Annotated in this window: 38 protein-coding genes and 1 tRNA gene (1 of these 39 cut by a window edge); 14 read left to right on the forward strand and 25 right to left on the reverse strand. The window is 38.4% G+C overall.

Translation table 11 applies throughout. The features are described 5' to 3' along the window. The 3 genes from adeK to AAV96_RS11440 all read left to right on the forward strand — a co-directional run. Positions 1-106: the 3' portion of a multidrug efflux RND transporter AdeIJK outer membrane channel subunit AdeK gene (adeK, locus tag AAV96_RS11430; protein WP_046739406.1), read on the forward strand. The gene continues 1355 nt to the left of window position 1, outside the view; 106 of the gene's 1461 nt are visible here — the last part of the coding sequence; its start codon lies beyond the left edge, outside the window; it ends in the stop codon at positions 104-106. Positions 107-216: 110 nt separating this feature from the next. After that, entirely contained in the window at positions 217-567 is a 351-nt protein-coding gene (locus AAV96_RS11435) for a YbjQ family protein (RefSeq protein ID WP_004664510.1), read from the forward strand. An 8-nt stretch (positions 568-575) separates the two neighbouring features. Beyond that, complete coding sequence (locus AAV96_RS11440; protein ID WP_004664511.1) at positions 576-1010, forward strand: YbjQ family protein; 435 nt, start codon at positions 576-578, stop codon at positions 1008-1010. A gap of 39 nt (positions 1011-1049) precedes the next feature. Here AAV96_RS11440 and AAV96_RS11445 read toward each other — a convergent pair whose 3' ends face one another. The 4 genes from AAV96_RS11445 to AAV96_RS11460 all read right to left on the reverse strand — a co-directional run bounded on the left by AAV96_RS11445 (position 1050) and on the right by AAV96_RS11460 (position 4039). Next, positions 1050-1757, reverse strand: a complete 708-nt coding sequence (locus AAV96_RS11445) for an ATP-binding domain-containing protein (RefSeq protein ID WP_046739379.1) — start codon at positions 1755-1757, stop codon at positions 1050-1052. After that, on the reverse strand, positions 1754-2560 hold the full coding sequence (locus tag AAV96_RS11450; protein WP_046739380.1) for an SDR family NAD(P)-dependent oxidoreductase: 807 nt from the start codon (positions 2558-2560) through the stop codon (positions 1754-1756). The genes AAV96_RS11445 and AAV96_RS11450 overlap by 4 nt, the downstream gene beginning before the upstream one ends. A gap of 18 nt (positions 2561-2578) precedes the next feature. Then, entirely contained in the window at positions 2579-3241 is a 663-nt protein-coding gene (locus AAV96_RS11455) for a hypothetical protein (protein WP_005214182.1), read from the reverse strand. Between the two features lie 117 nt (positions 3242-3358). Further along, positions 3359-4039: a hypothetical protein gene (locus AAV96_RS11460; RefSeq protein WP_046739381.1), complete on the reverse strand. Its 681-nt coding sequence runs from the start codon at positions 4037-4039 to the stop codon at positions 3359-3361. Between the two features lie 204 nt (positions 4040-4243). On the opposite strand from AAV96_RS11460, the gene AAV96_RS11465 reads away from it, so the two are divergent. Then, positions 4244-7144 carry a valine--tRNA ligase gene (locus AAV96_RS11465; RefSeq protein WP_046739382.1) on the forward strand — a complete coding sequence of 967 codons (2901 nt, stop codon included), beginning with the start codon at positions 4244-4246 and terminating at the stop codon, positions 7142-7144. A gap of 45 nt (positions 7145-7189) precedes the next feature. On the opposite strand, the gene AAV96_RS17800 is transcribed toward AAV96_RS11465, so the two are convergent. From AAV96_RS17800 to AAV96_RS11485, 4 genes are all read right to left on the reverse strand, one after another. Then, entirely contained in the window at positions 7190-8266 is a 1077-nt protein-coding gene (locus tag AAV96_RS17800) for a GTP pyrophosphokinase family protein (RefSeq protein ID WP_052750601.1), read from the reverse strand. A 160-nt stretch (positions 8267-8426) separates the two neighbouring features. After that, positions 8427-8801: an endonuclease domain-containing protein gene (locus tag AAV96_RS11475; RefSeq protein ID WP_046739383.1), complete on the reverse strand. Its 375-nt coding sequence runs from the start codon at positions 8799-8801 to the stop codon at positions 8427-8429. 242 nt (positions 8802-9043) lie between these two features. Next, positions 9044-10060, reverse strand: a complete 1017-nt coding sequence (locus AAV96_RS11480; protein WP_046739384.1) for a hypothetical protein — start codon at positions 10058-10060, stop codon at positions 9044-9046. Between the two features lie 101 nt (positions 10061-10161). After that, on the reverse strand, positions 10162-11832 hold the full coding sequence (locus tag AAV96_RS11485) for a sensor domain-containing diguanylate cyclase (protein WP_046739385.1): 1671 nt from the start codon (positions 11830-11832) through the stop codon (positions 10162-10164). A 413-nt stretch (positions 11833-12245) separates the two neighbouring features. On the opposite strand from AAV96_RS11485, the gene AAV96_RS11490 reads away from it, so the two are divergent. From AAV96_RS11490 to AAV96_RS11500, 3 genes are all read left to right on the forward strand, one after another. Continuing rightward, on the forward strand, positions 12246-13433 hold the full coding sequence (locus tag AAV96_RS11490) for an ammonium transporter (protein ID WP_046739408.1): 1188 nt from the start codon (positions 12246-12248) through the stop codon (positions 13431-13433). A gap of 112 nt (positions 13434-13545) precedes the next feature. Further along, positions 13546-14262 carry a phosphatase PAP2 family protein gene (locus AAV96_RS11495; RefSeq protein ID WP_046739386.1) on the forward strand — a complete coding sequence of 239 codons (717 nt, stop codon included), beginning with the start codon at positions 13546-13548 and terminating at the stop codon, positions 14260-14262. Positions 14263-14323: 61 nt separating this feature from the next. Next, complete coding sequence (locus tag AAV96_RS11500) at positions 14324-15127, forward strand: hypothetical protein (RefSeq protein ID WP_046739387.1); 804 nt, start codon at positions 14324-14326, stop codon at positions 15125-15127. A 42-nt stretch (positions 15128-15169) separates the two neighbouring features. Here AAV96_RS11500 and AAV96_RS11505 read toward each other — a convergent pair whose 3' ends face one another. From AAV96_RS11505 to AAV96_RS11525, 5 genes are all read right to left on the reverse strand, one after another. Then, the gene (locus AAV96_RS11505) at positions 15170-16495 is read right to left on the reverse strand and encodes an ATP-binding protein (protein WP_004664535.1); all 1326 of its coding nucleotides are present in this window, start codon (positions 16493-16495) and stop codon (positions 15170-15172) included. A 6-nt stretch (positions 16496-16501) separates the two neighbouring features. Beyond that, on the reverse strand, positions 16502-17179 hold the full coding sequence (locus tag AAV96_RS11510; RefSeq protein WP_046739388.1) for a DNA-binding response regulator PmrA: 678 nt from the start codon (positions 17177-17179) through the stop codon (positions 16502-16504). A gap of 14 nt (positions 17180-17193) precedes the next feature. Beyond that, positions 17194-18834 (reverse strand): phosphoethanolamine transferase, encoded by a 1641-nt coding sequence (locus AAV96_RS11515; protein ID WP_046739389.1) that lies wholly within the window; start codon positions 18832-18834, stop codon positions 17194-17196. Positions 18835-19138: 304 nt separating this feature from the next. Further along, positions 19139-20251, reverse strand: a complete 1113-nt coding sequence (locus tag AAV96_RS11520; protein ID WP_046739390.1) for a porin — start codon at positions 20249-20251, stop codon at positions 19139-19141. A 335-nt stretch (positions 20252-20586) separates the two neighbouring features. Then, positions 20587-21834: an MFS transporter gene (locus AAV96_RS11525; protein WP_046739391.1), complete on the reverse strand. Its 1248-nt coding sequence runs from the start codon at positions 21832-21834 to the stop codon at positions 20587-20589. A gap of 144 nt (positions 21835-21978) precedes the next feature. Between AAV96_RS11525 and AAV96_RS11530 the strand changes: the two genes are divergently transcribed. The 4 genes from AAV96_RS11530 (at position 21979) to AAV96_RS11545 (ending at position 25070) form a co-directional block, all read left to right on the forward strand. Next, positions 21979-22605 (forward strand): 1-acyl-sn-glycerol-3-phosphate acyltransferase, encoded by a 627-nt coding sequence (locus AAV96_RS11530; RefSeq protein WP_046739392.1) that lies wholly within the window; start codon positions 21979-21981, stop codon positions 22603-22605. A 62-nt stretch (positions 22606-22667) separates the two neighbouring features. After that, the gene (locus AAV96_RS11535; protein ID WP_046739409.1) at positions 22668-23585 is read left to right on the forward strand and encodes a patatin-like phospholipase family protein; all 918 of its coding nucleotides are present in this window, start codon (positions 22668-22670) and stop codon (positions 23583-23585) included. A gap of 153 nt (positions 23586-23738) precedes the next feature. Beyond that, positions 23739-24200 (forward strand): NfeD family protein, encoded by a 462-nt coding sequence (locus AAV96_RS11540; protein ID WP_004664545.1) that lies wholly within the window; start codon positions 23739-23741, stop codon positions 24198-24200. 18 nt (positions 24201-24218) lie between these two features. Beyond that, the gene (locus tag AAV96_RS11545; protein ID WP_004664547.1) at positions 24219-25070 is read left to right on the forward strand and encodes an SPFH domain-containing protein; all 852 of its coding nucleotides are present in this window, start codon (positions 24219-24221) and stop codon (positions 25068-25070) included. A gap of 47 nt (positions 25071-25117) precedes the next feature. On the opposite strand, the gene AAV96_RS11550 is transcribed toward AAV96_RS11545, so the two are convergent. The 3 genes from AAV96_RS11550 to prpF form a co-directional block, all read right to left on the reverse strand. Next, complete coding sequence (locus tag AAV96_RS11550) at positions 25118-25486, reverse strand: MmcQ/YjbR family DNA-binding protein (RefSeq protein ID WP_046739393.1); 369 nt, start codon at positions 25484-25486, stop codon at positions 25118-25120. Between the two features lie 48 nt (positions 25487-25534). Then, positions 25535-26446, reverse strand: coding sequence for a polyprenyl synthetase family protein (locus tag AAV96_RS11555; protein ID WP_046739394.1), 912 nt, complete (start codon positions 26444-26446; stop codon positions 25535-25537). 163 nt (positions 26447-26609) lie between these two features. Further along, positions 26610-27797, reverse strand: coding sequence for a 2-methylaconitate cis-trans isomerase PrpF (gene prpF / locus AAV96_RS11560; protein ID WP_046739395.1), 1188 nt, complete (start codon positions 27795-27797; stop codon positions 26610-26612). A gap of 368 nt (positions 27798-28165) precedes the next feature. Between prpF and AAV96_RS11565 the strand changes: the two genes are divergently transcribed. Further along, complete coding sequence (locus tag AAV96_RS11565; RefSeq protein ID WP_046739396.1) at positions 28166-29524, forward strand: amino acid permease; 1359 nt, start codon at positions 28166-28168, stop codon at positions 29522-29524. 70 nt (positions 29525-29594) lie between these two features. Continuing rightward, positions 29595-29670: transfer RNA gene (locus tag AAV96_RS11570), tRNA-Arg, on the forward strand. Positions 29671-29755: 85 nt separating this feature from the next. Here AAV96_RS11570 and AAV96_RS11575 read toward each other — a convergent pair. From AAV96_RS11575 to AAV96_RS11590, 4 genes are all read right to left on the reverse strand, one after another. After that, entirely contained in the window at positions 29756-30559 is an 804-nt protein-coding gene (locus tag AAV96_RS11575) for a metal-dependent hydrolase (RefSeq protein ID WP_046739397.1), read from the reverse strand. Between the two features lie 291 nt (positions 30560-30850). Beyond that, positions 30851-32263 carry a glutamine synthetase family protein gene (locus AAV96_RS11580; RefSeq protein ID WP_046739398.1) on the reverse strand — a complete coding sequence of 471 codons (1413 nt, stop codon included), beginning with the start codon at positions 32261-32263 and terminating at the stop codon, positions 30851-30853. A 132-nt stretch (positions 32264-32395) separates the two neighbouring features. After that, positions 32396-32959: a phosphatase PAP2 family protein gene (locus AAV96_RS11585; RefSeq protein WP_046739399.1), complete on the reverse strand. Its 564-nt coding sequence runs from the start codon at positions 32957-32959 to the stop codon at positions 32396-32398. 111 nt (positions 32960-33070) lie between these two features. Then, the gene (locus AAV96_RS11590; RefSeq protein ID WP_005214232.1) at positions 33071-34135 is read right to left on the reverse strand and encodes an AraC family transcriptional regulator; all 1065 of its coding nucleotides are present in this window, start codon (positions 34133-34135) and stop codon (positions 33071-33073) included. 128 nt (positions 34136-34263) lie between these two features. Between AAV96_RS11590 and AAV96_RS11595 the strand changes: the two genes are divergently transcribed. Further along, positions 34264-35724 (forward strand): coniferyl aldehyde dehydrogenase, encoded by a 1461-nt coding sequence (locus AAV96_RS11595; protein WP_046739400.1) that lies wholly within the window; start codon positions 34264-34266, stop codon positions 35722-35724. A gap of 53 nt (positions 35725-35777) precedes the next feature. Here AAV96_RS11595 and AAV96_RS11600 read toward each other — a convergent pair whose 3' ends face one another. From AAV96_RS11600 to kdpA, 5 genes are read right to left on the reverse strand one after another with little or no spacing between them, the layout of a single operon-like run. Beyond that, positions 35778-36482, reverse strand: a complete 705-nt coding sequence (locus AAV96_RS11600; protein ID WP_046739401.1) for a response regulator — start codon at positions 36480-36482, stop codon at positions 35778-35780. Positions 36483-36493: 11 nt separating this feature from the next. Then, positions 36494-39142 carry a sensor histidine kinase gene (locus AAV96_RS11605; protein ID WP_046739402.1) on the reverse strand — a complete coding sequence of 883 codons (2649 nt, stop codon included), beginning with the start codon at positions 39140-39142 and terminating at the stop codon, positions 36494-36496. Positions 39143-39154: 12 nt separating this feature from the next. Continuing rightward, complete coding sequence (gene kdpC / locus AAV96_RS11610) at positions 39155-39790, reverse strand: potassium-transporting ATPase subunit KdpC (RefSeq protein ID WP_046739403.1); 636 nt, start codon at positions 39788-39790, stop codon at positions 39155-39157. Positions 39791-39799: 9 nt separating this feature from the next. Next, positions 39800-41812: a potassium-transporting ATPase subunit KdpB gene (gene kdpB, locus AAV96_RS11615; RefSeq protein WP_046739404.1), complete on the reverse strand. Its 2013-nt coding sequence runs from the start codon at positions 41810-41812 to the stop codon at positions 39800-39802. A 16-nt stretch (positions 41813-41828) separates the two neighbouring features. Then, on the reverse strand, positions 41829-43526 hold the full coding sequence (gene kdpA, locus AAV96_RS11620; RefSeq protein ID WP_046739405.1) for a potassium-transporting ATPase subunit KdpA: 1698 nt from the start codon (positions 43524-43526) through the stop codon (positions 41829-41831). Positions 43527-43779 lie beyond the last annotated feature (253 nt).

Raw genomic sequence — 43779 nt, forward strand, 5'->3', positions numbered from 1 at the left:
TAGCCAAGTGGAACTCTATAAAACGCTTGGTGGAGGTTTAAAAGCCAATACAAGTGAAACTGTAAACCCACAACCGTCTAGCGCACAAATTCACGCCGCTCAATAATTTTGATTATTTTGGGTTTAAAAGCTCACTTCGGTGAGCTTTTTTTATTGCAACACATGCAAATTTTTCTTATCTTCAAAGATAGCATATCAATGATTTAGACAAATACTATGTTATTAAGCAGTTTAGAATCTATGCCCGGGCATACTATTTTACGTCAGTTAGATGTTGTTTATGGCAGCACCGTTCGTAGTAAACACGTTGGTCGTGACCTTATGGCTGGTTTGAAAAACATCGTGGGTGGTGAACTGACAGGTTATACAGAATTACTTGAAGAATCTCGTCAAGAAGCAACTCAACGTATGATTGATAAAGCGCGAAGTTTGGGTGCAAATGCTGTTGTCGGAATCCGCTTCTCGACCTCAAATATCGCTCAAGGTGCATCTGAACTCTTTGTCTATGGAACAGCGGTCGTAGTCCAACCGATCACCCCAAAACTTCCTGATCCATTTAACGCTTAGGCATGTCTATGAGTGGATTAATTTTTCAGGTTATTCTTTTCTTGATTCTATTTTCAGTCGGTTGGGGATTTGGTCGTCATATCGAACAAAAACATTTACGTGAACTAGATGAAAAAGAAAAACAATTTGCCCATATTCGAATTGATACCAATCGATTTGTTGAAACATCAGCAAAGGGGCAATTGGTGAGTAGCAATGTTGTAATCTCACATGATTACTTTAAATATGTACTTGCTAATATTCAGAACTTTTTTGGTGGTCGCCTGACCAGTTATGAAAGTGTGGTTGAACGCGCACGTCGTGAAGCCATGCTCCGCCTCAAGCAAGAAGCAGATCGAATAGGCGCAAATCATATTATGGGAGTTCGTCTTAGTACCACAGAATTAGGTATGCAAGGTGGTATGGTTGAAGTATTTGCTTATGGTACGGCAGTCCATCATTAACATTAAAAAAATCCTGTGCAACTCACAGGATTTTTTATTCTACGTTGCAAAAATCGCTTGCCAATAGTGATAGGTTTTTTCTTCCCCATTCTCTAACTTAAACTCGTATGACATCTGGCGCGTCTCAGTAATTTCAAACTCAACAGGATGCTTGAATAAACCACCAGCATAAGCAAAGGTATGATATTCACCATTCTCACCACAGAGATCAACTTCACTTGGCATTCGTGCAATCAGTTCAGCATCAATATCTTGACCAATAAACGACTCATCGAGCTTACTGGCATCAGTCACAATAATTCTAGTTTTAATACCTGAGTCTAAAAAATCTTGCATCACTTCGTTCGAATTAAGATTCCAGATCGGTTCAACGACTTCAATCCCTAAAGGATGCAATCGATCTTCTCGATATTTGCGTACATCGCTCAGGTAAATATCACCAAAGATAAAGTGTTCAACACCTTGCGCTTTAAAATGATTGGCAGCATCTAACATACGCTGCTCATACACAGGCAGATTTTTGGGTAAAAATACAGGATAAAGTGGAATCCCAATACTTTCAGCTTGCTTCATCAATAATAAAAATGGAATCGCATGCATGGAAGACAATTCAGTTTCTTCATTTACTGTAGTTAATAAGGCAACTACCTCAAATTCATCCTGCTGTAATACTTTATACAATGCCAAAGATGAATCTTTACCACCACTCCAATTGAAAACGGCTTTCTTGCGCTTATTCACACTCATTTCACTTTCATTTTGCGAATCATCTTATATAACAAGTTTGGTGATAATCGAGAGACCAAGACACCCAATTGTTCCTTTTTCCCACCAACAACAATATATTCATCTCCTGCCATCAAAGATTCAACGACACGTTCTGCAAATACATCTGCTTCTAAACCATTTTCAATCGCTTCATCTTGATGCCCTTGTGGTTTGCCCTCACCATTTAAAGCATTAAATGAAACATTGGTTTTAACAAAACCAGGAAAGACCACTGAAACCGCTATTCCCTCTTTAGCGATTTCCGCACGTAAACTATTGGCCCACATGTGAATTGCAGCCTTAGCCGCAGAATAAGTCGCACGATATTGGGTTCCCAAAAGACCCGCCACACTCGAAATAAACACTACCCGACCTGATTTTTGTTTGAGCAAAGTTGGTAATACGGTTTTGGTAAAGAACACTTGTGAGAAATAATCCACTTCCATGATGGCACGTTCAGTGTGCATACTCGTTTCTTCAATCAACGCACGCTGACTCAAGCCTGCATTATTAATCAGCCAATCAATACGTCCTTTAGTAGCGAGAACTTGTTCATGTGCATGGCGGACTTGAGCCTCATCGGTAATATCAGCAGCGATTGAAAGATGCTGTTCAGGCTTAAGTAAACCCACTCGAACCGATTCCAACTCATCATAACGGCGTGAAGTCAGTACAACTTGAGCACCTTGTAAAGCGCACTCCCGTGCCAAAGCTTTACCTAAACCTGAAGATGCACCTGTAATCCATACGACTTTATTTTCAAGACTTTTAAGTTTCGCCATGTCATATATCTCCTTTATTTATGCAGGGTGACGCATAAATTTAAGAAAGTAATCTACATAAGTTGCCGCAACCTGTTGATCAAGTTGAGTACCTAATTTCTCTAAACGCTTATACCCTAAATGAGTCGTCATATTAATTACGCCATTTAAAGTTTTATCGACTACAAAATTAAATTTTAAGCTCTTTTTAGGCTCACGAATTAAATGAGTTACTCCAACATCAATCACTTCTGTCAGTAATTTAAGTGAATTCGCAATTTCCCGACTTTCACCTTCAGCCAATTTTTGACTCGAAGCTTTAACCTGTTGAGTCAACTGTTGCTCAATCGGATAAGTCATATATACCGACTCATCTTCAACTCGAATTGTTTTAGATAAATATTCAACCAATGGAACTAGACGATCATTGCCAAAGAATGACACTGACCATGGCATATATTTTCGGATTGCTTCTAAAATCTGCTGAATCACTTTTTCAGATTCACCTGTGAGTGAGTGATGTTGATTGTCTTGTAATAGCACCATAAAAACTTGTTCAATCACTTCACATGCAATTTCAGATAAAACTGCCCCCAATGCATTTGCTTGGCTTTCTTTACTACCTTGTAAGAGCTGCGTACGGATATGAGCAAATCGCGCGTATGTATCGGCATGAATATTTAAAAAAACATCAGTTTTCATTCTAATAACCCTATTCTAGATTCCATAAAATAAGGGCTTATTTAATAAGCCCTTATTCATCCTTAGATTCTGTTTTTCTTTCATTTTTGGCTTTTCAAGTGCTGAATTTACCACATTCTATTCACGATCAACATGCATAAATGCCAAAAAGTGATTAACGCAATCTGTTGCCGTATTTGAATCTACTTGGTTACTCATTTTCTCTAAACGCTTATAACTGAGTTGTGCTGTTATATGAATCACCCCATTTAAAGTTTTATCCACCACCTTATTGAAATTTAGGCATTTTTTTGGCTCACGAATTAGATTAGTTACACCTAAGTCTACAATCTGAATCAAAGTATGGAACACATCAGCCATATCATTGATTTCATTGTTTTTGATCTGTGCAACTAACGCGTGTGCCTGTAGTACTAGGTTTCGATCAATGGGATAAGATACATAAACTTGCTGATCATGATATTTAATCATATTAGAAAAATAGTTCACAAAAGGACAAAGCCGCTCATTACCAAATAGTGCGATTGACCAAGGCATATATCGACGTACTGCACCAATAATTTGTTGAATTACTTTTTCAGATTCAGTCTTATATTTCTGCGATATCGCTGTAGGTTGACTATTTTGAATCAATAATACTGAAAAAACTTGTTCTACGATGTCACAAGCAATTTCTGAAAGTACCTCACCTAGAACTCTAGATTGACTCGCACTCGTTCCATCATTGAGTTGCTGACGAATCGTCTCAAACTTATCATAAGTTACTTCATTGATTTTTAATAGAATTGAATAACTCATCGTAACCGTCCTTTTTTAAGTTTTAATATTTTTATATCGTTGTTTTATGCTTAAACATTTTTAATTGTGTGATGTAACACACATAAATCTAACTTTTTTCAAGAAAAAAACCAACTATTTTCATCAACTTTTTTTGATGAAAATATTCATCATTTTTTTGCTACAATAGATCTAATTTTTTATTCAATTTTAATCTTCTGTACTATGACTGACGCTCAATCTGCTCAAAATATTGCAACTACTTACGATCCAACTGAGATCGAAAAGAAGTGGTACCAAATCTGGGAACAACAAGGTTATTTCAAACCCTCAGGTCAAGGTGAATCATTCTGTATCATGATTCCACCACCAAACGTCACGGGCAGCTTGCACATGGGTCATGGTTTTAACAATGCCATCATGGATGCTTTGACTCGCTATAACCGTATGTCTGGTAAAAATACCTTATGGCAACCGGGTACTGACCATGCCGGTATTGCAACACAAATGGTAGTAGAACGTCAGCTTGGCGCACAAAACATCAGCCGTCATGACTTAGGTCGTGAAAAGTTCATTGAAAAGATTTGGGAATGGAAAGAACAATCTGGTGGTACAATTACTCGTCAAATTCGCCGTTTAGGTTCTTCTGTTGACTGGTCACGTGAACGTTTCACCATGGATGAAGGCTTATCGAATGCAGTGAAAGAAGTCTTCGTTAAACTACATGAAGATGGCTTAATTTACCGCGGTAAACGTTTGGTAAACTGGGATCCAAAATTACAAACTGCCCTTTCTGATCTTGAAGTTGAATCAGACAAAGAAGAAGCAGGCTCATTGTGGCACTTCAAATACTTCTTTGAAGACAAATCACTCCGCACGCACGATGGTAAAGATCACATTGTTGTCGCAACTACACGTCCTGAAACTTTATTAGGCGATACCGCCGTTGCTGTTGCACTTGATGATGAGCGTTATTCACACCTTGTAGGTCAGAACATTATCCTGCCAATTACAGGTCGTGCAGTTCCAATTGTTAAAGATGAATATGTTGATAAAGAATTCGGTACAGGCTGTGTAAAAATTACGCCTGCACATGATTTCAATGACTATGAAGTTGGTAAGCGTTGTGAATTGCCAATCATCAATATCTTCAATAAAAATGCAGAAGTTTTGGCTGAGTTTGAATACATCGCCAAAGCAGGCGAACAGATTTCTAAAACCATTGCTGCACCAGCAGACTACATTGGTTTAGAGCGTTTTGCTGCACGTAAGAAATTGGTTGAACAAGCTGAAGCTGAAGGCTGGTTAGATCAAATTCAACCTTATACGCTTAAACCACCTCGCGGTGACCGTTCAGGTGTGATCGTTGAGCCATTATTGACTGACCAATGGTATGTCAAAATTGCACCGCTTGCTGAGCCAGCTATTAAAGCGGTGAAAGATGGTGACATCAAATTTGTACCTGAGCAGTACAGCAACATGTACATGGCGTGGATGAACAACATTCAAGACTGGTGTATTTCACGTCAGCTTTGGTGGGGTCATCGTATTCCAGCTTGGTACGATGCTGAAGGTAATGTATTCGTTGGTCGTGACGAAGCAGAAGTTCGTGCCAATAACAACATCCCTACTGATGTTGTATTGAGTCAAGATGAAGATGTATTGGATACATGGTTCTCTTCTGCACTTTGGACATTCTCAACTTTAGGTTGGACTGGCGACAAAGCAAAAGATGCGGAAAACTATTTCCTCAATACCTTCCACCCGACTGATGTATTAGTGACTGGTTTTGACATTATCTTCTTCTGGGTTGCACGCATGATCATGATGACCATGCACTTCATGAAAAATGAAGATGGTACGTCACAAGTTCCGTTCAAAACTGTCTATGTACATGGTTTAGTTCGTGATGGCGAAGGTCAGAAGATGTCTAAGTCGAAAGGTAACGTACTTGACCCACTCGACTTGATTGATGGTGTAGATCTTGAAACTTTAGTACAAAAACGTACTACAGGTTTAATGAACCCGAAACAAGCAGCGAAGATTGAAAAATCAACCCGTAAAGAATTCCCAGAAGGCATTCAGGCTTACGGTACAGACGCCGTTCGTTTCACCTTCTGTGCACTTGCGAACACGGGTCGCGACATCAAATTCGATATGAAGCGTGTTGAAGGTTATCGTAACTTTTGTAATAAAATCTGGAACGCAACCCGTTTCGTATTAATGAATGTTGAAGGTCAAACCGTTGGTCAAACTGCTCGTCCTGATCTTTGGGAGTTACCTGAACAATGGATTATCAGCCGTCTACAAAAAGCTGAAGCTGCGGTTCAACAAGCCTTTGCAACCTACCGTTTAGATTTAGCTGCACAAGCGATCTACGACTTTATTTGGAATGAATACTGCGATTGGTATGTAGAACTCACCAAACCAGTATTGAACGATGCTGAAGTGTCTGAAGAGCGTAAAGCTGAAGTTCGTCGTGTGTTATTGGCAGTGATGGAAGCGTCTTTACGTTTAGCTCACCCGATTATGCCGTACTTGACTGAAGAAATTTGGCAAACTCTTGCGCCAATGCTCGGTATTGAAGGCAAAACCATTATGACTGCGGCATATCCTGTGCCTGCTCAAGAGAAAATCAATGAGCAAGCTGAAGCGGACATGCAATGGTTACAAGGTTTGATTGGTGCGGTGCGTAACATCCGTGGTGAAATGGGCTTAGGTAATGCACGTTTATTACCAGTGTTGCTTCAAAACACAACGGAAGCTGAAAAAGCACAGATCACACGTATTGAAGCGCTCTTTAAAGCTCTAGCAAAAGTAGAAAGCATTACTTTCTTGGCTGATGCTGAGCAACCACCATTGTCATCTTCATCTGTTGTGGGTCACGTGTCTGTATTTGTTCCAATGAAAGGTTTAATTGACCCGAAAGCGGAACTTGGTCGCCTACAAAAAGACTTAGACAAAGTTCAAAAGCAACATGATCAAATTGCAACTAAACTGGGCAATGAAGGTTTTGTGGCGAAAGCACCTGCTGCTGTAGTTGAAGGTGAAAAAGCGAAATTGGCTGAATTTGCTGATCAGTTAGTGAAGATTAAAGCGAATATGGAGCAGATTGCAGCGCTTTAATGCTGTAATTTGATTCAAAAAATCCCCTCTTAGTGAGGGGATTTTTTAGTCATCATCTTCATCTGGACATACATTAATATCGTTATATAGGAACAGTTTATCAATTAATTCTTCAGGATATTTTTGTTTAAGAAAATTATATGTGCTAACTTTTGTTGCTCCCCAAGAATCTTCAGAATTTATAAAACTACGATCAAAATATTTATCAATGTCAACCAGCATCATTAAGTTACGAAGAAAACCTATAATTGTATTGTTTTTTTGAAATTCGTAATTTTTATTCATCTCAATAATTGTTTTATCCAGCTCATCTAAGCTAAAAATACCAAATTTATTTAATTCTTCAATAATTTGTTTCATTGGTTGTTGGTATTTATTATAAGAACCCAAATAATCTGAATATTTATTGTTAAAAAACTCTTCTAGACCAACACTAGTTAATTCATAATTTAATTCATTCTTTTTAATGTCTGAATTTAATTTTTTTACATATTCTTCAATCTCTACTGTTAGCCTATTAAACTCTAAATCTGCTGACTCAAGTAAGCCTGATAGTAATTTAAAGCGGCGATTAATATCAGATGGTAGTTTTCCACCTAATTTATATCCTCGATCATGCTCAATTTCAGCCCATGCATGTTCTAATGCTGTTCGAACTTGAATCTCGAAACAAAGACCTTTGTATGCGGAAAACTCTGGTAACTTTTCTCGACTTTTACCCACATCACACACAAAATGAACAGATCTATAACCTACCTTTTCTTCACCTAATTTTTCAGATTTGTTCACGCTATCAGCTTTATGCACATTAAACATTGATTCAATGAGATTACAAACTTTTTGCACATCCGACTCAACCAAAGTAATAACTCGAACACCTGCCAAATCAGTCATTAACTCAGGACTGTAATCTTTTTCAGTTAACTTATCTTGAATTTTCTTTAAAAAACTTTTCTTAGTTTTTGAGCGATAAGGAACATCTACAAAACTAATCTTTTGTGAAATTAATGAATTCTTTAATGTGACGGCAATAATTTCTGCTAATCCTTTGTAAGGATCAATATTATTGTCATACCACAATCCATGATCTTCTTTAGCTTTGATTTCAACTTTAGAATTCACCCCAACCCCTTAATTTATTTAAATTATCTTATTACCCATTACTATAATCTAAATATTCTTTTTATTAAATTTAATTCTTTACCCTCACCCCAGCCCTCTCCAATAGGGAGAGGGAGCTTCATTTGATTTAATCCCTATATAAATTTCACAATGGAGTTGGTTAGGGAGAGGTGCTTTTGCTTTTAAGTTCAAAGCACACTCGCCACAAATCCTCCAACACCACATCCGTCCGCCCCAACACATCATGATTCCAATACCGAACAACAGTTAAACCCAAAGCCTCTAAAAATTTAGTCCGCTCAGTATCATATTCAATGGCTTCATCTGTTCCATGCTGACCCCCATCCAACTCAATCACTAAACCCAATTCATGGCAATAAAAATCCATAATATACGGCGCAATCACATGCTGTCTGCGAAATTTGAGATTCATAAATCGTTTAGCACGGAGTAATTGCCACATCAGATGTTCAGCATCTGTAGCATTGCTCCGCATGGTTTTAGCGAATTCTAATAATTTCGGATCTAGTTTCATTTTTTATTATTACCTCTCCCTAGCCCTCTCCTACAAGGAGAGGGAACGTTCATTATAAATTTTATGCAGACATATAATAATCACTTGCGACTCCCTCTCCCAATCGAAGAGGGAACTTTGATGCTAAATTGATTTGTTATTGCAAAGCATTTTATTCGTTCAATTTACAGCGTAAAAATTATGGATGATATCTAATCAATACTAGAAATCCCCTCTCCTTTCAGGAGAGGGTTAGGGAGAGGTTATAGTGCCCCATGCCCCAACAACATCTCCACCCCACTCAAATTTTTCATATGCTTTAGACGTTCCTTTTCCCACTTCAACTGCTGCTTTAACTCAGCACAATCCGCATCTATCGCTTTATAAACATCACTGATATGCAAATGTTCGACATTTACTTTCTTCACCAACTGAAAAGAATCCAGAATTTCGTCAATTTGACTTTCAAGCTGCTGACTTTGCGCATCCAAAGCCAATTTATAAAACTTCACTTGCTCCGCAGATAACTCTTTCGCCCCTACACCGTTATTCTGTTCAAGCTGTAATTGGAGTTTCAACAAATAAAACAAATCCTGCTGTTCATAAGCCTGACTTGCCTGCTGAAATAACTCAGTTTTTTCTTCCTTCTTGGTCTCGTCTCGCTCACGGTCAGGATGAATCATCGCAGCAATCTTTAAATACACGGTTTTCAACGACTGTGCTGCCATCTGCTCAGCTTGTTCACGTTTTTGTTGTTGTCTCAGTTGTTTGGCCTGCTCACGTGCTTGTTGCTGCTCAGCAGCATATTGCTCAAAATCATCTTCAAATGATGCTGTTTGCTCATCACTTTCAGGTAGATCGACTTTTAGTTGCTGCACTTTTTTAGTTTTCTTTGCTGACTGCTGTGCATGTTGGTGATAAAAGATATCAATCTGCTTCACTAGCTTTAATTGTTCTTCATCCAACATTTTGGAACGTTTTAACATGTGCACAAGCTGAGCGATTTTTTCATCCAGTTGCTGTAGATTAGCTTTGGAAAACTCATGGCTGTGTAACATATTCCAAAGTCGTTCTAACTGCTGAAATAATATTTCATAGAGTTCGCTATACACGGGCAAAAGTTTTTGCCGAGTATGTTGCTGAATTTCAGCTTGGGCATTTTTCCACATGCTAAGGCTAATTTTTTGCTGTTCAATTTTATCGATGAGACGATTCAGCTTTTTCTGCTGTGCAGAAGGTTCAGCCCTTTGCTTTAAACTAACTTTGAGATCAAAGGACATACTCATTCACCTAAAAATTTTAAAAAGCGTAACAATAATCAAATATTAAAAGTTGTGCTTTACCAAAGCTATTTACATGAACTTTGAATCTGCTATAGCAGTCAAAAAATCACTCGATTACGTCCTTGCTGCTTCGCCATATACAAATTTTTATCTGCACGACGAATCGCATCATTCATATCAGTATCATCTAACTGGACTACACTTACCCCAATACTTAAACTGATGGCGTGATTTACAATAATTTGTTCTTGCTCAATCGTAGATCGGATTTTCTCTGCCAATATCGCAGCTCCGTCCAATGAAGTGACAGGCAACAAGGCAATAAACTCTTCGCCACCTAAACGTGCGACGAAATCAGTAATCCGTAAAGCGGTTGGAAGAATTTCTGCAACACGCTGCAATACCTGATCACCTGTTTCATGTCCAAAGGTATCATTCACCTTTTTAAAGAAATCGATATCCATTAATAGCACTGCATAAGTCTGTTGTGTACGCGACATTTGAGTAAATAGATAGGATAAATAATCATTGAAAGCACGGCGATTATGTAAGCCCGTAAGTGCGTCATAACGCGCAATATGAGCTAACTCGACATTGGCAACTTGTAGTTCGTGCGTACGTTCTGCAACTTTTTGCTCAAGTGTGGCATTGGCATCTTGAAGTTGATGCTTCTGAGTAAGCAAGGTATCGGTCATGCTTTGCAACGATTGAGATAAACCTTGAATTTCACGAATACTGGTTTGAGCTTCAAATTGAATATCTTCTTGCCCTTTTTCTACTGCATGCGCTGAATCTGCTAATAATTCAATCGGACGGCTGAATTTATTCGCCAATTTATAAGTGAGTAGCAACAGCAATAATGACAAAATAAAGCCCAGAGCTAATATTTTATGTTGCAGTGATTTCACCTCTGCTAAAGCAATCGAAATAGGCTGACGAATAATCACGTGCCAACCTAAATTGCTCTTAGTTTGAGAAAGCACGGCAACATCTGTAGTTAAATACTGTTGTTTTTCATTCCAATTATGCAAAAAATAATGTCCACGATTTGCCTGAAATGCAGGAGGCTGGACTTGTCCAATACTTTTAAATGGATATAGAATTTCACCATGCTGATTGACAATAAATACCTCAATACCTCGTTGTGCAGCATTTTCCGACAATGAACTGCTTAATACATGACTCGCCCAACTCCAATCTGCATGTGCAGCCAAAACGCCTTTAATTTTCTGTGTCGATGGATCATAAATTGGCGTAGCGAAATCAATAAAACGTAATGGTTCATTAGGATTAATCGCTTTAATTTTCTTAGCCAGTAAAACAGCTTTATGTACATCGCCTAGATAGACTTGATTTACACCATGAATAAACCACGGGCGTTCTGAAACATCTGCCCCTTCTAGTAAATGATTAGCTGCAACGACGACTTGCCCCTGAGTATTGGCAATCCCTAACCAAGCATAATATTTATAAGACTTTTTGACTTGCTCAAGTTGTTGCTGTACTCGCGGGTTATGAAAATCAGCTTCAGCAAAAAATGGAGATTGGCTTAATAACACCATTTCTCGCTCACGTTCTGTAAGCGAGTTTGCCAAGGTATTACTAATACTTTTCGCTGCAATATATAAGGTCTGACCGCTGGTTTGACTCATTTGCGCCGAAGCAGTCTTACCAATATATAAAGTAATACATAGCCCAAACATAAAAGACATCCCTGCAAACAGGACCAGTAGTCGATTACGAAAGGAATCTATGCGAAATATGCTCATTTGCACCCTATAGCAAATCACTTTTTAAACTCAGCAATATATCAAAGATCTTTTATGAATTATTAAGTCAAAGTAACGAATGTAGTTGGAAAAATACTGAATCCGATGAAAATAGACTCAAGTTCTATTACTCAAACTTAAGCTGTAATTTTCGGTTGCAATAACGCATTCATATTTAAAAATTTAGTTCTCAAAGCATAATAAATGGTGCTATTTTTAAGCAAAATGCACCACTTTTCACCAAAATTATAATTTACTTTCTAAATTGGTGCGTTTTTTGCATTATATTTTTTATCAAATTGGGTTGTTCAACGACAACTTAAGTTTTTAGATTTACTAAATCTATTTTGGTGCAAAAAACGAATCAAATGTTTGCATCAAAATTAAATTTAGCACTTTTTTTGAGCACCACTATGCAAAACGTAGATCTATTTTTCTTACTGCTCGGTGCAGTACTCGTATTGGCAATGCATGCAGGTTTTGCATTTCTTGAGCTTGGTACAGTCCGCCACAAAAACCAAGTCAATGCGCTCAGTAAAATTCTGACCGATTTTGCGATTTCAGCAATCGCTTATTTCTTTGTCGGTTACTGGATTGCATACGGGCAAAACTTTTTCCATGCAGGAAGCACTTTAGCGGCTGACCATGGGTATAACCTAATGCGTTGCTTTTTCTTACTCACCTTCGCAGCAGCGATTCCAGCAATTATTTCTGGCGGCATCGCAGAACGCGCCAAAATGCGTTCACAAGCAATCGCCACTTTAATTCTGGTTGCTTTAATCTATCCTTTCTTCGAAGGCATGATTTGGAATGGTAACTACGGCTTTCAAAAATGGTTAGAAAGCTCTTTTGGTGCAAGCTTCCATGACTTTGCAGGCTCAGTCGTTGTGCATGCTATGGGCGGTTGGATTGCATTAGCCGCAGTGATTTTACTTGGCGCGCGTCATGGTCGTTATAAGCATGATGGTCGTGTGAGTGCACATCCACCTTCATCGATTCCATTCCTCGCTTTAGGCTCATGGATTTTAATTGTTGGTTGGTTCGGCTTTAATGTCATGAGTGCACAACGCGTTGATGCTATTTCAGGATTAGTTGCGATTAACTCTCTTATGGCGATGGTTGGTGGTACATTGTCAGCAAACTTCATGGGTAAAGATGACCCTGGTTTCTTACACAATGGTCCTCTCGCAGGTTTGGTCGCAATCTGTGCAGGCTCCGATATTGTGCACCCAATTGGTGCACTCGTGATTGGTGGTGCTGCGGGTGCTTTGTTTGTGTATTTATTCACTTATACACAAAATAAACTTAAAATAGATGATGTTTTGGGTGTATGGCCTTTACATGGTGTATGTGGTGCATTAGGTGGGATTGCGGCAGGCATATTTGGTCTACAAGCATTAGGTGGTTTAGGAGGTGTATCAATCATTTCTCAAATCATCGGCACAGTTTTAGGCATTGTGATTGCGCTTGCAGGTGGTTTCACCGTTTATGGCATATTGAAAGTTACGATGGGAATTCGACTTTCTCAAGAAGATGAATATCGTGGTGCAGATCTTTCAATTCATAAAATTTCAGCAAATTCAGAAGAATCAATGTTCTAAAAATAATTTTTAAAGCGGCTATTCAGCCGCTTTTTTTATGAACATTTTAAGAGATAATTAAGTTTCAAATTATTAAATAACCAAGCTATCATTCCGCCGAATTGCATGCTCTATGATTTTTAAAACACGTTTCTTCTTAATCGCAAGTTTCTTATTATTTGTGAGTTTTTTTATCCTCTTATTCGTGTTTCCAGTCGGTGGAGCAATAGATCTATATTTGATTCAACCATGGGTAGGAACTTTTGGCGATTTTGCTTTGAAAGGCGATTGGTATCTTGCAAAGCTAAATCATACTTATGTCAAAAAAGTTTTAACTATTGTCTATGTAAGCTTTTTCCTACTGTGGATCGCTTCTTTTAAAATAGAAAAATTCAAAGCGAAACGTTGGCAGTATGGCTATATGTTTTGGGTTAGTATGCTGTGTACGTGCATTATTGGTCTAATGAAAGCACAAGCTGCTCATGCTTGCCCATGGGATATGACCCATAAGACTGTCACAGGTTTTATTTGGGATTTTTCAGCAACTGCTGGACATTGTTTTCCAGGTGGTCATGCAAGTACAGGTTTTGCCTTAGTTACAGGCTATTTTCTTTATCGCCTCGATCAGCGTAAAAGAGCTTGGTTTTATTTATTTGCAGGTGTATTACTTGGCTTCGCAATGGGCTGGGCACAAATGATGCGTGGTGCACATTTCCTCAGTCATAATTTATGGACAGCTTGGATTTGCTTTGCTATCAATGTTGTGGTCTATATGATCACGTATAAACGTCATTTAGCTCATGCAGCGGCTAATTCTGTAACGCAAATGAGTCCTGATATGGTAAAGTGATGCCCTACTCGCATGGGTTCATGCATGATCATGATAATCACTTAGGTACAGTTTGCTGCTAATGGATGACTTTCAAAATTTCTTAGAAACTACTTTAACTAAGCAACAATCTTCCATTCAAGCCTATGATCTAGGTTCTCATAAAGTATGGTTAAAGAAAGCATCTGAACGTCACGGTTTATGGCTTTACACGCCATTGAAGTGGTTAGCAAAAATATTTAATTTAGGCGCAATTACTCCAGTTCCAAATCAAGGTGGTTCTGCTGCAATTCAATGTGAATACAATCGGATTCAAACACTCAAATCTTTAGGTGTTTCTACATCGAATGTCCTTGCAGTTTCAAAAAAAGGAATTTTGCTTGAAGACATCGGATCACAACATCAAAGTAGCGTCTCACAACTAGATCAAGCATTGGCTTGTCAAAAAGATATTCTTTCAAAATCATTATTATTTAGCCAAGCCATTCAAGCCATTCAGTATATTCATACTAAACAAGGCTATTTAAGTGAGGCATTTGCTCGAAACATCCTCGTCGATCAAAATAATCAGTTTAGTTTTATTGATTTTGAAACTGACCCACATGAAGTCCTGAGTTTACATGATTGTTTTGTTCGTGACTGGTTGCTATTTATTTTTTCTACAGCCTATCATTTCGAATTTGAACAATTATCCGATGCTAGTCAAATTCTTTATCAAGCCCTCCTTGCTGAACCGCAAGTTTATAGTGATGTATGCAAAGTTGGGAAACGCTTAAAATGGGTTCTGAATTTTAATATTAGCAAAGTTGGTAATGATGGCAAACGTATTCAGAAATGTGTTTTATTTTTACGTTACTTAAAAGAGCATTCCGAAACAATCACTTAACTCATTTGATAATTCAATCAATCAAATCATCGAGAACCAGATTTAGAGCTTTTTAGGTAAACGAACCAAAACAGATAAACCACCTAAATCAAGACTTCGAGATAGGACTAGGCTTCCACCCAGTCGCTGCGTGGCTTTATCGACAATTGAAAGTCCGAGACCACTACCCACCTCTAAATGATGGTGCACTCGATAAAAACGTTTTAGAACTTTATCGTACTGTTCAGCATCAATACCGACACCGCTATCTTCAATTTGAATACAAGCAAAATCGTCACTGTCACTGTAAACCGAAATATTAATAATACCTTGATCTGGAGTATACTTAATCGCGTTATCGATCAGATTAAAAATAATTGAATGAACAGTTGATTCAAGACTTTGCATTTCAATCAAATCGTTACGTTCAAAACCTAAGTCAATTTCTTTTTGCATTGCAAGATTAACAAGCTGTTCAACACAATTGAGTGCGACATCATTCAAACGAAAGTGAGTATTTGGTTCGATTAAACTTAATCCAACATCTTGTTTTGCTAAAGCTAAAAGCTGCGTCACCAAATGCTGAATACGCGCCAAGCCTTTACTCAAATTTTGCAATGCTTCATGTTCAGGAAATTGACTAATCAGAATCTTGGTCTGTAAATTGAGTGCAGTGACGGGTGTTCGTAATTCATGTGCAGCATCTGCTATAAACTGCTTTTGCTCGGTTTGAGCATGTTGAATTCGTTCAAATAAATGATTCATCTCCTCAATAGTTGGGATCAACTCTTGAGGATAATCATTGCCATCAATGGGTGCTAAACCATCGGAATCACGCCGCTTTAATTCTGTTTTGAAATCATCGAGAGGTTTTAAACTCAAACGAATGATAAAGGCTAAAACTAAAATCGCAAAAGGCAATAAAATGATATAGGGAACAAACATACTCCCTGCCAATTCCCAAGCAAATGATTGGCGGACATCTTCCTGCTGACTAACTTGTATTTGATAGTCTTTTAAAGGAATCACATAGACACGCCATTTGCCTTGTGGCGTTTCTTGGCTATAAAAACCTGCTTGTTTTACAGGCGGAATGAGTAAGTGTGTTTGATGCCATAAATGACTTTGATCTTTATAAGCCCAAATATCAACCAACAAATCTTCTTCGTGATATGTGCGATGCAGTTCAACTTTACTCGCAACGGTCGTTAATGGCTGAGCCGTCGAACGTTCAGCCATATATTGCATTTGTGTATCAAGAATCTCATCAACTTCATGTAAAGCTGTTTTATAAGCTGTAAAAATTAATAAACATCCAAGCAGCAAACTAAAGACCGAGGTTCCCCAAATCAGTCTTTTTTTCAGTGAGTATTGCTTAGATATTTTCATAAATATTTATGATTGTCCTAGTCGGTAACCCAAACCACGGATGGTTCGAATAAAATCTTTACCTAGTTTTGCACGTAAGTGATGTACATAAACCTCTATGGTATTACTGGTCACCTCACTATCAAAATCATAAAGCTTATCTTCAAGATTTGCTTTGGAGAAGATTTTATTTGGATGGCTCACAAGCGGAATTAAAATTGCCCATTCACGGTTTGATAACTCAATCTGTTGTCCTTTGAAGGTCGCCAAATGCTGCTCGACATCAATAACCAAATCACCATTTTTCAATAACTGCGATTGATTTTTAAGTTGTGCTGTTTCTGTATGACCTCGACGCAATAGTGCATTAATTCGTGCCAATAACTCATCGAACTCATAAGGTTTAATTAGGTAATCATCCGCACCTTGATTCAACCCATCGACACGGTTTTGCAGTTGATCTCTGGCAGAAATGATCAATACTGGAAGTGCACTACGTTGACGGATTTGTCTCAATACCTGCATACCATCCATCATAGGTAAACCCAAATCAAGCAAAACCAAATCAAAATTATGCTTTGCTAATAAGGACAGCCCATCTACGCCATTATTGACCCACTCTACCTCGAATTGATGGTAGCGCAACAAAGTCAATGTTGACTCTGCAATCATAAAATCATCTTCGATCATCAAGATTTTGGTCATGACTTTATCTCACCTTATGGGTTGGAACATGTCGCTAACATGTCATTTTTAGGGTCAATCACCTTGGTTTTGACATCGAGTAAACTCAACATCGTTGGAAACAAATTGTCTTGACTCAATTCACTCTTATTTTGCTTCGCTAAACATTTAATTTGTTCTGGAGCTTGTTTTTTCCAAAGATCAGAGAACCACATAAACATTGGAACATGGGTTTGTTGAGTCGGGGCAATTGCATATGGCGCTCCGTGTAAATACATGCCACTTTCACCTGTTGATTCACCGTGATCCGATAAATACCACAAACCTGCTTCGTGCTGTGTTTGACCTTTTAACGTTTCAATCAATGAGTCCAAAACATAATCCGTATAAAGCAAGGTATTATCATAACTATTCACAAGCGCATCACGCGAACAACCTTGAATCGCATTGGTATCACATGTTGGTTTAAAAACTTTAAATTCTGCTGGAATACGTTTGTAATAGGCTGGACCATGGCTACCCATTTGATGTAGTACCACTAAGCGTGGACGCGTATCATCTTTAGGAATTGTTGCAAGATAAGCTTTCAGGCTATCAATTAAAATATCATCAAAACACTCTTCATCTTTACACCATTTCTTTTGAATTGGCTCTGGAATCTTAAATTGTTCAACTCGATCACAAGTTCCCTTACAACCAGAATTATTATCAATCCATGTCACTTGATAACCTGCACGTTTTGCAATATCGAGTAGACCTTCACGATGGCTTGCAAGTCGTTCATCATATTCTTTACGTGGCATACCAGAGAACATGCATGGTACGGAAACAGCTGTCGCTGTACCACAAGAGCTCACTTGAGCAAAATTAATTAAATCCTGTTTCGCAAGCTTCGGATTGGTATTCTTAGCGTAACCATTCAAAGAAAAGTTTTCTGCACGAGCCGTCTCACCCACCACTAAAACCATCAATTTAGGTAAAGCAGCAACATTCGCTTTCTGCATTGAAGCATCTTCACCATAAGTCACTAACGGTAAATTTTCTTTAGGTGCTTTCTTCTTATAATATGAAGCAAATGAAGCAATCATATTTTGCGGTGAGATCATTCCCTTCAAATCACGGTTTTCACGGAATATCGCTGCAAAATCAACGTAAAAAACAAACAATAATCCACCAACCAAAGCCAATGAAACAATTGAAGCAATCACTTTTTTTACAATTTGACGCAGGATTGGTTCAGGCTTTAACTTCACCATCAAAATGGCAATGATGGGAAGTACTGTCATTCCTAATGTCCATACAACTAAATGCCAAGACCATGTATCACGTGCTTCAGCAACATCAGTTTGCATTAAATTTTGCACTTGATCTGATGTAATTAAAACACCAAGCGTATTCACAGTATATGAAGCAAAGCCACCAATAAAAACTAAAGCAATGGCTATTGGTTTTGCTGTCCATTTCCAGTTAAAAAGCTGAAAAATAAAATGATAAGCTGCAACAACTACTATAACGGATGCTGCGACAAACATTCCCGCTTTTATCCCAGTATAGGGCGTAAGCGATTGGATTTTTTCATAAAAAGCAAAGTTAAGAAAAATACCTAACCATATTGCAAGCAATAGATTAAATGCAAACAAGGATATCGATTTGGTCTTGAGTTTCTGTAGGAACATGATCTTCACAGTCTGAAAATAGATTTCTTAACTTGCTTAAGATAAGAATAAAAACTTAAAAATGACTTAAACTAAATAATTGAGAGTTAACAAAACAATCGATCTAGATCTAGGCATCAAAGCATATGTTAAAATAATTCATTTTAAAACAATGAATTCCATTTACTTTCCATCTAAAATTTGTCTTAGTGTTATTGTCGAAAATCATTTTATTCAGTTAAATGATTATATTACAACATAATAAAATAGAAATAAAAAAACACCCCCTAAGTAAGACTTAGGGGGTGTTTTTAGATACAAGATATTAGAATTTAAATTCTAAACCTAATCCTGCTACAGGTTGCTTATCTTTTTTGTCCGCTTGTTCAAGCGTTAGATAACCCGCATAACCATATGTTTTAACTTGTTTGCTAAATGCATAGTCAGCACCAGCGATCACTTGTTTGGCTTTAAAATCTGCCGTGTTGTTTTTAAAACTCGTATCATTTTGACTATATTGACCTTTCACCGTCCAGTTTTTTGCTTGCGGAATATTATATTCAGCACCAATTAACCAACCTTGAGCATCATCAATATTTTCAGATCCAGCAGCGTTACCTTCAGCCTTTTCGACCTCTGAAGTTTGGTAAAGTGCTTTTAATGCTAAGCCTTCCAAAGGATTTAAACGACCAATTGCACGAACTGTATTTGCAGCAGCAAATAATTGACTTCCTGCAATCGCCTTATCAGAAGCATTTAGAATACCACGTCCTAAGAAGTTACTAGGAATCGCTTTGTCATATCCAATACCAGCTACCAATAATGGACTTTCAAAGCTTGCCGAAGCTGACCATGCATCACCTAAACCACGACCTTCAACTTTGGCATTACCCGCAGTACCTGACACGCCTGCCGCTTCACCTGTCGCAAGCAAAGCATTTACTTTAATTGCACCATCAAGTACAGGCACTTTCACAGCAGGTGATTCATATACAACTGCATTGCTAACACGTGTTTCACCCGTGAAAATACCGCCAATATCAGCCTTATTTGCAACATAGTTATTGAAGGTATCAACCACACTCGATAGTTGCTTTAATGGCGTATCATGTACACCAACTTTAAGTGTACCCAACTGAGCATCTTTTAAACCAACAAAGCGGTTACGAATACTCCAATCACTGCTATCACCATCAGCACTTAAGCCCCATTCTGCAGCATAGACAGCGCTTAAACGATCTGTTAGCTTTTCGTCGCCTTTGATTCCAATAAACGAACTATTTGAGCTAATTTCCCAAACATCTCGATTAGCAGTCTTTGCATTTTTTTCTGGTAAATAATCAACACTGGCATCAATCTCACCATAGATTGTTGGTGCTGCGAATGTTGAAGTTGCGAGTAAACCAAGCACTGCTGCTGTTACAATTTTGATTTTCATTGTTTACGTCCTAGCTAAATTTGTAACAAATCCTACACATTAACTTTATATGACAAAACGATTAAAATCTTATTTATTTATTCTATTTTCGACTAAAGTTTAATTTTTATACACATCGATTACATTTTATAAATTCTATAAAAAATACTTTTTTATTAATAAATTTCAATAAATTAAATAATATTTTTAAAACACTATTCCATGAAAAATACTTATGCACAATCACCAGACTTTGAGTTAAAACAATAAACTTTGCGGATGAACCAATATAAAAACCATCATTTATATTTCAAAATTAAGAAATATAAAAAGAAATTTGTAATAAAAATTTGTTTTCATCTTGTATTTTCTTTCCAATAGAAAATCGGGAATAGACAAAAAATAGCAATCATACAAATCAAACATAAGTAACGATAATATCCAATGGCATCAGCCAAAATTCCACTTCCTAAGTACAGTAAACCACTCATCGTAGCCATAATCGATACCTGAAAAGTAAAATCTGTACCTGCAAATGCTTTGCGACTGTACTGCATAATCAAAGTTAAGATGACCACCAATAACATTGCTGAACATGCATCTTCAAATGCATTGACGATATATAACCAAAATGGAGTAATCTTCTGATTAGTTTCATACCCATAAGCAATGCCAGTATAAGCAACTAAACTGATAATCTTCAGAATTGAGAAAGTAATTAAGCATCGTATTCTGGAAAAATGTTTCAATAAAAGCCCTGCAACACCTGCTCCTAGCAGCGCCGCCATAGCACCAAATATGGTGATAAAAATGCCTATTTGGGTGTAATTTAGGCCCATATCTACCATCAAAGGTTTTAATAATGGTCCTGCCAAACCATCAGCAACTTTAAAGCTCAATAAGACCATCAACCACGTTTTTAACTCTTGAGAAGATGTAAAATAAGTAAGATATTTTTTAATTGATTGGCTAAATGAAATCGAAGAAATTGTCTGCGCGCTATTTGTAAAATCATGCCTAGGCTCTCGATAAAACAAAATAGGTATGGTATTCAAAAAGACCAACATGGCTAAAATAAGAAAGGTCTTTTGCCAATTTAACCAATCTAAACACCAAAGCACTGCTCCACCACCAACAATAAATCCTAAGCGTGAACCAATCACTTGAAATGTATTGCCCCAATGCTGTTGATCCTGTTTGAGTAAATTGACAGCTAAAGCATCTGTGGCAATATCTTGAGTCGCACCAGTAAAATTCATCAAAAAAAGTAAGACAAAGAAAATAAATAAATAACTGGGTTGATCAAGTGATTGAATAGGGAAAAATGACAAAATAACCAAAATAAAAACACTGGATAATTGTGTCGGAATAATCCAGCTACGGTAATGCCCTAAACGAGAGAGTGCAAAACAGTCAACATACGTCGCCCAAAAAATTTTGATCGACCAAGGCAGCATCAGTAAACCAAAACCACCGATATGCGCTAAAGAGACACCTTGTGCTCTTAAAATTACGGGTAAGGCATGGGTCATGAAACCTACAGGTAATCCCTGTGCCCAATATAGAGAAAACAATAAAATGTAAATCTGTCGAAGATTAAGCATTTAGAGTTTTCCAGAGCAACAAAAGAGAGAACTCAAGTATCCAATCCTTTCATTGATCTGGCAATAAAATCTTAGTTTTTGCCAATGCGAGACCTCTCATGAGCGTTTAACATAAATTGTAGTTGTCATCGTATTTACAGATTTATGCCACAATATTTTCCTGACTTACCTCCATTAGTTCCGCAACGTGGAACGGCTTTCAGTCGTACTTTGTGTAGAAAACTATTTTTAGGACAAGGTTGGACTGTGGTAGGAGAAATTCCAAACTTACCCAAAGCAGTTGCTATCATTTCTCCACACACTTCAAATATTGATGGTTGGTATGGTTTCTTGGCAATTGGTGGGCTCGGTTTAAAAATTACAGTTTTGGGAAAAGATACTTTATTTAAACCACCCTTTAAGTCAATTTTAGATTGGGCAGGACTCATTCCTGTTCACCGTGACAGCACCAACGGTCTCACTGAGCAAGTGGTCGCGACTATTCACAAATATGACAAAATTTGGGTTGGTATGGCGCCCGAAGGAACGCGAAAAAAAGCTGAAAAAATAAAAAGTGGCTTTTATCATATAGCTCATGCAGCAGGAATACCTATTGTGATGTTTGCTTTCGATTATGATCGCAAAACCATTTACAGCTTAGGAGCATTTACACCAACAGGTCACTATCAAAATGACGTTGAACAGATTATGCAGCGTTATGTTGGTCATTTTTCTCCAAAGAATCCTGATTGGCTGGCAGAACCATTACAAAAACTAGTGAAAAAGGACTAGAAAATTAGGGGTAAATCTGCTCTGATGTGCCCATCTTTTTGTCTATTTTATCTCCACTTCATATGAAAATTGCTCGACTGTCTTGCTTAGCTTTATTCAGCTTAGCTTTATTTGGTTGTGATCAAACTGTAAAAAATGCTCCCCCTACGACTTCGATTAAAGCTCGTGAACCTGTTATCGCTTTGGCTTTAGGTGGAGGTGGTGCAAAAGGCTTTGCGCATATTGGTGTCATTAAAGTTTTAGAATCTCATGGTATTAAAGCTAAGATTGTCACTGGAACAAGTGCAGGTAGCTTTGTTGGAAGTATTTATGCAAGTGGGCAAACCCCTTATCAAATGCAAAATCTCGCATTAAAACTTCAAGAATCTGATTTGCGTGATCTTACCATCAATAGCCAAGGCATTATTCTTGGACAGAAACTGCAAAACTATGTCAATACTCAAGTTGGAAACAAACCAATTGAAAAATTTCCAATTCGCTTTGCTGCAGTCGCCACTCGTTTAGACAATGGTAAAAAAGCTGAGTTTATTAAAGGAAATGCAGGTCAAGCCGTACGGGCCTCTTGCAGTATTCCCAACGTCTTTGTTCCAGCTGTGATTGGTAATACCAAATATGTAGATGGTGGTTTAGTCAGTCCTATTCCTGTGAAAACTGCCAAAGATATGGGTGCTGATATTGTGATTGCAGTCGATATATCTGCGCGTCCAACAGGTGATAAACCATTAAGTATGTGGGGTTTATTGGATCAGACCATTAATATTATGGGGCAACAAAGTATTAATGAAGAATTGAGCCAAGCAAATGTTGTAATTCAACCGAAAGTCGGTCATTTGGGTGTACTTGATCTGAAATCGAGTAATCAAGCAATTTTAGAAGGCGAAAAATCGGCTCAAGCGAAAATTACATCAATCCAAAATGCAATTGCAACATTTAAGAAATCTCCTGCTGCATTTAAACCTGCACCAAAAGCTAAATTCTAATCATTATCTTCAGGGGTTGCTGCTATTTTATAATAATCATCAGCCCCAATATCTAAAAAAACAATCTTTGTATATTCATAAACATAATGATCTGCTACAGTGCAAAAGTGAATGTTTTTTCACCTAACTCAGTTTAATGATGCGAGCAAATCTATGGAGTTTGTAGTTGAACCTTGGCACTGGTTTGTATTAGGAATTTTGCTGATCCTTTCAGAGTTGATTTTGACCGCTTTTGCTGCGTTATGGTTTGGCGTAGCCGCAATTATGGTCTGCATTTTACTATGGCTTTTCCCAATGATGGGCTTTACTACCCAAGTGGTCACATGGGGAATTTTATCAATTTTATGTACGATTCTTTGGTTCAAGTTTATCAAACCACTTTCAATTGATAAAACTAAAGCAGGTCTAGCGCGTGAATCAACAATAGGTCAAGTGGGTATGGTGATTAAAACTGGACTTGATCATGGGCAAATCGTCGTACGCTTTCCCATGCCCCTTTTAGGTTCTGATGAATGGAATTGCCGTTCTACAGCTCCAGTACAAGTTGGTGATCGTGTCAGAGTAATTGATATTTTAGGTAATGATTTAGTCGTTCAACCACATAGCAATTCATAAACATAAAGAGGGTTTTCAATGTCTGTCGGTACTATTGTTGTCTTAGCACTTTTAGCTTTTATTGGCACAACTATTTTTAAAGGGGTGCGTATTGTTCCTCAAGGGTATAAATGGATTGTACAACGTCTAGGTAAATACCATACCACCCTAAACCCAGGTCTGAACTTTGTTATTCCTTATATCGATGAAGTGGCGTATAAAATTACAACTAAAGATATTGTGTTAGATATTCCATCACAAGAAGTGATTACTCGAGACAATGCTGTTTTAGTGATGAATGCAGTCGCTTATATCAATCTAACAACTCCAGAAAAAGCCGTGTATGGAATTGAAAATTATACGTGGGCGATTCAAAACCTAGTGCAAACTTCATTACGTTCGATCGTCGGCGAAATGGATTTAGATGATGCTTTATCATCTCGTGATCACATTAAGGCAAAATTAAAAGCTGCCATTTCTGATGATATTTCAGATTGGGGCATCACCCTTAAAACAGTTGAAATTCAAGATATTCAACCATCACATACTATGCAAGCTGCGATGGAAGCACAAGCAGCGGCTGAACGTCAACGTCGTGCAACGGTGACGAAAGCGGATGGTGAAAAGCAAGCTGCAATTTTAGAGGCGGATGGTCGTTTAGAAGCTTCCCGTCGTGATGCAGAAGCTCAGGTAGTCCTTGCTGAATCTTCACAACGTGCGATTGAAATGATCACCACTGCTGTAGGTGATAAAGAAATCCCTGTTGCTTATTTATTGGGTGAGCAATATGTGAAAGCAATGCAGGATCTATCTAAATCAAGCAACGCAAAAACTGTGGTACTCCCATCAGATGTACTTAATGCTATCCGTGGAATTATGGGTAAACATTAAACTCACTTTCCAATCAAAATAAAGCAGCGTTATCGCTGCTTTATTTTTTATACATTCTGAATCAGTTTTCGTTCTTTAACTGGCAATTTTCCTGCCACCAAATCATAAGAATCTTTAATCAGGTCTTGCAGCAAATCTGCTGTAATTTCATCACCGCTGGCAATTGATATCCAGTGTTTCTTATTCATATGGTAACCTGCCGAAATTGAAGGATATAGCTCTTGATATTCCAAGCTTTTCTCAGGCTTGCATTTGATGGTTACAAGCAACTTCCCTGAATATGCACCAATCAACATAAACATTTTGTCAAAAATTTTAAACACCTCACAATCTGGTCCAAAGGGTTGGGACTGGATTGAAAAAGCAAGTTCTTGTCCATACTCGAGTGCAAGTTGTTGTAATTGATCGTCCTTCATAAAACCGTATCCTATTTTATTTCTTATCGTTTATGGTCTTGGCTTAGATTAACTTTGGCGCGCCAACAAAAATTGAGAAATTTCAACAAGTTCTTTAGCATCATCCCCGAAATATGCTAATGCTTCAAAAGCTTGATCATGTAAAGTTTGAGCATAAGCCTGAGCTTGAGCCAATCCCATCAATGCAGGATAAGTAGATTTTTGCACTTGCTCATCTTTGCCCGCAGTTTTACCTAAAATTTCAGTACTCGCCGTAACATCAAGAATGTCATCTTGTACTTGAAAAGCTAAACCAATGGTTTGCCCAAATTGACGCAATTTAGGAATTGCTTGATCTGTCCCAGTAAAGATAGTCACTGCACCCATCATGATCGCGGCTTGAATCAACGCACCCGTTTTATTACGGTGAATATTTTCTAATTCAGTTTGATCAACTTGTTTACCTTCAGCTTGTAAATCAAGCACCTGTCCGCAAACCATTTTAGAGCTTGCTGTCGCCAAAATTTGTATTTGCTTCAAGACAATAGCTGCATCTGTACCTTGACCTTGTTCATCAAACAAACGGCTGCCCAATATCTCAAATGCCATGGACTGTAAAATATCACCCGCTAATAGTGCCGTATCTTCACCAAATGCCACATGACAGGTTGGTTGACCTCGACGTAACAAATCATTATCCATGCATGGCAAATCATCATGTGCTAAGGAATAACAATGTATTAACTCAATCGCAACGGCAGCACGACGAGCCGCTGCAAAATTATGATTCGGCAATAGAGCTGCTGTTGCATAACATAATGCAGGACGGACACGCTTGCCGCCCAACATTACTGCATGATGAACGGCTGACTTTAATGGTTCAGGAATAGAAAATGCAGCCAATGCTGTCAATAAATCTTGTTGAATACGTTGTTGAGATTGTTGTAAAACATCCGCATTAACTTGAGAAATAGATGACACGATTGCCTCGGGAAATTTTAATGAAAGGATCAACCGACAAAAACTTGCCAGAATGACAACATCATAACATTATTTATTTAGAGAAATTGTTTTTGTGTTTTTAATAACTTTAAAATAATAAAGCCTTCAAACGAAGGCTTTATTCATAAGATCAAATCAGTATTTAGAAAGTATCACCAGGTACACGCACCCAACCTTCCATCAATACACGTGCACTACGGCTCATAATCGCTTTTTTGACAGCCCACTTCCCATCAATTAACTCGGCTTGAGCACCAACACGTAAAGTTCCTGATGGATGACCAAAACGAACCGCTTCACGCTCACCACCACCGGCTGCCAAATTCACTAAAGTACCCGGAATTGCGGCTGCCGTTCCAATCGCCACGGCTGCTGTCCCCATCATGGCATGATGTAGCTTACCCATAGACAATGCACGTACCAATAAATCGACATCTGATACTTCAACAGTTTTGCCACTTGAAGAAGTATAGCTTTTAGGTTCTGAAACAAAAGCGATTTTAGGCGTATGCTGACGTGCTGCTGCTTCTGAAATATCTTTGATCAAGCCCATATGAACTGCACCATATGCGCGAATTTTTTCAAAACGCGCTAAGGCTGCGGCATCCCCATTAATGTGATCTTGTAATTCTGTTCCTTGATAGCCAATATCTTCAGCATTCAAGAAAATCGTTGGAATACCTGCGTTAATAAATGTCGCTTGGAATGTTCCAACATCAGGCACAACCAATTGATCAACAACATTTCCTGTAGGGAACATATCCCCACCCTCTTCGCCATCATCAGCGGGGTCTAAAAATTCAATTTGAACCTCTGCTGCAGGGAAAGTCACTCCATCTAATTCAAAATCACCTGTTTCCTGAACCTGACCATTGGTTACTGGGACATGTGCAATAATGGTTTTTTGAATATTCTTTTGCCAAATGCGTACCGTACAAATTCCATTTTCAGGAATACGATCTGCATCGACCAAACCATTTGAAATAGCAAATGAACCGACTGCTGCTGTCAAGTTGCCACAGTTACCACTCCAATCTACAAAAGCTTGATCAATTGAAACTTGTCCAAATAAATAGTCGACATCGTGCTCTGGTTCTGCACTTTTTGCCAAGATCACTGTTTTACTGGTACTTGAAGTTGCACCGCCCATACCATCAATCTGTTTACCATAAGGATCTGGACTTCCTATGACGCGTAGCAAGAGCAAGTCACGTGCTTGTCCAGCAACTTGTGCAGCTTCAGGTAAATCATTGAGATTGAAAAAGACACCTTTACTCGTGCCACCACGCATGTAGGTTGCAGGGACTTTAATTTGTGGTACTGAACTCATGTCAATTTCATCCTTTTATCATGTTCTTGGTGCAAGTGAATGTGAGCTTAAATTATCGTAGAGTCATCTGAAATGCCATACGACTATACGATTAAAGCAAAGCGGAATAGATAAAGCACATCGTATATATTGAGTAAAGTTGAATAACTTAACAATGGCACGAAACTAAACAACTGCTGTTTAAAAAACAAAAGTCTGATTTAAATGTCTAAAATACCACCACCATATAGTTTACTATTCGTTCAAATATAGGATTTTAAATAACTTTTAAAAACTACTTTCCAGTCATAGCCAAGCTGTACTTTTACTAGGCTAAAACTTTGCAATCTATTAGAATATTCCACTTATTCCTCGTCGAGCTCAGTCCTTTGAACAACGATTCTTCTCAACTTCAGCGTGGACTAAAAAACCGCCATATCCAGCTCATTGCTATGGGTGGAGCTATTGGTACGGGCTTATTTTTAGGTTCTGCGCAAGTCATCCAGTCTGCTGGACCATCAATTATTTTGGGTTACGCAATCGGTGGTTTGATTGCATTTCTCATCATGCGCCAATTAGGTGAAATGATTGTCGAAGAACCTGTCGCTGGTTCATTTAGTCATTTTGCTTATCAATATTGGGGGAAGTTTCCAGGATTCTTATCAGGTTGGAATTATTGGGTACTATATATCCTTGTTGCGATGAGTGAACTGACTGCGGTTGCAAAATACATTAACTACTGGTGGCCTCATATTGCGGCTTGGCAATCAGTGTTATTTTTCTTTGTCATTATTACAGCAATTAATCTCACTAACGTTAAATTCTATGGTGAATCAGAGTTTTGGTTAGCCATCATTAAAGTCACAGCTGTTGTTGCTATGATTTTATTTGGTTTGTTCTTACTTTTCACAGCAGATGCAAATTCAACAGCCTCATTTAGTAACCTTTGGTCACATGGTGGATTCTTTCCAAACGGTTTCGATGGTTTGTTTTACATGCTTGCCTTTATTATGTTTGCTTTCGGTGGAATCGAACTGATTGGTATGGCTGCGGCAGAAGCGAATGATCCTAAGAAAACGATACCAAAAGCAATTAATCAAGTTGTTGTGCGTATTTTAGTTTTCTATGTTGGTTCATTAGCAATTCTTCTTTCACTTGTGCCTTGGAACCAACTGGATTTAGGTGGTTTAGACAAAAGTCCATTTGTGATGATTTTTAGTCAAATGGGAATTGGTTGGGCGGCTCATTTACTTAACTTCATTATCTTAACAGCGGCTTTATCTGTATATAACAGCGGTATGTTTGCCAATAGCCGTATGCTTTTCGGTTTAGCACAACAAGGGAATGCGCCTAAAGTTTTCGCTAAAGTAAATAAACAAGGTGTACCGATTCCTGCTGTTTTATTATCTGCTTTATTGATTTTTGGTTGCGTACTGTTGAACTATTTTGTTCCAGAAGATGCCTTAGGTCATTTGATGTATGTGGTGGTTGGCGCTCTAGTGCTTAACTGGGCAATGATCAGCTTAACTCATTTAAAGTTCAAAGCGATGGTAAAACAAAAGAATTTAAAAACCAGTTTCCCTGCGTTATGGTCACCAATCAGTAATTACTTAGTCTTAGTTTTCATTGCAGTCGTGCTGTTCATCATGTGGCAACAAGGTTTCAAAGAATCTGTGCTGATGATCCCAATCTGGATTGTATTGATGTTTGTGCTATATAAAGCTTTAAATCTTAAAGCAAAAGACTAAATATCTGATCAAATTCATTAAAAAGTGATTGCTTAGGCAATCACTTTTTTGTTTATAATCATAAAATTATGCGCTTATAGCTTAACTGGATAGAGCAGTTGCCTCCTAAGCGACCGACGTGGGTTCGAGTCCCGCTGAGCGCACCATTTAGATAATTGAGATATAAACGATAGCATCCTTGAATAAAGTAAAAATCGATAAATAATTAATTTTAGAAATAAATTTAACTATTTAATTAACTAACAATCCTTTCGCTTTGGTGAGTAAATCTTGCTGGTCTATCTCAGACGGGTGAAAACTAGCTTTATAGAATGCTAAATAATCAGGCAATAAACGCCATGTCATTTGAGTCAGCCCTAAAAGCGTTTGAGCATTTTTTAAAAGTTGTGCTGGGGAATACAAGGTATTTTTGCGATCTTGCCAAGCAAGATGACTGGTCATCACTATAGTGCTAGTTATAAATCCCACTGTGATAGTTCGCATACTTCTACGACGCTGCGCTAGATTAGCAAAAACTTGCTGATATACATCAAAAGCTACATGCTTATGCTCAATTTCTTCAACAGCATGCCAAAGCCATAGATTCTTCATGTTTTCTGATAAACCCTTAAACATGACATTTGGATACTGAAGCATATAACCAGCCATCATTGCCGTAAAATGCTCAAGTGCGACCGTTGCAGCCAATTGACGGCGTTGGCTCAAAGTCCGTAAGCGAATCATTTCCTGCTCATAAGCCTTTTCAAATTTTTTTAAATGATATTCACTGCTTTGCACCAGTTGATTAAACTGCTCATGAGCGCGGGCATGATGTGCCTCTTGACCAATAAAACCTGAAATATCTTTTTGTAATTGTTCATCATGAATTTGATCACGCACATTACGAACAGTTTCTACAAAAAAACGTTCTCCCTGTGGAAAGCTCATCGATAATGCTGTGAGAAAATGTGACATTAGCGTAGATTCAGTATAATGCGCTTTAATTTTCTCAGGTTTAAACTGCGTTTGGCGCACCGTAATTGTATTATGTAACATAATGGCTTTTCTCCCCCTAAAACTAAAGTGCAAACAGCTTTAACTACATTAACAAGACCATCAAGAAATCATATATTCAACAGCAAACCGACAAGAGCTGCATCATCCCTTGAACAAGCTTAGATATAAATTCCCACTTAGTTCCAAATTAGAACTATGATTAAATTATAATCTACTATTCATGCTGTCAATTTGTTTTTCATGTATTTTCTCAATTTGTCCTATAAAGATATTTTGTGACCTTAAAGCAGTTATTTGCTAAATCAAGGCTAGATAAATCAATAGATGTACCTAAATATCCCAAGACTTTTCAATTGATGTGATTTGACTATGAACGCTTTGGTGTTCTGCTTGTTTTACTGTGCACCATAATTCCATAAATTCTTTACCTAAATATTCTGAAAATATCTTGTTATTTTTAAATAATTTTAAAGCTTCAATTTGCTCAATTGGCAATAAATAATGTTTAGATTTAAACGTAAGTTGATTGATTTGTTTCGGTACTTCTAACTGGTGTGTTAAACCATAAAGTGTGCCAATCAAAATAATTGCAATGGTAAGATAAGGATTACAATCTGCCCCTGCTACACGGTACTCCAATCTTTGATTTTCTTGATCAGAGCACGGTATTCGAATAGCAACATTACGGTTATTCAGTCCCCAACTCGCCTCTAAGGGAACATGATGACCTTTTTTAAAACGTCTAAAAGAGTTTAAATTAGGTGCCAAAATTGCCATCGAACTTGGCATTAACCATAACAAACCACTGATGACTTTTAAGAGATCTTGAGATAACTCATCTTTCCGAGGACTAAAAATATTATTTTCATCTTGATCAAGCAAACTCATATGAAAATGCATTCCACTGCCCGCTTTTAACAGATCTGGCTTTGCTAGAAAATTTGCACGAAATCCGTGTTTATGTGCAATTTGTTTAATGGTTCGTTTTAACAACATAATCTGATCACATAACTTTAAAAGATCACATGTGTGTTGTAGATTAAGCTCATATTGTCCTGAAGATGCTTCAGAAATAATTCCTGTAATTATAATATTCTGTAGTTTAGCGATAGCTTCAATCTCATCTAAAATTTGTTGATGTGTATCAGAGAGATGAATATCAAAACATTGAGTTACTAATTCTTGAACTTCTTGTCCCCCACTCAACGGCTGTAAATAAAATTCTATTTCTGCTGCAATACAGGGGTGATAATTTTTTTCATGTAATTGTTGGAGTATTCTTTTTAAAATATTACGAGGTTCAATTAAACACTCTTGATGGCGATCATCCTTCATGGTTAATAACAATTGAGCATTAGTTTCAGGCTCTATGGCACAAGGTTGCAATGAACCTAGGATAGGCTGACACAAATGATCTGGTTCACCAATAAATTTACCTAATCCTGTTTCTTCTATCACATTTCCATTTAGACTCATCGCATAAATAGAAAGGGGTAAATAACATGCTTTGACCAATTGTGTTAAGCATTTGACATCAATTCTTTTACCTCGTAGATGTCCATTCAGATCATACAAATAAATATCAATATGTTGTGTATTTGGATACTTTTCTAAATAATGATCTACTTCCTCTAAAAACAACCCCTTATCGAGCATAATATTTTCAGATTTTTGCTCATTTGATTGATTAATCGCATTATTAAAATTTAATAGCTGATTCAACTCTACAAAGACAGCATTCATAAATTAAACCAAGTTCATATTGTTATGAATAGGATAATTTATGCTTATAAATATGTAACGTTAAGATAATATAAACATATCTAAGCTCAGTATAAATTTAACGTAAAATTTAAGTAACCATTTAGAATTTTGTTAAGCATCATAAGCACTGACCGATGTAATTTTACGAATTCTAACAGTCAATTCCTTCACGATATAATTGACAGATACAACCAACATCAAACCAATAATAAAAGATCCAATGATATCAAATGGAAAATGAACCCCAACATAAATCCTTGATAAACCAACGACCATACCGACAAAAATACCAAATACACCAATCTTCTTAAAACCTGCTAACCAATATGAAAAGGCAATGATTGTGATGGTTAGGGTATGCTGACTGGGAAATGATGAGCTTGGACCATGCCCAATAAGTTGATGACCTAGTCCTATTTCAAACGGACGTGGATGATGGTAGAAGATTTCAGCTAAATCACTCAGAATTAAAGAAAGCAACACAATTAAAAGTGTTTTAGCGAATAAATAATTATAGATTTTCCATTGATAAACTAATAAAAATAAAAGAAAACATATAAAAACTTTATTTAAATCATGAGCTGTAAATATGGCAACTCTATCCACAATTGCATTCTGAGTCGCAAATGAGTTTATGCAATCAAACAAGTAAATGTTTAAGCTTTCAAATATCATTGCATATTTATCTTTTTAGATTCGCTCATCGCAATATATAAGCGAATCATGAAAGAATGATTAAATCTCTATCAAAATTAATTTTAAATAATCTCTAGCTCTTGCATTTCACTAAGCAAACTTTTTACGATATTGATTAGGTGAAATTCCCGTCCAATGACAATACGCTTTCCTAAAGTTTGAAGTATCTGAAAAACCAAGCCTTTCAGCAATTTCATCCATACTCAGTGTTGTCGCCGCTAGATATTCATCGGCAAGACGTGTTCGCGTACTATCCAATATTTCTTGATAACTCACATTCAAATCGGCTAAACGGCGATATAAGGTTCTTTTAGATAGATGTAATTGATCTGCCATCTGTTGAGCAGTTGGAAAATTCCCAACACTGTCCAAGAAAATAAGGCGAATCGTTTTGATCAGTTCAGATTCCTCATCATTTTCATCTCCCAACATCCGTTCACAAAAGGATTGACACATATCCGCAGTAATCGGGTTTGCATTTGGACAAGGCGCATCTAACCATGCTAAATCGAAATGCCATTGCATCACCTCTGCATCGAATTCCACAACACAACCAAATACCTTTTGGTATTCATCTGCATATTCAGGGGCAGGATAAGGCAGTAATAACCTTTTAGCTTGAAATGGCGCTTCGAGTACACACTGAATTAAGGTCTGCATTGAACTAAACCAAAACTCGCAAATTAATGGTAATAAATGTCCTAAAGCAATAATTTCTTTAGCTTCAAAAATTGCAGTATCATTTTGTATATAAAATGATTTTTGCAGTACAGGACTGGCTAGTTTGATATGTCGAATACCAAGTTCGACGGCTTGTTGAAAATTACGGGAAGAGTACAGTGCATAACCGTACACCCCGAAATCTGATAATTTTTGTTTTTGGCCTGCCCTAAGCCCGATCAATGGATCTTTAGACAAAGATTGGATATTTTGAAATAACTTCAACTTTTGATATTGAGATATTGTTGTGGTCGCACTTGTTAACGCATCATGCGCAATACCCGTACCATCTAATATCTGAGCGATGGAATATCCTTGTTTTTGCATTTCATCAAACAAACTGCTTAAACCAAGTATAGGCGTGCCTTGACCGAATAGCGTATGATCATAACGAGCTTCAATATAAATATTTTGCTCAATATTCTGTTTAGGCATTTTTACTTTATCCATTCGATCAGTAGATAATGGCACTAAATTACTTTTTGTTGTCTCAATTTAACATCGACTAAAAATTCAATCAATCATAAAGTCTATTTCTACCAATAAGCATGGAAGGAGCAACAATGACACTTTCTCATTCGCAGGAATTTAGCGACTCGGCAACTAAACATATGCACTTGGTATTCGCCCAACAACGTGCTGCTTTCGATGCGAATCCTTATCCTGATCTCGATGCTCGACGTACAAAATTATTCAAACTTAAAAAACAAATTATTCGTTATCAAGACGTGATTGCAAACGCTATCAATAGCGATTTTAGTTCCCGATCGGTAGATGAATCAAAATTATTGGATTTATTAGGCTCAGTTTTGGAAGCAGAACATGCCATTCGACATTTACGTAAATGGATGCGACCGAGTAAACGAAGTACTGAATTACTGTTTTTATCAAACCGTCTGGCTGTCCAATATCAACCGAAAGGTGTGGTCGGTGTGATTGTGCCGTGGAACTTCCCCGTTTATTTGGCGCTTGGTCCATTGGTTGCGGCAATCGCTGCGGGCAATCGAGTCATGATTAAACTGCCAGAGATTACGCCTGCAACCAATGCAGTGCTGAGACGCATGCTGGCTGAAGTTTTTACTGAAGATGAAGTTTGTATTTTCGGTGAAGAAATTCTTGATCCTGCACAATTCACATCATTGCCTTTTAACCATATTGTATTTACAGGTTCACCTGCAATTGGTCGAGTGGTGATGCGTGCAGCAGCAGAAAACCTAACGCCTGTCACATTAGAATTAGGCGGTAAATCCCCTGCGCTTGTCAGCCGTCATTATCCATTAGCCGATGCAGCTAAACGGGTATTGCATGGTAAGGCAACCAATTGTGGGCAAATCTGTGTTGCACCTGACTATGCACTTGTACCCAAAGAACAAGTGAATCAGTTTGCAGAAGAATGTAAAAAGAATTTTACGGCGATGTATGGCAGTAACATCAGCAATAATTCAAACTACACCTCTATCGTCAATGATCGCCATTTCAAACGCCTATTAGAAATCCTAGACGATGCCAAAGCCAAAGGCGCTCAAATTATTGCCTGTGCCGAATATGATCGTGACAAAGATGCACGTCGTATGCCTGTACATATTGTACTGAATTGCACACCCGATATGCGTATTCTAAAAGAAGAGCTGTTTGGCCCAGTATTGCCCGTAGTGGCTTACGATAGCCTTGATGATGCAATTGCCTATATCAAAGCAGGTGAACGACCTTTAGCACTCTATTGTTTCACCCATGATTCAACCGAACGTGACTACATCTTAAAACAAACTCATTCAGGTGGTGTCACGATTAATGATTGGGGCTGGCATGTGGTCAACCATGATGCACCATTTGGTGGTATTGGTAACTCAGGTATGGGGACTTATCACGGTGAAGAAGGTTTCCGTGAGCTTTCACATGCGAAAACGGTTTTTGCTCGCCATCGCTTCTTCCCAACGCAATTATTCTATCCACCTTATGGCACTTGGGTACAAAAACTGGCATTAAGTTTCTTCTTGAAAAAAGGCGATCCAAACTTAAAATAAACGGTTTATTCGTCAGAAAGAGAGTTTTGCAAACTCTCTTTTTATTTTTCAATTTAGGATTGTCCTTGGAAACGTAACCCCACGCCTGCAATGGTAAAAATATATTTTGGAGTGACCGCAGAATCTCCAATTTTGCTGCGGAGTTTTTTCACCAAGATTCGAAGATAATGGGTATCTTCTTCATGACTAATGCCCCATAACTCGGTCATAATTTGCTTTTGCGTAACAATCTTCCCCTGATGGCGAATCAATAGTGCTAACAGTTGAAATTCCTTTTTTGTGAGAACAATTTCTTCATTCGCGAACCTCACTACATGTTCAGCCACATCCACAGATAATTGACCATCATCAAATACAATATTCTGTTCAGACTGTTGTGGTTTATTGCGAAACATTACCCGAATACGGGCACATAATTCCTGAATGCTAAACGGTTTAGTGACATAGTCGTTTGCACCTGCATCGAGCAATTTAATTTTTTGATTTTCATCAGGACGGGCAGATAACACAATCACAGGAATATCTGACCATTGCCTCATCTCAGTCAATACTTCCTGTCCTTCCATATCTGGCAAACCCAAATCTAAAATCAGTAAATCCGCACCTCGTGTTGCCAAAATTTCTAAGCCTTTCATGCCATTTTCAGCAACATGCACCTGATAACCTTGCGCACGTAGAGCAATGTCTAAAAATTTTCGAATTTGAGGTTCATCATCAATAATTAAAATTGATGCATTCGGATGGGTTGTTTGCGGCATAAATAATAATTTTAATCCTGATGTAACGGTAATCGTATGCGAATTAAGGTGCCTTGACCATCTGTTCCAGCAAAAGCTTCAATACTACCCATATGAGCGCCAATAATGGCTTTGACAATCGCTAGTCCTAAACCTGTCCCCGTTTTTCCTCGATCACCGCGTTGCATGGTGTAGAACATATCAAAGATTTGCTCGCGTTCATCTTCGGGAATGCCAATGCCTTGGTCGATAATGTCAATTTGCAGAAATTGTTCCTCTTGCTGAATCTTTATTTCAATCGGAACATTCTCTGGTGAAAATTTGGCAGCATTTTCCAAAATATTAAAAATGGCTTGTTCAATCAAAGCAGGATGTACATACAATTGCGGAAGTTCTTCCGCCAAAGCAACTTCGATTTTCACCTCAGGCTGATAGCGTTTAAGCCGTTGAGTTGCTGAGCCAATCAGCTCATCTGCACCGATCCAAGCACGACTTAAAGTCAAACCCTGATGACCTAAACGAGTCATGTCCAACAGGTTTTGAATATAACGATCCAATCGTTCACCCTCAATATGAATGGTGTCTAATAATTCATGGCGATCGCTTTCAGGCATCTGTTCACCATAATATTTGAGCGTATCTGCTGAACCAATCATCGCTGCTAAGGGTGAACGTAAATCATGCGATACCGAAGAAAGCAAAGCTGAACGCAGCTTTTCCGTTTCAGCCACTACTCTAGAATTTTCTAATTGTAAAGACAGTTGTACCCGAGCAACAGTTTGCGCAATATCCTCAATCATCAACTCAGTTAAACGTTGTAATTCAAAACTGATGGTTTGAGCATTTTGATGAAAGCGAATTGCAATTACGCCATATTCTTTCACTAAATTCAGTGGAATAAACCACCATTCAGAATTGGTCAGAGTATTGGTAAAACGTCCACAGGGTTTCGCATTCTTCTGCGTCCAATCTGCAGCGATTTGATCTTTTTCATTTAAAGCAGAAACATCACCCAAAGACTGATTTTCAACTTTTAACCAGACCGTCGCATTTAATGAGGTTTCTAAATGTTGTTTGGCGACGGTTAATACCTGTTCAATATCCACACAGGTCGATAGTTTTCTTTCCAATTCTTGCAACTGTAACGAGACTGAATTTGCAGCACGTAAACTCAAGACCTGCGCACGTAATTGATTGGCTAAACGCCCAACCAGTAAGGCTGAAACAATAAATGTAATGATGGTAATCACGCCTCGTTCAGCGCTAATCATAAAGGTAAATCGAGGTTCGATAAAAAAGTAGTTGTAGAGTAGAAAACAGATGAATACGCTGATAATCGTGATCAACATGCGGGCGCGTATCGCAACTAGTAATACAGTCACAATAAAAATTAAAGCTAAATCACTATACCCAATAAAATGATCACTGATTGCTGCCACAATCAGTCCTAGCAACACAATGATAATACTTTCAAACACTTCACGTTGATTAAATGCTAAACCTTGTTCCAACCAAGATGAATGAGCGACATCTGTCTGCAAACGCTTTTCATTATTTTTGGCTTTTAAAGGCTGAACAAAGGTGATTTCAAAAGGATGCTGTTTCTCTAAGAGTTGGTCAGCAATATGATCTGAAAATAAGCGTTGCCATAGCGATTTTTGAGGACTTTTGCCAAGCAAAATATTAGATGCACCATAATCATAAGCCGCTTGTAAAATGGTCGATGCAATATGATTGCTATACAGCAAATAGGTATCTGCACCGAGCTTACGTGCTAGATTAAAAGCCTTCGTCACTGCAAAGGCTTGGGTCGTTTCAACCTTACTTTTTTGAATCGAAATGACGCTCCACGTTGCATTGCGCCTTTCCGCAATCCGATGGGCACGGCGTACCAAATCTTCTGAAAACTCAGAACCATCTATCGCCAACATGACATGATTTTGAATCGGGATGATCTGCCCTTGTGCAACAAATTTTTCTCGATAATCAATATCGACCTGCCCTGCAACAGTTTGAATTGCCAGATCACGTAACGCTGTCAAATTTGCAGCTTTAAAAAAACCTTGTAATGCATGAGGGGCAACATCGGCGAAATAAATCTTGCCATGATTCATCCGTTCTAATAATTCTGGAACAGGTAAATCAACCAATCGAATATCTTTCAAACGTTTCAGTAATGCATCGGGGACGGTTTCAGTTACCCGAATCCCCGTAATTTGAAAAACCACATCATTCAGACTTTCCAAATGCTGAATATTTAAGGTGCTATAGACATCAATGCCTGCATCCAACAACTCATTGACATCTTGCCAACGATATTCATGCCGACTATTGGGTACATTGCGATGGGCAAGTTCATCAACGAGTACAATTTGAGGCTTTAATTTAAGAATTTGGTCGAGATCCATCTCGTCTAACATTCGCCCTTGATATTCCACAGACTTTCTTGGAATAACATTGAGCCCTTGAATCAAAGCTTCGGTGTCAGATCGACCGTGGGTTTCAACCACCCCGACCATCACATGCTGCCCTTGTTGCATCAGTTCATGCGCTCGGGTCAGCATGGCATAGGTTTTTCCTACCCCAGGTGCTGCACCCAAAAAAATGGTCAAACGTCCAGATTGTTCACGTTGACTATGTGCCAACCATGCATCTGCTTTGTTATTACGGTCGATCTGCATAATTACGCTCTATCAACGTGTGGTCGATGATAATTGATCTAAGGCTAAATTTAGCTGTAGCACATTGACCCGCGCTTGCCCATAGACGCCGAATTGTGCAGGCTGAATTTGTTGTTGTACCAAATCACGCACTCGCTGCTCAGGTAAATGATGTTGCTGTGCCACGCGTTTCACTTGTAATAAAGCACTTTCAGGTGAAATATCTGGGTCAATCCCGCTTCCTGAAGCCGTCACCATCTCATTTGGCACTTGTTGCTCAGTAATATGATTATTTTGTGCAAATTGCACTATTCGTTCTTTAATTTGTGTTTGTAAATCAGGATTAGAGATTGCCAAATTACTGCCCGCCATGCCATCTACACTGTAACTTACAGCACTCGGTCGCCCATGGAAATATTGTTCACTAACAAAGTTTTGTCCAGCCAAACTTGAACCAATAATTTTACCATTCAGTTCAATGACACTACCATTGGCTTGTTTGGGAAAAATCAACTGTGCAATGGAGACACTTGCTGTAGCGTACAACACGCCTGCAATGAAAAAACCAACTGCAACCAAACCGAGGCTTGGACGTAGGACTGAATGTCCTTGACCCGATAATGTCAAGTCCTGTTGATTCAATTGCTCATGATTCAATAAAGTATTCATTTCTCACTCCTAAATCCACAATGACACAATAAGGTCAATCAACTTGATCGCAATAAATGGAAAGATCACGCCACCTACACCGTAAATCAGCATATTACGGCGTAACAATTGCAATGCACTGGCGGGTTTGAATTGCACTCCTCTCAATGCCAATGGAATCAACATCGGAATAATCAGCGCATTAAAGATCAAGGCTGAAATTACTGCACTGCTTGGACTACTAAGCTGTAAAATATTCAGTACCCCAAGTTGTGGAATCGCCACGGCAAACAATCCAGGTAAAATCACAAAATACTTAGATACGTCATTTGCCAACGAAAAAGTGGTTAATGCTCCACGAGTAATCAATTGCTGTTTACCAATTTCAACCACATCTAGCAATTTGGTCGGATCAGAATCTAAATCCACCATATTGCCAGCTTCTTTGGCAGCCTGAGTACCTGAGTTCATGGCTAAACCAATATCTGCCTGCGCCAAGGCTGGTGCATCGTTAGTGCCATCACCCACCATTGCGACTAATTTTCCTGCTGCTTGCTCGTTACGAATACAAGCCAATTTGTCCTCAGGTCTCGCTTCTGCAATATAGTCATCCACCCCTGCTTCAGCCGCAATCGCAGCCGCAGTCAATGGATTGTCTCCCGTGACCATAATGGTTTTGATGCCCATCTCACGTAGCAGTGCAAAGCGTTCTTTAATGCCTTGTTTAATCACATCAGACAGTTCAATCACGCCTAAAATATTATGATTCGAAGCCACCACAAGCGGTGTCGCACCTTTAGAAGCGACTTGCTCTACACGAGTTTTAAGTTCAATGTTGTCTTTGATTTCTTGATGGGTAAAGTTAAGAATCGCGTCCACAGCACCTTTACGAATCGTTTGTCCAGTTGCTAGATTTACTCCTGAAAGACGAGTTGAGGCACTAAATTGAATGAACTCAGCATCTTTCGGCTCTTGGATACTTTCACCTAACTCTTTCCCAAGGCTGATGACCGATTTCCCTTCAGGCGTTGGATCGGCAAAAGAAGTGAGCATTGCTGCTTGACGTAACTCGGTTGGGGTTACACCTGCCAAGGGATAAAAAGCAGTGGCTTGGCGATCTCCATAGGTGATCGTGCCTGTTTTATCCAACAACAACACATCAATATCACCCGCAACTTCAACCGCTTTCCCTGATTTGGCTAAGACATTGGCTTTTAAAGCACGGTTCATCCCTGCGATACCGATTGCAGGCAGCAAGCCACCAATCGTAGTTGGAATCAAACAGACTAACAGTGCAATCAGCAAGACCATACTGATTTTGATCCCGACCATTGAACCAATCACAGGTAAGGTCAGCACTACGACAATAAAGGTAATGGTCATGATATTCAGTAAGATACTCAGTGCGATCTCATTCGGTGTCTTTTGACGATTGGCACCTTCCACCAAGGCAATCATGCGGTCTAAAAAGCTATGACCTGCCTCATTACTGACTCGAATAATAATTTCATCCGACAAGACCTTAGTACCACCGATCACGCCTGAACGATCTGTATTGGCTTCACGTAATACAGGCGCAGACTCCCCTGTGACAGCCGATTCATTGATGGTCGCAAAACCCTGAATAATCTCACCGTCCGCAGGAACAATTTCACCTGCCTTGACGATGACTAAATCATCTTTTTTAAGTAGATTGGCAGAAATGACTGTCGGTACAGCATTTAAATCGAGAATCCGATTTGCAGTTAAGTTTTCACGCGCCTGACGTAATGATGCTGCTTGTCCACGCCCTTTGGCTTCTGCAACCGCCTCAGCATAATTGGCAAATAAGACCGTGACTAATAAAATCAAGCTCAGGACTAAACCAAAACCTAAACTCGCATTTCCCATTAAAGTGGCAACAAGGGTTAAAACTGTTCCCACCCAGACACATGCCATCACTGGATTTTTAAACGCATGTTGAGGTAGCAATTTATGGAAAGTTTGCTGAATAATTTCTTTATTCAAGATATCCATCTGTTGTGTCGCATTTGAATGTTTCATTGTGCTTGCTCCACACTTAAACTTTTATCGACAAATAGTCAGCAATTGGCCCAATCACCAACACGGGCATGAATTGCAACAAGGTCAGAATCAGCACGATCCCAATCAAGGTCAACGCAAAAGTTGGAGATTCAATATGTAAAGAGCCCTTGCTTTCGGCTGCTTGCGGTTTGGTTGCTAAACTCACTGCGATCAAAACTGGAATAATCAACACGCTATAACGCCCTGCCAATAAAGCCACACTGGCACTGAGGTTCCACCAGAGTGTGTTATCGCCTAAGCCTTCAAAGCCTGAACCATTATTGGCATAGGCGGAGACATACTCATAAAATACTTGGCTGATGCCATGGAAGGCTGGATTTGAATTCCCTGTAATCGATGGAAATGCAATCGCGATGGCCGTCAAACTCAGAATCACCACAGGTTGTAATAGAATCACCAACGCTAACAACTTAATTTCAGTGACTTCAATTTTTCGACCAAATAATTCAGGAGTACGCCCTGTCATCAAGCCTGCGATAAATACAGCCAAGAACAGGTAAATAAAGAACTGTAATAGACCACAGCCGATACCGCCCCAAATAGCATTGATCAGCATATTGCACAGTTCAACCAATCCTGTCAGTGGTGAGGCAGAGTCATGCATCATATTCACAGAACCATTGTTGACTTGTGTGGTCAAACTTCCCCACAGTGCCGATGCCTCAGCACCAAAGCGAACTTCTTTCCCTTCCATCAAAGCAATATTTGAAATGAGCGAAGATTTTTCAGTCCATAAGGTCAACATCGTTGAAGCCAACGACATCAACAACATGGTGCCAAAAATCATCCACATCAGTTTCTTACGTTGAATAAAACGCCCAACCATAAACACCGCAGAAAGTGGAATCAGTAAAATCGCGATCATCTCAATCACATTGGATAGTGGCATTGGATTTTCTAAAGGCACAGTACTGTTTGGCCCATACCAGCCACCACCGTTACTACCAAGCTGTTTAATTGCAACCATGGGCGCAACAGGACCCAGTGGAATATGTTGGGTTTTAAGCTCTACGGTTTGATCCAAGACCTGTGCGGTTGGACCGGCAGATAATGTTGCTGGAACACCTTGAAAAGTAAGGAGCAAAGAAAAAATAAGACCTAATGGAATAAAGAATCTAAATAATGGTCGAATGATATCCATCCAGTAATTACCCACATTAATACGATTCCAATTCTTTTGATCTGAATCTTCCGCTTGACGTGATTGCAGGAATAAAGCCCTTAACATGGCGACTAATAAAGCAAGTCCCATAATTGGCGACAAATATTGCAAGCCAACGATCACCGTCATTTGCGATAGATAAGACAGTTGCGCTTGCCCCGAGTAATGCTGTTGGTTGGTATTGGTCAGAAATGAAATGGTGGTATGTAAAGCCAAGTCCCAATTCATATTTGGAATATGATCTGGGTTGAGTGGTAACCATGCTTGAGTCATTAAAATAGTGACACTTGCAGCAAGCAGTAAAATATTACTTAGGACAAATGCCGTTAAATATTGCCGCCAACTCATTCCACTGCGCTTGACACCCAACACCGCATAAATTGGTTGCTCAATCCATTTAAACAACGCGTCACTTTTCATTGGCTTCGATTGCATCACATCTGCAAGATAAGCACCCAGCGGATAAGCCAGCAGTAATGAGAGGACGAACACAGAAATAAATTCCCACATAGCATATGCCATTTAAAATAGGTCATCATTAGTATGGAAATTGAGGGTGTAAATTCTCTATATTGAAAAAACCAGTGAACGTAAATTTTGCGTAAATTTATTTTAAAACTCCACCAGATGGTGTCAAAAAATTCTGAACAAGCAAATTATGGAGAAAAATTTCTTAGTTTTTACAAAAAATCTTTGACCTTATTAAAAAAAAAATTAAAAGAAATGCAAAAAAAAAATATCATGAATTATTATTAATACTTTA

Source organism: Acinetobacter sp. AG1 (genome assembly GCF_001005525.1).
Classification (GTDB): Bacteria; Pseudomonadota; Gammaproteobacteria; order Pseudomonadales; family Moraxellaceae; genus Acinetobacter; species Acinetobacter modestus.

Bases quoted from the DNA above. Each gene is read 5' to 3' on its own strand.
- AAV96_RS11580 (WP_046739398.1), bottom strand. From the start codon at position 32,263: ATGAATGCTGTCTTTGTAGAGTTGAATCAGCTATTAAATTTTAATAAT.
- prpF (WP_046739395.1), bottom strand. From the start codon at position 27,797: ATGAGTTCAGTACCACAAATTAAAGTCCCTGCAACCTACATGCGTGGT.
- AAV96_RS11475 (WP_046739383.1), bottom strand. From the start codon at position 8,801: ATGAAACTAGATCCGAAATTATTAGAATTCGCTAAAACCATGCGGAGC.
- AAV96_RS11440 (WP_004664511.1), top strand. From the start codon at position 576: ATGAGTGGATTAATTTTTCAGGTTATTCTTTTCTTGATTCTATTTTCA.
- kdpC (WP_046739403.1), bottom strand. From the start codon at position 39,790: ATGAATACTTTATTGAATCATGAGCAATTGAATCAACAGGACTTGACA.
- AAV96_RS11600 (WP_046739401.1), bottom strand. From the start codon at position 36,482: ATGCCGCAAACAACCCATCCGAATGCATCAATTTTAATTATTGATGAT.
- AAV96_RS11575 (WP_046739397.1), bottom strand. From the start codon at position 30,559: ATGTTACATAATACAATTACGGTGCGCCAAACGCAGTTTAAACCTGAG.
- AAV96_RS11465 (WP_046739382.1), top strand. From the start codon at position 4,244: ATGACTGACGCTCAATCTGCTCAAAATATTGCAACTACTTACGATCCA.
- kdpB (WP_046739404.1), bottom strand. From the start codon at position 41,812: ATGAAACATTCAAATGCGACACAACAGATGGATATCTTGAATAAAGAA.
- AAV96_RS11585 (WP_046739399.1), bottom strand. From the start codon at position 32,959: ATGATATTTGAAAGCTTAAACATTTACTTGTTTGATTGCATAAACTCA.
- kdpA (WP_046739405.1), bottom strand. From the start codon at position 43,526: ATGTGGGAATTTATTTCTGTGTTCGTCCTCTCATTACTGCTGGCTTAT.
- AAV96_RS11490 (WP_046739408.1), top strand. From the start codon at position 12,246: ATGCAAAACGTAGATCTATTTTTCTTACTGCTCGGTGCAGTACTCGTA.
- AAV96_RS11495 (WP_046739386.1), top strand. From the start codon at position 13,546: ATGATTTTTAAAACACGTTTCTTCTTAATCGCAAGTTTCTTATTATTT.
- AAV96_RS11485 (WP_046739385.1), bottom strand. From the start codon at position 11,832: ATGAGCATATTTCGCATAGATTCCTTTCGTAATCGACTACTGGTCCTG.
- AAV96_RS11455 (WP_005214182.1), bottom strand. From the start codon at position 3,241: ATGAAAACTGATGTTTTTTTAAATATTCATGCCGATACATACGCGCGA.
- AAV96_RS11480 (WP_046739384.1), bottom strand. From the start codon at position 10,060: ATGTCCTTTGATCTCAAAGTTAGTTTAAAGCAAAGGGCTGAACCTTCT.
- AAV96_RS11525 (WP_046739391.1), bottom strand. From the start codon at position 21,834: ATGCTTAATCTTCGACAGATTTACATTTTATTGTTTTCTCTATATTGG.
- AAV96_RS11605 (WP_046739402.1), bottom strand. From the start codon at position 39,142: ATGCAGATCGACCGTAATAACAAAGCAGATGCATGGTTGGCACATAGT.
- AAV96_RS11530 (WP_046739392.1), top strand. From the start codon at position 21,979: ATGCCACAATATTTTCCTGACTTACCTCCATTAGTTCCGCAACGTGGA.
- AAV96_RS11595 (WP_046739400.1), top strand. From the start codon at position 34,264: ATGACACTTTCTCATTCGCAGGAATTTAGCGACTCGGCAACTAAACAT.
- AAV96_RS11535 (WP_046739409.1), top strand. From the start codon at position 22,668: ATGAAAATTGCTCGACTGTCTTGCTTAGCTTTATTCAGCTTAGCTTTA.
- AAV96_RS11500 (WP_046739387.1), top strand. From the start codon at position 14,324: ATGGATGACTTTCAAAATTTCTTAGAAACTACTTTAACTAAGCAACAA.
- AAV96_RS11545 (WP_004664547.1), top strand. From the start codon at position 24,219: ATGTCTGTCGGTACTATTGTTGTCTTAGCACTTTTAGCTTTTATTGGC.
- AAV96_RS11445 (WP_046739379.1), bottom strand. From the start codon at position 1,757: ATGAGTGTGAATAAGCGCAAGAAAGCCGTTTTCAATTGGAGTGGTGGT.
- AAV96_RS11505 (WP_004664535.1), bottom strand. From the start codon at position 16,495: ATGAAAATATCTAAGCAATACTCACTGAAAAAAAGACTGATTTGGGGA.
- AAV96_RS11510 (WP_046739388.1), bottom strand. From the start codon at position 17,179: ATGACCAAAATCTTGATGATCGAAGATGATTTTATGATTGCAGAGTCA.
- AAV96_RS11550 (WP_046739393.1), bottom strand. From the start codon at position 25,486: ATGAAGGACGATCAATTACAACAACTTGCACTCGAGTATGGACAAGAA.
- AAV96_RS11520 (WP_046739390.1), bottom strand. From the start codon at position 20,251: ATGAAAATCAAAATTGTAACAGCAGCAGTGCTTGGTTTACTCGCAACT.
- AAV96_RS11515 (WP_046739389.1), bottom strand. From the start codon at position 18,834: ATGTTCCTACAGAAACTCAAGACCAAATCGATATCCTTGTTTGCATTT.
- AAV96_RS11435 (WP_004664510.1), top strand. From the start codon at position 217: ATGTTATTAAGCAGTTTAGAATCTATGCCCGGGCATACTATTTTACGT.
- AAV96_RS11590 (WP_005214232.1), bottom strand. From the start codon at position 34,135: ATGCCTAAACAGAATATTGAGCAAAATATTTATATTGAAGCTCGTTAT.
- AAV96_RS11450 (WP_046739380.1), bottom strand. From the start codon at position 2,560: ATGGCGAAACTTAAAAGTCTTGAAAATAAAGTCGTATGGATTACAGGT.
- AAV96_RS11460 (WP_046739381.1), bottom strand. From the start codon at position 4,039: ATGAGTTATTCAATTCTATTAAAAATCAATGAAGTAACTTATGATAAG.
- AAV96_RS11540 (WP_004664545.1), top strand. From the start codon at position 23,739: ATGGAGTTTGTAGTTGAACCTTGGCACTGGTTTGTATTAGGAATTTTG.